General features: G+C 37.0%; 26 protein-coding genes. 23 read left to right on the top strand and 3 right to left on the bottom strand.

All coding sequences use genetic code 11. The features are described from left to right. Positions 1-116 precede the first annotated feature (116 nt). From PHY73_05810 to PHY73_05760, 11 genes are all read left to right on the top strand, one after another. Positions 117-10,181 (top strand): methyltransferase, encoded by a 10,065-nt coding sequence (locus PHY73_05810; protein MDD3375220.1) that lies wholly within the window; start codon positions 117-119, stop codon positions 10,179-10,181. 253 nt (positions 10,182-10,434) lie between these two features. Then, positions 10,435-12,063, top strand: coding sequence for a hypothetical protein (locus PHY73_05805; protein ID MDD3375219.1), 1,629 nt, complete (start codon positions 10,435-10,437; stop codon positions 12,061-12,063). A 66-nt stretch (positions 12,064-12,129) separates the two neighbouring features. Beyond that, positions 12,130-13,866 carry a hypothetical protein gene (locus PHY73_05800; GenBank protein ID MDD3375218.1) on the top strand — a complete coding sequence of 579 codons (1,737 nt, stop codon included), beginning with the start codon at positions 12,130-12,132 and terminating at the stop codon, positions 13,864-13,866. A gap of 3 nt (positions 13,867-13,869) precedes the next feature. Next, positions 13,870-15,111 (top strand): U32 family peptidase, encoded by a 1,242-nt coding sequence (locus PHY73_05795; GenBank protein ID MDD3375217.1) that lies wholly within the window; start codon positions 13,870-13,872, stop codon positions 15,109-15,111. A 335-nt stretch (positions 15,112-15,446) separates the two neighbouring features. Next, positions 15,447-21,317 carry a hypothetical protein gene (locus PHY73_05790; GenBank protein MDD3375216.1) on the top strand — a complete coding sequence of 1,957 codons (5,871 nt, stop codon included), beginning with the start codon at positions 15,447-15,449 and terminating at the stop codon, positions 21,315-21,317. Next, complete coding sequence (locus PHY73_05785; protein MDD3375215.1) at positions 21,314-21,859, top strand: hypothetical protein; 546 nt, start codon at positions 21,314-21,316, stop codon at positions 21,857-21,859. Before PHY73_05790 ends, PHY73_05785 begins: the two co-directional genes overlap by 4 nt. A 113-nt stretch (positions 21,860-21,972) precedes the next feature. Continuing rightward, entirely contained in the window at positions 21,973-27,252 is a 5,280-nt protein-coding gene (locus tag PHY73_05780; protein MDD3375214.1) for a hypothetical protein, read from the top strand. Between the two features lie 27 nt (positions 27,253-27,279). Further along, positions 27,280-27,564 (top strand): hypothetical protein, encoded by a 285-nt coding sequence (locus PHY73_05775; GenBank protein ID MDD3375213.1) that lies wholly within the window; start codon positions 27,280-27,282, stop codon positions 27,562-27,564. A 14-nt stretch (positions 27,565-27,578) separates the two neighbouring features. Then, entirely contained in the window at positions 27,579-27,899 is a 321-nt protein-coding gene (locus tag PHY73_05770) for a sigma-70 family RNA polymerase sigma factor (GenBank protein MDD3375212.1), read from the top strand. Positions 27,900-27,982: 83 nt separating this feature from the next. After that, the gene (locus PHY73_05765) at positions 27,983-28,552 is read left to right on the top strand and encodes a hypothetical protein (protein ID MDD3375211.1); all 570 of its coding nucleotides are present in this window, start codon (positions 27,983-27,985) and stop codon (positions 28,550-28,552) included. Next, positions 28,530-28,817 (top strand): EF-Tu/IF-2/RF-3 family GTPase, encoded by a 288-nt coding sequence (locus tag PHY73_05760; protein MDD3375210.1) that lies wholly within the window; start codon positions 28,530-28,532, stop codon positions 28,815-28,817. Before PHY73_05765 ends, PHY73_05760 begins: the two co-directional genes overlap by 23 nt. Positions 28,818-28,927: 110 nt before the next feature. Here the strand turns inward: PHY73_05760 and PHY73_05755 are convergent, their stop codons facing one another. Together PHY73_05755 and PHY73_05750 are read right to left on the bottom strand one after the other, a co-directional pair. Continuing rightward, a complete protein-coding gene (locus tag PHY73_05755) occupies positions 28,928-29,392 on the bottom strand; it encodes a hypothetical protein (GenBank protein ID MDD3375209.1) in 465 nt (154 codons plus the stop codon). 21 nt (positions 29,393-29,413) lie between these two features. Continuing rightward, on the bottom strand, positions 29,414-30,940 hold the full coding sequence (locus PHY73_05750; GenBank protein MDD3375208.1) for a YifB family Mg chelatase-like AAA ATPase: 1,527 nt from the start codon (positions 30,938-30,940) through the stop codon (positions 29,414-29,416). A gap of 466 nt (positions 30,941-31,406) precedes the next feature. Here PHY73_05750 and PHY73_05745 point away from each other — a divergent pair, with 466 nt between their 5' ends. The 5 genes from PHY73_05745 (at position 31,407) to rlmN (ending at position 39,407) form a co-directional block, all read left to right on the top strand. Continuing rightward, positions 31,407-35,816, top strand: a complete 4,410-nt coding sequence (locus PHY73_05745) for a VWA domain-containing protein (GenBank protein ID MDD3375207.1) — start codon at positions 31,407-31,409, stop codon at positions 35,814-35,816. A gap of 155 nt (positions 35,817-35,971) precedes the next feature. Then, positions 35,972-36,427 (top strand): divergent PAP2 family protein, encoded by a 456-nt coding sequence (locus tag PHY73_05740; protein ID MDD3375206.1) that lies wholly within the window; start codon positions 35,972-35,974, stop codon positions 36,425-36,427. An 80-nt stretch (positions 36,428-36,507) separates the two neighbouring features. Beyond that, positions 36,508-37,323 (top strand): L,D-transpeptidase family protein, encoded by an 816-nt coding sequence (locus tag PHY73_05735; GenBank protein MDD3375205.1) that lies wholly within the window; start codon positions 36,508-36,510, stop codon positions 37,321-37,323. Between the two features lie 30 nt (positions 37,324-37,353). Then, positions 37,354-38,310, top strand: a complete 957-nt coding sequence (locus tag PHY73_05730; protein MDD3375204.1) for an acetyl-CoA carboxylase carboxyltransferase subunit alpha — start codon at positions 37,354-37,356, stop codon at positions 38,308-38,310. A gap of 44 nt (positions 38,311-38,354) precedes the next feature. Next, positions 38,355-39,407: a 23S rRNA (adenine(2503)-C(2))-methyltransferase RlmN gene (rlmN, locus tag PHY73_05725; protein MDD3375203.1), complete on the top strand. Its 1,053-nt coding sequence runs from the start codon at positions 38,355-38,357 to the stop codon at positions 39,405-39,407. A gap of 10 nt (positions 39,408-39,417) precedes the next feature. On the opposite strand, the gene PHY73_05720 is transcribed toward rlmN, so the two are convergent. Further along, positions 39,418-39,897: a hypothetical protein gene (locus PHY73_05720; GenBank protein MDD3375202.1), complete on the bottom strand. Its 480-nt coding sequence runs from the start codon at positions 39,895-39,897 to the stop codon at positions 39,418-39,420. Positions 39,898-40,061: 164 nt separating this feature from the next. On the opposite strand from PHY73_05720, the gene PHY73_05715 reads away from it, so the two are divergent. The 7 genes from PHY73_05715 to PHY73_05685 all read left to right on the top strand — a co-directional run bounded on the left by PHY73_05715 (position 40,062) and on the right by PHY73_05685 (position 44,522). Next, on the top strand, positions 40,062-40,469 hold the full coding sequence (locus tag PHY73_05715) for a PilZ domain-containing protein (protein ID MDD3375201.1): 408 nt from the start codon (positions 40,062-40,064) through the stop codon (positions 40,467-40,469). Between the two features lie 11 nt (positions 40,470-40,480). Beyond that, positions 40,481-41,146, top strand: coding sequence for a glycosyltransferase (locus PHY73_05710; GenBank protein ID MDD3375200.1), 666 nt, complete (start codon positions 40,481-40,483; stop codon positions 41,144-41,146). 290 nt (positions 41,147-41,436) lie between these two features. Then, complete coding sequence (locus PHY73_05705) at positions 41,437-42,291, top strand: hypothetical protein (protein MDD3375199.1); 855 nt, start codon at positions 41,437-41,439, stop codon at positions 42,289-42,291. 29 nt (positions 42,292-42,320) lie between these two features. After that, a complete protein-coding gene (locus PHY73_05700; protein ID MDD3375198.1) occupies positions 42,321-42,578 on the top strand; it encodes a cold shock domain-containing protein in 258 nt (85 codons plus the stop codon). Beyond that, on the top strand, positions 42,575-43,243 hold the full coding sequence (locus PHY73_05695) for a hypothetical protein (GenBank protein MDD3375197.1): 669 nt from the start codon (positions 42,575-42,577) through the stop codon (positions 43,241-43,243). Before PHY73_05700 ends, PHY73_05695 begins: the two co-directional genes overlap by 4 nt. A gap of 165 nt (positions 43,244-43,408) precedes the next feature. Continuing rightward, positions 43,409-43,549 carry a hypothetical protein gene (locus PHY73_05690; protein ID MDD3375196.1) on the top strand — a complete coding sequence of 47 codons (141 nt, stop codon included), beginning with the start codon at positions 43,409-43,411 and terminating at the stop codon, positions 43,547-43,549. Between the two features lie 403 nt (positions 43,550-43,952). Beyond that, complete coding sequence (locus tag PHY73_05685) at positions 43,953-44,522, top strand: terminase small subunit (GenBank protein MDD3375195.1); 570 nt, start codon at positions 43,953-43,955, stop codon at positions 44,520-44,522. Positions 44,523-45,396: the final 874 nt, after the last annotated feature.

Here is a 45,396-nt window from a genome sequence, read left to right as displayed (position 1 = left end):
CTGTCTTAACAGGGAAGAAGCCTTTTATTTTACAAGGCGCAGGTGAGGCACTTTTATTTGGCGAAGAGGAAAAGATTTATACTTTTGAGCGTCGTGCTCAAAAAGAAGGACGCGGCGTGACAGTAGGACTGGAGATCGAGCTTAATTTACCTGAAAGTTTTTGCGACGATCCTTATATGCTGGGGAGGAAGATCGATCCTTTGGTTGTTGCAAAGCTTCCGTATGTTTCTTTTGCGCCAGATCAAGCTTATAAGCTTCCTGAGTTTAGTTTTGGCCCTTCATGGAGTGTTTCAACGCAGATCTATCTATGGCAGAAATTTCGAGATGGCTTGGGATTAATCGATGATGAGGTTCATTCCGTTCAGGTCAATTTGGGCATTCCTTCGACAAAATTTAGACAATGTGCCAAAGGAAATCTTTTAAAAGATATGCGATTGCTGATGCTGGCTGTTGTGTTGGCGTTTGTTAGCGATCAAAGAATCGTTAATAAAAAAACGGCTAAGGTTATTCAGCTGGATGACAAGATTAAGTTTGTTAATGGAAAGCGATATATTCGTATAGAATATGGATTTGCTGATATTGCTAATTTGTTTGAAATCAGTTATGTGTTACAGCGTCTTCACGCGGCGATCGTAGAATACCACAGCGTCTTTAGACCATTAAAATATGATGATTTGACTATTAATTCAAATTTTCCCCTAGCTGCGGTTTGGCAAGAAAACGGTATTTTAGAGCTTAAGCCGTTTTTATTAGAGTATTTATTAAGTAAAAAATTAGGTATTGATTTAAGAAGAGCAGATACGTTTTATAAGTTTATTTCCTGGAGGCAAATTTATTCTGATTATGTTGGGCAATTAAGGGATTTGCTTATTTCAACGGCAGAGGCATGCGATCAAGTGATCGGTAATAGCACAATAATTAAAACCTCCAGTCCTGTTAGCAAGATCGATCTAAAGCCTTCCATTGTTGTCCTAGATGTTCACGGGACGGTTTTTGAGCCGACATGGAAACTTGAGGTCGCGGATATTGCTCAGGGTTTAAGGCCGTGGTCTCGTCGCGTGGCTTTGGCATGGGTTGCGATCATTGCGCATTTATCAAGTCAAAAGATCAATGAGCAATTGTTTTTATTAGGCAAAGGTCAAAAGACACTAGCTGAGATTAATTCCTGGCGAAAGGAGCGAAGTCATTATTATCATTCGCAAGGGTATTCGCCAGGCTTAAAGACGTATGTGAGGGAATTTATTAAAGCGCTTTATGGTCGAGACATCCTCATTTTTATTCGTTCAGGCGCGCCTCAAGATCAGGTTCTTTGGCAGCTTGCACAAACAGGGCTCTTGGATGCTTACATTTCTCGAGATTATGTCTTAGCGGGGGAAAAGAAAAAAGGCATAACGCCGGCAGATACGTTGCGGGGCATTCATGTTCAATATCCTTTTTCTCGTATGATTTATTTTGATGACTGGATCGGTGGCGGAACATTTCTTAAGACGATCGACGCGCTTTATTTTGGGCTGCCACAAGGGCCGAGTCTTTATGGAAAAGAATTTCAGTTTAATAAAAGCATCCTTGTCAAAGACGGCGTGGATTATCTTTTGCACGGCTGGCGGGATTATCAGCGGATTTTAGAAATGATCTTGGCGTCTCACGCAGAGCAACACGAAGAGAAGCGGATCCCTATTGCGCAAGGCCCAGCGCAAGAAGTGCATGGCATTGTGCCTGCACAAAGGCCTAACAAGATTACATTGCATATTGATGTAGATAAGGATCTTAATGTTACCTATTCTAAGGTTGCGGATGATTCAAGAGTTTCTAGCCTTGATGGTAAGGCTAATTATGACAATTTGGTTCTTAAAAAGATCGTCACGATCAAAAATGTCCGCCTCATCACCCCGCAAAAATATATTGATCAATGTCTCCCTTCAAAACAACGTGATGCCTTAAATGTCTTATTAAGACAAAATCGCCGGTATACCCGCTACGGCGGCGTGACCGTGTCCTGGGACATGGACGTGGACAAGGATGTTTGGACAACAAATATCGATACGGTTTTTCTGATTTGCGCGGCGATCAAGCTTGGCATTTTCAAAAATAAAAATATTAAAAAATTTCTTGAAGTTGGCACTGGCGGAGGGCACATCGCTGCTTTTTCAGCTCGTGAGCTATTTGATATCTTTGAGAGTTTGACGGTCACGGATATTAGTATTTATGCGCTGCGTTGTGCCGCCAAAAATATCTTGGCCTATGCAAGCCCCAAGCTCAAGATCCATTTTTATTTGGGGCGCGGGATTAAGTCTATTGACGACTTCTTTGATGCGATCTTTATTAACCCGCCTTATCTTCCCGTTCCTGCCTGGCAGGGGAGGGATGCATGCGACGAAAACGATCCTTACCGCGGGCTTGACTTGGTCCGCGAGATCGTTTCCGACGGTGTTAAGAAACTCAATCCTGATAACCCTCAAGCGCTGCTTGTTATTAATATCTCTCATTTGGCAGAAAAAGCGCTTCGAGATTTTGTGGCTGAGCAAAAGGGAGCTTTTGTTTTAGAGGATCTCGGGTTTGACCGTAAGGTTCCTTTTAAATATGAGGGCGTTCCAACGGACTTGACGCAAGAGGAGATCGCCTTCTTGATCCAACAAGTTCCCGAAACGCTTCAAGTTCCTTTAAAGATTGTGGCGGTGGATGAGGCTTGGCGACAGTGGCTGGTTAAAGAGCACGGGTTGGAATATCGTCCTGATGCCGGGGCGGGCGAAGAGCCATATTGGCACACATTAAAAGTTTTTGTGATGCGTCGTGCATCCTCCTCATCCCTTCGCTACAGTTATAGCGATGCATTTATGAAAGCGTGGGATCTGCGTTCTGAGCGCGAGCGAAACGATGTATTTGTTGTCACAGAGATCTTTTATCCAGGATTTCAGAATTCGCTTTCAGGGCTTTTGTATTCTGCGGATGTTTATTCTACCGATTCAATCAAAAATCATCTTACCTATATGGGGATTGCTTTTGAGTGTGAGATACTCAGAAAACAGCAGCTTGCGATTGTAGATCTTGCGCGTGAGATTGCCCGAAAGACATGCCTACCGTACCAGCTTTATCAGCAAAAAAAAGATGAGAAAAAGATAAAAGAGAAAGCCAAAGCCATTATGGCGCTGAGGCAAGAACATTTATTTACTATTAAGGATTTTCAGAGAAAGATTTTTCTCGTTGCTCCAGACCATGTGTTTTTAAATGATTTCGCAAGGCTTATCTATGAACAAACCGAAGACTTTTTTGATAAGTTTGGGGTCTTGGCAAGGACTCAAGGCCTTGAAGGGTTTTGGTTTGATTTTAATGCTCGTTGGCAAAAGGGAGCCAAGCGTAGAACTGATATTAAATCATGGGTGGACACCAAGGTAGCGGGGGATAGCTCCCAGAAGACCCTTTCCTCGCCGGTGAATGCTTTACCTAAAACAAATGAAGAGGGCTTATACGAGGATCTATTATGTTGGCATGGTATTTCTGACGCATTGCCTGAGGACCCAAGAGCCATTAGGGCTGCGAAAAAAGATGCTGAAGAAGAATTCAACGGTGTTTCAGGTGAGGGCAAAACGTTATTTTCAAAGAAAGACTCTCAAAATATAGCAGAGAGTGTCTCTTTTAGAGAAGTGAAAGAAAGCATTAAAAAAAAGTTTCCAAAAAATCCTCTTGGGCGTCTTGCTCAACAGATTCACGGAAGGATGATCAACAAAGGGACTTCTAGGTTCGCAGGAAATGACTTTGATTGTTTTCCTCTCAAGCCCACTTTTATGTGCCGGTGCATTGTTGATGATGATTTTTTATCGGTTTTCTTTGTTGGACGCGCTAAAACATATCCTTTTTGTCTTGTGGAGTCCATTGACCCCATTTTTAAAATTCAATGGAAGGCTCAAGGAAATAAACCAGAAGTTGCGACTGATAAGCAGGAGAGCCTTGGGGATCTTCTTAGAGGGATTTCTTTTGTAGCGCTGAGGGCACAAGATCATTTTTACGCGCTTCAAGGTAGAGAGGGGCAGGAGTCAGAAGAAATTTTATATTATTTTGTTGACCTTAGATTTTATGATTTGCGTTGTTCAATAAACAGCATGCTTTCATTATCTGATGTGGATATGCCTGTTTCTTGGGTTTTTGAGTCCGCGCAAAGCTTTAAGGATGAGTTTATTTCTTGTGCTCAAAGAAAAATCCGGTCTTTCCGTCCTATTTTTGAACGAGAGCTTGAGCGTCTTTATAATTTAACAGGGGAAGAAATTATAGAAATTTCTAAGGAAGCCTTTAGTCTTTATGTAGGTCGGGAAGGGTGTTATCACGCTCAGCTTTTTAAAGGTTTTCTTTTTCCTAATGGGCAAAGGAGCCAACGTCAATATATAGGCTGTTTTCAAGCGGATCAGATGGGGCTGATCATTGATAAAGATAGGGTATCCTGGCAACCCACAAGGATCACCTTTGTTTTTTACAAGAAAGACGTGACGTTGGGCAATTTTGTCGAGATTGGCAGACAAAGCTTTGTTATGACGGACGGAATCTGGCAAAAAGAGATCAAAGAAAAGCGTCGTGTTAGACAAGAGATTAACAAGATAATTATTGAGGCTTATCAGAAAAGAAGTCGAACTAGGAATATTGAATCATTAACAGAGACCACTGTTGATCTAAGCTCTGGATATATGAGCCTCAATGATTTAAAGGAGGGATTTGCACCGAAAGGCCTTCCTTTTCCTGATGGAACAATCACGAGCCACAACTATCGTTTGGGCATTGGCGTCAATGTGCGAATATGTCAGCTAACAATCAAACCAACCGAACAAGGCATTGATTATGTGTTTGATGTAACTCGTACATGGGAAGCGGGAATAACGAGAGAAGTGAGAGAATCTTTTAGATTAAGTTATCAACTGAAGGCTTATCAAAAATATATTTTTAAAAGTAAAGAAAAGCACTCCTTTCGTTATTCATTGGAAGAAGCGAAGAAAGATTTGCCTGGTGTTTTACGCGATGTGCGAAATCGCCCTATTCATGAAGAATGTTGTTTGCAATTTTTTATCAAGCATCTTCTGGAGAGATGGGGGTGGAATTTCAAAGATTTGGCAACGGCCCTTGATGTTAGTTTTTATAGCGTACGTAAATGGGCGCATGCTGAGGTATTGATCTTAGATCCCAACATGGTTCAGATCTGGAAAAAAGTCTTTGATCTTAATCCTCTTTCTTTGGATGATTTGAATTCTATTAATAATAATATTTGGATGCCTCCAAATCCAATGACCCTTAGGGCATTGTTTCGTCGAATGTCGTTAACAGTCGTGAATCGACAGCATCTTAAGAGGGATGTTAATCGAGCTCGTCAGCTCTTGCCACGAGAAGACCTCAGTGCTCCTGATGTGAGTGTTTGCATTATGGCTTTATGGTTGCATGATGTAACAAAAGATCTGCCATGGACGCGATATATCCCAGAAAATCAGGTGATGTCAAAAGTGTTGAGGCTTCTTGTCCATCCTCAGGAGTCAGCAGATGTGGCTAAAGATTTCTTACGCGATCAGGGTTATCCAGATTGGTTTAACAAGAAAGTCTGTGACGCGATTATCAAGCATATGGGCCCCATCGCTGGAGGGCATGGTAATTTAGGTTTTATGGAAAATTTCCGTCAAACCAATTGGCAGAAAGTTTTTGATGCGCTTAAAGATTCTAGCGTAGATTTTCAACGCAAAAAACAATTATTAACCTATCTGCAAGCGATTAAAGAGAAACATCTTCAGCCGGACGATAAAAGCCCGGAAGATATGTTAGCGCGATTGACGCGCGATATGGATCTTTTAGATTTAGCGTCGATAGAGGGTGTTTTAAAGATCATTCATGATCGCCAAAACTCTAGTGCATTTTTTATCGACGGTATGCCAGAATCGATTGATCAGTCGTTTGAGTCAGCCTTGCAAAGCGCCCGAGAAGTTTTTCTGGATCTTTATACTGAAACAGCAAAAAAAGAACACCATCGGCTGAAGGATGTTTTATTAAATAAAAAAGAAGCTATTGTGAGCCAGGCTGTGAGCCAGGCACAAGAAGTTGACACGGATCGTGTGGTGAAGGGAGATAAAACAACGGCTTCTTCTAGCGTGAACACTGAGCGTAGAGGATCAGGTTCTGTTTTTTCGTCAGCCATTCTTCCAGCGATGCTGGTCTTAAGTTTGATTAGTTTGTCCGCGGCTGCTTGGCTGGGGATATCGGAGGTCAGCACCATAGACCACGCTGGATTTTTTGATCCGGTCACGTTGCAATGGTTGGCGGGCTTCTGGTCGGATCATGTGCTGACGTTGCTGTCAGGGGTATTTCCTAACGGGCCGGGGGAAATCTTTTGTTTTGTTCGTCAATTTTTTGATTCCGCCGAATCCCCTTCTCTTGTTTCTTTTTTAAGTTATTGTTCGGTGATTGCCGTAAGCATTCTTTCTGGCTTGTTTTATATATTTCGTCAACAGCGTTTCGCTACCTTTCAAGATAAATCAAGTTATCAAACGCAGGATCAGTTAGATTTGTCCGAGGGCAGGGAAGGCCCTTATATTTTTTTCTCTTTGATTCAGCCCTCCACGAAATTTATTAAGCATGATCACTTTGTTTATAGAACGTTTGATCGAGATTTTTTGTTCACCATTAGAGTTTTTAACCGAGTGACAGCGTTTTTAAGGCACACACAAAAGATTTTTCTTATTGATGTGGTGGATTTAAAACGTCAAAAGCACGTAGGTTATCTTGATGCGGTCTTTGATTTAACTACAGGGGTTGTTACCATTGATAAGGCTTACTCCGATTATCGGTTTTTAAAAAATTATGAGAATTCTTTGCGATCTATCCAGGAAGCTGGTTATCCTATTGATTTAGAAAAGAGTGATGTTAAAAAAAGAAAATCTTTTTTTAGCCCACGTGGTGAACTTTCTTATCCTCCGGGTATTCGCCTTAGTAAGCATTATCGTAATTCTAAAACAGACCAGCGTTATCAGCTGGCTAACAAGTTGTATGATTTAATATGCCAGATCGCTAAAGAAAACAAAATGTCTTTTTTGGAGATTATCCCTCTTCCTGAATTAGTTCAGAGTAGATATTATCAGACGAGGATCCCTCTGCCTAATACGACTCGAAGGACCCGGGATTTTCGAAAACGCATTATTTTTGATTTAACAAATTGCCCGGCGCCCCTTTTTTCTGACTTGGATAGCAAAGGTCATGAAGAAATAAATATTTCTGCAAAAGAAGACGATTCGTTGCCCCGCTTTAATTGTGTTACGCCTGATGGTCGGCGATTCAATAGTAAATTATTAAGAAATTTATTTATTATTTTTTCTTTAGCTAGTTTTTTCGTGTTCAGGGTATCTGCGCTATGGGTTTTGCAGAATGGATTTAATGAAGTAGTGGCATTCGCTACGCTTCCCTTTTTATTTGTAAGCCCTACAGATTTCTTTGCCATTGAGCTTAAAGATTATGACGGGTCGCCACCACAGGTCCAGACAATCGCTACCAAGCTACGGAACGCCCTTCTTCAGACTGGGAGACCTTTTGTCCAAAAAAAAGAAGTTGAAGCCCTCCCTTGGGATGAAATCGCCAATCGCATTCGAGAGCATGAGGGCCCTGTTATGACATGGCTTATTTTTGGTGGATTATTTAGAGCATGCATTAAAGACACGATCAAAGAGATCATTGATCTTTCCGTGGGATTAACAGGTCAGAAGACTACACGGATTATCCTGCCCCTTTTTGCTATGAATCATAGTTATCGATTTACATTTACGTCCGATTTAAGCGAATTTCGTGACTATCAGAGAGTTGATCAAATTCCAGGCCTTATTGCCGAGCATTCTAAAGATGGCTTGATCACAACAGGAGAGGAGCCCTCTCTTAATGCGGATGGGTATTATTTTTCGATTCGGGATGGCGCAGGACAGTGTCAAGTTGTGATTCGTCAAGATGGGAAGACTTTTCCCGTCGTGCTGAGCGAAGCGCCTTTGGCAAAACATCCTGAGGTTGTGTTAGATTTTGTCATGAGTCCTGAGTTCCTTGAGCCAGTTCTCAGGCAAGGTCACTTTCGCGCTTCTTCTGCGTTTCAAGTCAAGGAGATTACGAATAGCTTTAATCGATTAACTCTAAATCAAGAGGATCGTTTATGTATTTCTTCTTCTTTAAAAACGGAGTTGTCTGAGGAGTTGCCCCTTGCCGTTGTTTGGCGCGATGGCAATTTCTGTCTTGATCCTTATTCTGAGCAGAAAGCTCGAGAGCAATTGATGACGATGGCTGCTAATAAGTTGATGGAAGCTCTCCAGTCCTGGAGTAGAGAAGAAATATCTAATTTTTTGAGAGACCTTTTGATTGCCTATGTTCGAGACGTTGATGTGGTAAGTTTTTTTAGGTTGGTGAGGGATGATAAAGTGCTTTCCAACAGCATGGCCTTTGTTATTGAGCGGCATGAATTTAATCGGGCACCTTATTGCCGTGGAAGCCTGTGCGTGTCGGTTGCTGCCTTAAAACGATTAAGCGAACAGGACTTGGCGCGTCTTATTGGTCAGAATGCTTTAAGTCTTTTTTTATTTATTTTAAGGGGAAAAAAAGAGCCGAGTGAGGATGAGATTAAAGAAGAAGAGTATTTAAAAAAAGTTTATAGGGACTCTTTGAAGCAGTTTGGTTTTGGAAAAAAAGAAAAATCAGGAGGGATCCAGCCAAAAACTGACAAGGGTGTTCGTCGTTTATTTAACGAGAAAGATATTTTGAAGTATTTGAGCCATATTTATGAATCTTGGACCGATCCTAAGGCTGATCGCCGTGTTAATAGCGTGATTAATCGTCTTTTGCATCGTGTTGATTATTATATAGATTATGACATGTATGTTGAAGCTGTGTCTCTTTGGAGGCAGGGGATTCAGATTGGGATGAGACTTAAAGATAACGTTCCTTTCCAGAACGGCGAAATGACATGGATGTTGCGTAAAGGTTGCGAGCTGGCCTATCTTTTTCGTAATTTTCTGCAAAACCATACTGTTCTCCAGGACGAAACGAATTGCTGGAAATTTTATCTTGAGATGTCTTTGGGTCTTTTGAAAACATTTTGGGATTTTGTTGATATTATTCCAAGCCTTAAGGTAAACGGAGAATCGCAAGAAGACGTTGATGGCGAGGTTGATGTCTTGTGTATTGAAAAAAGAAATGAATTGTTTGTAGAGCATTTCAAAAGGGCGTTAACGCTTGTAAACAATTTGATGTATTCTTTTGCGACTTGGGTCGTTAACAGAAAGTGTGTGGATGAGGATTTTGAACTTTGGAATATGGAAAAGATGCAAGAACTTTCTTTGTATACTGCTGAAAAGCTTTGTCGGCATCAAGGAGCTTTGCCAGAAGAAGTGATGGTCTTGATCGCGCCGATCATGAATAGACAGAAAGTATTTCTTGAGAGGACGCTTGAAAAGTTGGCACAGATGGATTCCTTTTCTTCGCAAAAAGGCCTTTATTTGGAGAGGATGCAGCCCTTTATTGCGATCTCGTTTGAGATGTTGAATTCTTTTGACGTTAAGGAGAAAGAAAAATTATACCAAAATCTTTTTTATAACCTTAATAATTTTTTCCGAGAGCTACGTGAGTTTTATGAGAATTTGCAAGAGGGGGAAGAAAAACAGCGCTATCGTCAGCATTTAGAAAGCGTGGCTCAAAAGATTTTTGCTATGATGTCCCGGCCTGTCTTTATAAAACAAAATCCTACGACAAAAGTAAAGCTTGCTCTGACGGTCAATGTGATTTTTAATATATTAACAAAGGCTTATTTAGAACTTTCTAAGAATGCCAAAGTCTTAGAGCTTTGTAAGTTTGCTTTTTTGGGACTTAAGGAATACCGTGCACAGAAATATCCCCGCTCTTTCTCTGAGCAGGCAAGCATTACTTTCCAGCAGGCGGCTCATGTTTGGAGCAGGACTGGTGATTATCAGGAAGATGGTCTCGGGAGCGCTCAGGACTATCTTCGGGAAGTTATTTTTTTTGTTTTGGAAGACGAAAGTCAGAATAAAGTTTGTTTTAGTCAAGAACAACTTCAATTTCTTGAGGGGCTTAAAAATGAAATAGAATTTCAAGACCCTAGCCTTAAAGAATACCCGTATAGGATGGAGATTCTTAAAAAGGTTCGGGAGTTGTTTGGGTATGCCGTGGGTCCGTAATTAGGAGTGTTTTTGCTGGGAGAAGCTCTGTATTTTTTTTGTTTATTTTAGTTTTCCGTTATATTTCTTTTATGGTAAAAACAAGGATATCTTTGTTTCTGAGCTTATTTGCTTTGCTAGGGATGGGCCTAACACGCGTGACGGTTGACGATTTTTTGGTTTTTTAACCAGAGCAAGACGTTCATTATCTTTAAACTTTGCTGTTTCTTTTCTGAAATATTCCGATAGAATAATATTATCAATATTACTACTTATGAAAAATAAAATAAAAATTATCCTTCCTTATTTAGGTATTTTTGCACTTCTAGCACTTTGCTACAACACTGTTTTTCGTTATGATTATGCTCATCATGACGAATTAAACTTTTTTCTTTATGGAAAGAAGTTTATTATCCATTCGGTTAAAGATTTTGTGTTAGCCATGGGCCGTTTTATTGGGGCTTATATCGCGACATCGCTTAATTATCTTGTCAATTCCTTAGATGGGCTAAAGGTTGCTCGCTTTTTTATGGTTGTTCAGCTTTTTGTGGCGGCAAGCATTTTGATGTGTTGGTTTAAAAATAATTTTTTATCAAAGCGAGATGCGTTTATTTTAAGTGTTTTGATCTTCACGTTACCTTCTTTTGAGATTATGGCTTCTTTTGCAGCGGGATTTAACAACTCAACAGCTCTTTGGGTTGGGCTTTTATCAGGTATATGGGCACATAAAATTCCCATTGCTGGAAACTTCTTGAGTCGGTTAAGGACAAGAGAGTTTGTTGTTTCTGTTGTTTTGTTTATTGCTGCATTAATGGTGTATCAGCCTTCGGCTGTTATTTTTTGGGTGATTCCTGCTTTTCTTATTCTTTTTTCCTCTTTAAGTGATTTTGAGAATACAAAACAACGTTTGATTAATTTCTTTGTGGCAGGATTTGGTTCTCTTGGGTTTTATTTTGTTATTTTGCAGAGTGTTAAAGGCAATCTTATGCAGCTTGAAGGCGCTTATAATCCGTATCATGTGACGACCGATTATTTTGGAAAAATACAGTGGTTTTTTTCTGAAGTTTTTGTTGTTTGTTTAAATTTTTGGAATGTTTTTCCAAAGAAAGATTATGCTCTTTTTTGGGGTGGGTTTATTTTTACATTAGCTTTGGGTGTTTTTTTATGGCGCATACAGAAAGCTCGCAAAGATAAGAATTTAAAAGAAGTTGGAGCTAAAATAGCATTATTGACTTGCATATTCTTTGTTTTGTTGTTGCTTAGTTTTTTGCCAAATCTTTTGTCGTCAGGAAATTCTTCCTTTTATCGTTGTTTGTCTGGACCAACGACAATTGTCTTAGGTGTAATGATATGGCTTATTTGGTGCTGGACGAAAATCATAAAGAAACATCAAAAGAATGTTTTTACATTTATTTTAATGGGGTTAATGATTTTCGGACTCTTAAAGGCTTGTAAAAATGTTTTTCGATATATTGTTTATCCGGGATTTATTCAGGTGGATGTGATGAAGAGTGTTTTGCGAAATAATTTCTATGAGTATGACAGAGTGCATATCATTCATTCAGAAAAAGATAAGTTACAAGCATATCAGGATGAGTTTGGATTTTTATCGGCAAACTTGATTCAGAACCGATTAGGGTTGGTATTTTGTGGTTATATTGAAACTTTAAAGGAGGACTTAAATGTCCTTGGGATTTTCTTTGATTATGAAAAGCAGGAGGCGGAGTACCTTTTTACCTATAAGAATGATTCAAAGAGGGGATTCGCGTTTAAGAAAGTTATTTCGAGCTCGCTAGCCGGAGAGCCTCTTTTGTTTGATCAGCCGACTATTGTAGTTGATATGACGAGGCTGTATAATCCAGGTGGCCCGCTAGAATATTTAAAATTACCTACGAAAAATTAAAAGGTTTGTGTCAAAACGGCAGTTAATGATTTTGCAATCATGGCTATTATAAAAAAAGAGAGAAGTATGAAAAAGATTTCAGCTTCTTTAGAGAAGTATTTTAACAGGACGATTGCCTTTTTTGTTAATAGGCATCCTTTGGTGCAGGGTGTTTTTACTTTGGGCTTGATTGTGAGTTGTTTGTATTTTGCTTATTCTCCGGCGTTACGACTTGGATACATTCATCATGATGACATATTGTTTTTTCTTAATCATTGGACATACAAAGCTTATGGATGTTTTTCTTTTAATTTTTCTTCTGGTCGTTTTGTTGGAGCTTTTATTCTTGAGTATGCGACTTTGATTGTTAACACTGTTGCGCAGCTAACATTGCTTCGTTATTTTACTTTTTTTATTCTAAGTATGTGTGCTTTGTTCCTAGTTCGCTGGTATCATCGTCGATTGTTAAGTTTTCAGGAATCTTTATTCTTTGTTTTGATTGTGTTTACGTTGCCGTATTTTGAGATTGTTGTTTCTTATGCTGGTATTTTCTTTCATGCCATTGCGTTGTTTATTTCTATTGGATCCGGATTTCTTGCCTATCAGTCTGCACAAAAAGTTTTTTCTTCAAAAATTCTAAAATATGCCTGGATATTCTTTTCTGTTTTTCTCTTTGTTTTAGCGTTATCGATTTATCAATCGGTTGCTGTTTTTTATTGGGCTCTTTTGGGGCCAGTGATCCTTTTTTCTAAAAAAGAGAATTTTGCGCGAGTTAAGAGGCAGATCATTTTTTATTATGGGATCGGGATGACATCGATGGTATTTTATGCAGGACTTCTCCAAATTGCCAAACAGTTTTTGTTGGCTTCTGCACAAAAAGGATATAATCCTTACGACATGTCTTTTTCGCTTTGGCAAAAATTGATTTGGTTTGCTCAAGAGCCGTTGGTCAATAGTTTAAATTTATGGAATGTTTATCCTAGCGTAGCGATTGCCATAGGTGTTTTAATTATTATTGTGGGCAGCCTGAGCTATTTTGGATTTGTTTTTTTTAGAGATTTAAAAGAAGAAGGATTTTTCGGCAAAGAGATATTTGTTCATTTTGCGTGGAGGGTAGGTGCGTTTGTTCCGCTTTTTTTTCTTTCTTTTTTGCCGAATTTACTTTGGCCTGGAAAGGCTCCTTTTTATCGTTGTTGCCTTGGGCCTGTTTTTTTGATTATGTGCCTTTTGTTTTGGAGTTTCAAGCAATGGATGGGTGTGTTTTCTTTGCCAAGAAAGAAAGTGCTTGCTGGGAGTATTTTACTTCTTATTGTTTTGATGGGAACATTTCTTTCGCAGAGAAATATTTATCAATTTATTGCTTATCCTAATCATGTTGAGTTTGAGTTTTTTAAAAAGCAATTGGCCAGCAAGAATCTTGATCGAGATCAGCAGATTTATTTAGTTCATCCTGGTTCTGGAGTTTTAAAAGAGCGTTATGATGAATTTGGTTTTCAGACAAGCAATGCTCCACAAGATCGATTTGGTTTTTTTGTTGGAGCCCTTCGCGATGTTTTAAGAAAAGAGTATTTTTTTATTGGAATAAAGTTTGATTTTGAAAAAGATCGATTTTTGTGTGCGATTGGCGATGAACAGAAAAGAAATCCTTTTGTGCTAAGTTTAGACATTCAATCAAGAACTCTAAAAGATATGGAAAAATTTCCAGAGAATTCCTTGGTCGTTGATACGACAACATTATATGGGCCAGGTGGCCCTTTAGAATATTTAAAAGCCAGTCCTGAGACCTCCGGCCTTCAGGATGATCTCTCGAGAAAGGAGCCTTAAAAAATGCCTCGAGAGATCAAAAACAATCTTAAAAAACCTGAATTGATTGCTCCGGCCGGAAATTGGCCGAGCTTAATCGCGGCCGTTCAAAATGGAGCTGACGGTGTATTTTTTGGCGTTAAGGGTTTAAACATGCGCAATCTTGCGAGTAATTTCGATCTTTTGGAAATTAAAAAGGTTATGGCGTTTTTGCGTGAATATAAAAAAAAGGGATATTTGACTCTTAATGTTGTTATTAAGAATGATGATATTTTAAAGGTTAAAAAAATTCTTGCTGAGGCAAAAAAAGCAAAGGTTGATGCGGTCATTTTATGGGACATGGCTGTTTTGTCTTTGGCTAAGCAGATGGGCTTAAAGGTTCATCTTTCGACACAGGCGAGCGTTTCCAACATAGAAGCAATAAAATTTTATACTCAACTTGGCGTTAAGCGCGTTGTTTTGGCAAGAGAATGCACCTTAGACGATATTAAGAAAATTACGTCACAGATTAAAAAGGAAAAAATTGATTGTGAGATTGAAACTTTTATTCATGGGGCAATGTGCGTTAGCATTTCTGGTCGATGTTTTATGTCCGAGCTTACTTTTGATAAGTCAGCAAATCGAGGAGAGTGCCTTCAGCCTTGCCGAAGAGAGTTTGTGATTAAAGATGTTGATAATGAGTCAGAGTATATTTTGGGTAAAGATTATGTGTTAAGCCCAAAAGATTTGTGCACGATTGATTTTATTGATGACTTGATTAAATCAGGAATCCATAGCCTTAAGATTGAAGGGCGTATGCGCTCGCCGGAATATATTGCAGTAACGTCAAATGTTTATCGTCGGGCGATTGATGCATATTTTAACAAGAAGCTAAATGCGTCGCTTAAAAAAGATCTAAGAAAAGAGCTCGCAGAAGTTTATAATCGAGGTTTTTCATCTGGATTTTATTTTGGCACACCGCAAGCGAAAGATATGAGCAAAGGTCTTGGGCACACATTTGAAAAAGTTTATGTTGGAGAAGTTAAGAAATTTTATAAGAATTTGAGTGTTGCTGATATTCGTGTTCGCACAGGAAGCATAAAAGAAGGCGATACCATCCTTTTTTTAGGAGAAAAAACACCTGCTTATCGTTGCAAAGTTTCTGAAATGCAAACTGATCATGAATCCATTCAAGAGGTCAAAAAAGGAGAGGCTGCTGGAATTAAGCTGCCCTTTATCGTCCGCCCAAAAGATAAAGTGTTTCTTTGGAAAAAGAAACAATTCTAATTAATTATCATCTTTTTGGGAAAAATTAAAGACCTGCCCTATAGGCGAAGATTTCTTTTAGATTTCGAGCTTTCTTTAATCGCACTTTAAACTTTATAAATTCTTAAAGAACAATTAAGATCAATGGTTGCAAAGGCGCGAATAGTTACCTTTCTGACATTACAGGGTTTTTATCTTGTTTAAAGTTAATCTAAAGTTTGCTTTAGAATGTAAGTTCTTTATTTCTATATATTTATAGATAATTAAAATTTCCTTATTTGTCACATGAGATTAATGAATATTTCACTTTCCTGATGTAATCTTTAGTTAAAGAAAAATGAGAAAGAGGGAAGTGTATGATATTCTTTAAAAAGAAATTTAAAAATGTTTTAGGTGAGATAATTTTGGCAATCTTTTTTTGTCTTCAAGTTTGCCCGAGTCCTGCGTACGCACAGGCAATTTTTAATTTACCCCAACCGGGAGCTATGGTTTTCTTAACACCTGAGTTTACGCCGATTATTTTTCAGGGCTTGCGCGTTTATCCAGAAAACCCACTTGAAATTGATTTTATTATTGATTCAGGAGATGAACGGCTTGATCGTCAAGGTCTCGAGGTTGAAACGCAAAAGCTTGTCCAATATTTTCTTGCGTCGATGACGATTCCCGAAAAAGATATCTGGGTTAATCTTTCGCCGTACGAAGAAGACCGCATTGTTGAAGATAGTCTACGTCAAACAATTATCGGTCGAGATCTTTTGGCTCAAGATTATTTGCTCAAACAAATTACTGCATCTTTGATTTATCCAGAAGATGAGCTAGGAAGAAAATTTTGGGATAAAGTTTACAAAGAAGCTTATAAGCAATATCAAACTACAGAGATTCCTGTTAACACGTTTAATAAAGTTTGGATTGTCCCTGAAAAAGCTGTTGTTTATGAAACAGAAAATGGTGTTGTGATTGGAGAAAGTCATCTTAAGGTTATGCTTGAGCAAGATTATTTAGCCTTGCATAATAATTTAAATAATAATGATATTGGCATTGCTTCGCGATCACAAGCAGAGACGCGAACGACAAATCAAGTGGCTTCTCAAATTGTTAAAGAAATTGTTTTACCTGCGATTGAAAAAGAGGTTAACGAAGGCAAGAACTTCAAACAGCTTCGTCAGATTTTTCATTCTTTAATTTTGGCTACATGGTTTAAGAAGGCCTTAAAGAATTCTATTTTGGCAAACGTTTATGCTGATCAAAGCAAAACCAAAGGTATTGATCTTGAAGATAAAAGCACAGTGGATAAAATTTATGATCTTTATCTTGAGGCATTTAAAAAAGGTGTTTATGATTTTGTTAAAGTTGAGCAGGATCCGCTAACAAAAAGAAATATTGCGCGCAAATATTTTTCAGGTGGATTTTTAAGTTCAGAATCCGATCAATGGATGGAGCGAAGAGATGCGAGTTACGCCTCATCGAACATGATTCAATCAAATTTTCAGAAACCTTTAATTGGAAAGATTCATCTTGCCCCTCAAATGGCGAGTTCTTCGTCTTTTTCTAAAAAGCCTACCAAGGGTCTTAGAAAATATTTAACGGCTGCAGCATTTGCAGTTTTTTTAAGTGTTTTTATGCCGTTTTCAAATGTGTTTGCCGGAAACCCAAATGTCATCCAGGGGGAGAAACACGGCCATAAAATTGAGATGGCTGAAGATGGAATGAACTATATTGTTGTTGATGGGAAATGGCAGGAGAATTCTGATCCGGCAAAATATACTTACTCTGGAATGGCTCAAGATGTTTTGGTTCATGCTGAAGATCTTGGTCTTGATGTTAAGGTCGGAACAAAAATCTATTATGATTTTATTGAGCGTATGGCCGAAATCAATGGAGCTAATAGCCCAGATTATACAGTATATCCTGGTGATACGATTTATATTCCAAGAGAGATTAATCAAATCTCGCCACAAAAAGCGCAATCTATTGCTCAAGAAGTTAGTGCAAAATACGGAAAATCAAATGAGGTTTCTTATGATCATTCTCAATCGCAATATGCGCAAGGTAATTTTCAAGATGGTGGTAATCAGACTAGCTATGAAAGCCAAGGTGGTGGGTATGGGCCAGAAGGTAATGGCAGTCTGCAAGGCAATCTTGATAGAAAGCCTATATATGGTGGAGATCCAGGAGACGATGATGATTTTGAGCCTGATCCTGATGATGATCAAGAGAGTTTTGAAAATTCAGAAGTTTATCAAAAATTCTTAGTGCAGAATCAAGATTTGATAAAAAGGATCGACAGTCTTCAAGCACATATTGATGATTTGGAAAAAACAATTGTTGAGATTGAAAACTTAAATTCAACAGAAGACGATCAACTCATCGCAGAGCTTCAAAGTCAGCTTAATGAGCTAAAAAAAGAAGAACGAAAAATTAGTTTTTCGTTTGAGAGAAAATGGGAAACAGAATTCAAGGTTAAAGATGACGAGAGTTACTGGGTGGGTAAGGGCGGTGATATTAAACTTAAGGCTTATATCGCGAATACCGGGCTTGGAGATATTACATTGACAGGAAAGCTTAAGCAAAATGGTAGTCTTCGCTATGGTTTATCTGATCAAAAGATGGATCTTCAAAGGCAGCTAACGATTCATGTGGATAACGTCTTTGGGCAACCTTATTGGATTGCAGGGCAATTAAATTGGGATAACAAAATGAATCCTTATGGTCTGGGCGTTGGCGTTCAATCTTTTAAATTTGGTGGCAACAAACAATTTTCTCTTACGCCTAGCCTTTGGTATTACTCAGCGGATGTTGTTAAGGAAATTCAAGGAGAGGGCGTTAGAGTGACAGCTCGGGCTCAGCAGCCTTCATATCTGCCAACTGGAGTCTTAGATTGGAAGTTTAGCAATGGCGCAAGCCTTTCTTGGATGAGCGAAGGATATTTTACAAGCGGCATGTACACCGATGGTGAACTAAGCGATATTCAACATACTTTGAAATATAAAAATAAAGGATGGGATCTTCGTTTGATTCGGGGACACCAAAACCCTTCGATAATAAAAGATTTAACACGTCTTTCTCAAGAGCCTGGGCCATATCGTGCGTATGTTGGCAAGACTTGGAAAGTCAATGGACAAAAAATTGGCGTTAGTGGATATTGGGCCTTTGATGATCATTTTAAGACTCAGGGTGGAAAAATTTATGTAAATCTTTCAGGGCCTTTGAACTATGACAGCTGGAAAGCAGGTCAGTCTAATAGCGATAAATATTCAGGGATTGCTTTTTCTTCTACTGTTGATATTGTTCAAACAGGCAATACATTTTTTGAAACAGGATCTCCAACAGGTGCTGTTGGCGATGTGGCGGTAGGTGGGAACATAGGCAATCTTTATGTTGGATTTACTGGTGATTATGCAGCCTCTGGTGGTGATTTAGGGTCAATGAAAGGATATTTTACAAATCCTGCTTTAGAGCTAGAATATACGCTTCCTTTAGATGGTGCAGTTGACAATATTCATGCAGGCGTTCGAAATGGTCAGCTAAGAGCCGGAGTAACATTTTTAGATCTTGATATTTCAAGCGACGGACGTTTTAATATTGAACAACTTAACGTTAATGCCTGGAGCTTGTCTGATAGTGACAGCTCATCCACTAAGAGACTTATCCCAGAATTTAATGCCGTTGCAACATATGCTTTATCGGACAAGGTTTTTTTACAGGCTGAACCAACGGCTATCTATAGCCAAGATAAACTTCATTTAGCTGGTGCCTTGAGTTTGATGTATAAAAATTATGGTATCGAAGGCGCTAAAACTTTTGGCCCAGATAATTATTCTGCGTATTCTATGGGATACTTACCTTATCCGTATGATTTTCGCATCGGTCCAGTTATTAATTTTCATAATACTTCATTTGGGGCTTACTACAGTAAAGATCATTCTGGTCAGGATTTCTTTGGTGCCCGTGTCAAGGTTAATATTAATACACGTGATGGTAGGTCAAAAAAAGGGGAAAAAAGATACAAGCCAGGTAATGGAGAGCCAATCGATGCGTTTAAAAAACAAAAAAAAGATAACAGAAGAGACAAGATTGAATCTGCGTCATCATCTCTTTTAAGCCGAGAAAATTTATTTGGAGAAAGTCAATTGTCGTTGTGGAAAGAATTTAAATCTAAAATTAATGAGCCGTATCTTTTTTATATTAGTGCTGCAGGATCCAAGAATGCTGTTTTTCAAGAAGTTAAAGATCGGATTAGCGATTTAGTAAAAGATCATAAGAATCAAGCAGTGTATATTTGTTTAAAGGTCGAAGTGTCAGGAGGGGTTCGCCATGTTGCGACTGTTGATTATCTTTCTGTTTTCGAAAAAAATAATTATGAGAATTTGAAAGATCTTTTAAGCGGTGCGGAAACGATGCAGAATAAGCACATGTTTTTTGTTGAACTAACTCATGCAAATACGATAAACAATAGTTCCATTATTCTTGGTAATTTTTATTTAAGTTCTCAAGAGGAGAATAAATTACAAAAAAACGGTTTTGGCACGCAAGTTTTTAATAATTTTGCTGGCATCATCAAGAAAGAAATCCCCAATTGTGTAATCCAAACATTTGATACAAGCGAGAATTTATGGACAACACGGCGATTTGAAGAAAATTTTGATCGTGTATTTCTTAGCGATAGTTATCTCTTGGCAGGTATTACACGAAATCCTCAAATCAATGCTCGGGATATTAAGATAGAATCAATAGAAAATTTAGCGATTGAATCATTTAAAAAATCTCGTGTAAGTTCTGTTCTTGACGAAAAGTACAAAGAATTTCCGATGCATACGCTTAAAAAGCAAAAATTTAACGAGGAACCGGACGTAATGAATAAGTCTGATGTAGACGATATTATTAAGCAATATATGATTGAAATTCGAAAACCAGAGAATTTCAAGGATTTAGCTTTTCTTTTTGAAGATTGGCTTCCTGAAGAAGATTTTCTTAAAAAACATTCTTTTTTATATAATTTTGTTCCTTGGCGAAATCGCTTAGGAATTACGAAATGGAGCGAGCAAATCGCAGATGTTATTTATCAAAGATTTCTTGAAGCTTTTAATCGCGAGCAAGATGAGTTGAGCGTAATCTATGATGGAAAGAATGGAAACCGTGTAAAACGCCAAGAGCTTCGAAAAAAGAATGCAGATCAAGTAGCTCTTGCTCATAATATTGAGGTTGAAGTTGAGGTTGCCGGTGCACCAGAAAGTAAAATACAAGGAAACATGCCGAAGAAAGATTTAGGTGAAATTTCTAAGTCTAGAGTTAATGAAATTGTATCAGATGATAATTTGCAAACATATGGTCTTTCATTTGTTTCAGAAAATCAGTCAGGCAAAAATAAAACGGAAAAGCGTATTGATCATAAAGGTAGAGAGTATTTTGTTCAAACTTTAATTAGGCTTGCTGATATTGAGAAATATCTAGAAAAAGGAACTCAAGGCGGCATGCAATATTTAACGCCTGGTCCATGGTTTAAAATCTTAAATTCTTCAACGATGAAAACAGCGTCTGGATTTTTAATTGGGATTGAAACTCAGCGTGAAGAAGGAGACAAAAAGCTTCAAGGTTTTGCCTATGTTAAGAGAATTGCTCTTGGCGTTAAAGACGGTAAGGTTAATTTTTCCTCTTCTAGCAAAAAAAAGGTTTATATCTTAGAATTATTAGGCGACAGAGAACTTTTAGATCAATCTGAGACCTGGAGTGAAACTGTTTTAGCTGAACTTATAAGAATAAACTCTGAAGACAAAGATATACAAAAGGACGCCAAAGGTATTATTTTTATCTATACGGGCAGTCTTTCTGATAAATCTACAAAAATAGACATGTTGCAAACGTTTTTAAAATCTCAAGGTTTTATTGATTTAGATTTAACAGGATTACCTTCTGATTTTGCTTCTCGGGTAAGACCTAGAAGTCCTTTTCAATTGTCTAAGGATGCGGCTGAGAGATTTTATCGAGGACACAAACCAAGAGTTAGCTCGAGCGCGATCAAAGGTGGAATTGATCTAAGAAACGCAAATTATTTGAGCACTCAAAGTACATCAACTCCTATTTTACGTGTCCCTCAAAATGAACAGTTTATTAATTTATACAATGCCCAAGGCTTTGTCCCAATTATTATCAATATTGCTCCTTTGATAAATTTTAATTTATATTCTTTCTTGAATTTTAGCAGCATAATTCAATTAGCGACTCGATGAAATTTGCACAAAAAATATTTTTTTTACTTATTTTCCTCTTTTGTTTTACTTTGATAAGTTTTGCAGCTGAGGATGTTTCGCCTAGTCACGATTCCGATCTGGAAATGTGTTATGACGAAGTTTTAGATTTGCGTTTTTCTTGCGAATCGGATTGGATATATCAGGCACAAGGAGAAACTATTTTTCTTGTTATCTCTGAAGACCCCGCTGTTACTTTAACGCTGACACGTAGTGAGTCTTGGATTAAATTTTTAAATCAGTTAGATCGAAAGGTTTTACAAGAAATTGGCCATTATTCTGATGGTTTTGCAACAGAAGAGTGCATGGTTGCTTCCCAAAAAGCAGTTAAAGTTAAAGCCTTTTCACAAGAGTATGAAGATATTCGTCTTTTAGATTACTATTTTATGAATGATGGATATCTTTATAGTGTTTTGTTTTCTGTTGATCCCAAAGAGCGCTGGGATGATTATAAATTTCTCATTCAAGACGTTGTTAATAGTTTTGAGCCATTTTCCTCTAGTAGAGATAAATTTTCTATCTGAATTCACAAAAAGTTTTCATTTCTTCCATGTTTCCTGCACATCAATTTTGTATAATTTATTTAAAAGCAAAGCTTTAGAATATATTAATCCCTGTTATGAATGAGATATTATAAATGAATTTTAATGCCGAAGGACAAAAAAAGATCTTCGGAGCGCCAAGAGGATTATGTTTTGATCAAGGAATTTTGAATCATCTTTTTAATGATTCATCTCGCCGAACAAAAAGTTTTTTTTCTCGCCAGTCAGCTAGACCATGGTTTAAAATTGTATGTGTTTTAGTTCTATTTTTCTTTTTTGATAGTTGTCTTTTACCAGACATTGTGCGTGTTTCTAAGGCTTACGCCAATCCGCAGGTATCGGTGCCTGCATCGAATCTACTTATGCCGTCATTTCCGTTTTCTCGTCCTTCTCTCCGGGCAATCCAAATTAATCCAGAAAATCCTTTTGAAATTGATTTTCTTATTGACACAGAAGACAAAAGAGCTGTGCGTGAAAGGGAAGCTAAGAGTCTTGTTGAGTATTTTCTCGCTGTTTTAACGATTCCCGAGAAAGATCTCTGGGTAAACCTTTCACCTTATGAAGAAGATCGCATCATTCCGGAACCTTTAAGTCAAACAAGGGTTGGAAATGATCTTTTAGCGCAAGATCAGCTTTTAAAGCAGCTAACAGCTTCTTTGACATATCCTGAAAAAGATTTAGGAAAGGTTTTTTGGGAGCGTTTATATTCAAAAGTGTACGAAAAATACCAAACAACCGACATCCCGGTAAATACATTTAACAAAGTATGGATTGTTCCCGATCGTGCTGTTGTTTATGAGTTTAACAATACAGCATTTATTGCTGATAGTCATCTAAAGGTGATGCTTGAGCAAGATTATTTGTCCTTAAATAAAAATAGAGAAATTGAGGTTCATAATATTGGTAATGAAAAGTATGAAGAGATTAGCTCTATTTCTTCGCAGATTGCCAAAGAAGTGATTCTTCCGGAAATTGAAAAGGAAATCAACGAGGGGAGGCATTTTGCGCCTTTACGACAGATTTATCATTCTCTTATTTTGGCCATTTGGTTTAAGCAAAAACTTCGAAAGAGTCTCCTTAATCAAATCTATGCTGATCAAAGCAAAATTAAGGGAATTGACTCTATTGGAAAAGAGGCCCATAAGGAAATTTATAATCAGTATTTAGAATTCTTTAAACAAGGTGCTTATAATTATATTCGAATTGAAAAAGATAAGAATCTTGGACGATATATTCCGCGACAGTATTTTTCAGGCGGTTTTGATATCGGGCAAACACGAAGATGGCTTAAAACAATTTCAATTACAGCACCAAGCATTGTTTCTCTTATTGAAAAGCTTAACGGTGTTTTAACTTATCTTAAAGTTAAACTTAACCCTTTGATGCCATCTTTTAAGAATGCAGCAGAACATCATTCTTTAGACGCAAAACCTATTATTGAGATTGAAAACTCTGTACCTGTTTCAGTCAAGGCAGCTTCACCTGTTGCTGTCACACAAAAAATATTTCCTAGTTCTTTTAGTCAGGTTTGGAAAAGAGGCACTTTCTTTTTAATGATAATGTTCTTGCCGTTCTTTAGCGCTCCACTGGGTTTAGTGACAGATCAAAATGAAAAAGCCAAGATCGAAGTTGTTGATGAGACAAAAACATTAAAGCTTGGGGATAAGCTTTCTGTTGAAGATCAGCAGATAATCAAGGCCATCAAGGAAACTATTACACTTGAGGATATTGAGTCTTTAGATGGAAAGACCAACCCTCAAACAGGCCAGAAATATAAAATCGATAAAGAATATTTTCGTCGTAATTTTAATAAAAATCTTAAAGTAAACACATATGCTTGGGATTCACAAACGATGGTTATTGCTTATCAGTTAAAACATGGCCTTTTTCAGGATGGCGTAATTGGGCCAGAAGTAAAGAAATCTATTTTTTCTAAAAACATTATTAGCTCTGATGGCCCAGACCCAGAAGATGAAATTCAAGGGAGTTCTGTTTCTAACGGTGCAAGCTCTGGTCATCACCTTGCCTCAGAGCCTGTTAGCCAGAATACAATAGAGAGCATTGATTTAAAACAAGATATAGCTGTAAGCGTGCAAGATACAGCTCGAACAGAAGAACCTTCTTCTGGCTCATCACAACAAGCGAAAGAAAAATCTAGTTGGCGAGATCAACTAAGCAATTTTATTAACTGGTTTATCATTATTTTTTCAGCCGGTCTTCACAGCACTGTTGTTTTTGGGCGTAAAGAGCTAAAAGTTAAGCATAGTTTCTTAAAGTTTTTCAATCAATACCTTAAAGGTGGAGACAGACATCCATTTAAATCAGTAAACCGAACATCTGTTATTCCTTTTTTGAGTCGATGCTTAGACATCCTTGCTCGCCAAGTCTATGATGAAATTGATGTCACGATTAAAATGAGTGATCGTGTTAGTAAAAAGTATAATAAAAATGATCTTTTGGCCAAGGCCATTCTAGATTTGATTAAAAATAATGATTTAGTTGTTTTTTCAAATTCAGAAAGACCGATTCAGCTTGAGTATAAGTCCTCAGAGATCGAAGGACGCAATATTCATCTTCATTTTCAAATTCCTAAAGAAGCTCCAAATTGTGTGCGTAAAGGTGATATTGTTAATTTGAAATATCGTAATCGATCTGGCAAGATTTCAACAGTTTCTATCCCCCTTGTTCACAGCGCCACCGATGAGCTTTCGATTTATTGGGGCAATCTTCTTGATAAAAAAACAGAACTATCAAAAAGTCAGATTGAGACCTTGATAAAGAAAGTTCATCGTTTTGAGAAAACATCGGAGGCAGATTTAAGCCATTTTAATCGAGATATGATCGCAGCTTATAATGATATCCGAGATTTATCTATTCGCACAGCACAAGTTTTAAAACAACAGGATAACGCTCAAAATGAGCTTGAGTATTTTATTAGTCTCGCAAGACGCAGCAATCGATTCAGATTTTTAATGGGTCTAAGTTCTATTATGTATCGTTTACGTATCTGGTTTTTGCCAAGGGAAGACAGCTTAAATCGACGTTTAGGACACTTTAGGATTGATAAGCTTGCTCGCATTGGTTCGGGAACAGAGTACTGCTTGAATCGTATGCGCAATTTGGCTATGCCAATGATTTCAGAATTTAGTTTTTTTAAGAAGCAAACACAAGATTTTGTTGATCAAAATATTGTAGAGAAAAAAATCGAGCAACAAGAGTCTTTGGTCGCTGAAAATACGCGAAACTGGCTGTCTCATATCTTTTCTAGAGAGAATCCAAAAAACCATAGTATTGTTGGACGAGATCTTGTTAGACGACATCAAAAAATTGTTGAGTTTCTATTAGTTTTAGTGGCTGGTTTCTCACTCTTGACAGGTTTAGGTACAATCAAATGGGGGCTGGCATTTTGGGCTTTTTTACGTTTTGTTGTTTTTTATGCCTGGCTTCCTTGGCATATTGAAAAGAAAGTTAAGAAAGAATTTAATTTTTATGAAAATCAAATTAACCAGATTGATGAAGATTTTCAAAGGGATGATTTTCTTAATAGTTCTCAATACATTTCTTTTCTTGAAACGGATGAAAAACAAAAATCTCAAAAACAAAAATTTTTAGATTTTTTAGGCAGTCATATTTTAAATAACATCAAACCTTCTCGTTTTATTTTGCGCGCTAAAAAGTTTTTTGATGTCACGGCCGTTGCCCGACCCAAAGAAGTCGAATTAAGCTTAAAGCTCGAAACACATTTAAATCGAAAAAGTAAAGTTTCCAAAGAAGCACGACAGGCTCTTGAAAAATCTATTAAACAAGGAGCGATACGTTTTAGTTTTAGCGATGGGTCAATGATTCTTCCTGAGAACATCAACGTTTCTGTCATATCATCAAGGTTTTTTGTTAAAATCAAAAGACCTTTTAATGGATCTCAAACGGAAAAACTTGAGATTTATTTCTCGGGTGAAGAAAAGCCTGCTGTTATTGATATTGAAAAAGATATTGCCCGCAACTTTATTAATATTTGGCAAAAGTATTTAGATTCAGAAGATTTTAAGAATTTTGAAGTACTAAATTCTATTATATCTTTTTCTCGGGCTTTTAGGCGCGATGGTGAGTTTGAGTTTGAGAAATTTCGTGAAAATGCAAAACTTTCAAGAAAAATTAGCCGCCTTGCACTTGAAACCTGGGAAAAGATTAAAGATATTGAAGGCATGCCTTCCAAATATGTAGAATATTTTTGGCTTCTAAAATTTTACGAAAATGACGTAAGAAATAGCATGGGTGAGTTTTCAACGGCAGATACCTATAAAGGATTTTTTTATGAAGATAGCCATGCCTATGGGCATCGTTATCGATTTTCTCCTGCAACAGCATTGCGCAATGTTTTTGCTTTTTGGTTTTATTATACGTGGGCAAGATACAACCTTTTAAAATCAATCAAGAAGCATGAGAATGCCACCAAAGACCTTGGCCAAATTGAGGAGGAGATCTTAAATCTTCCGAAATTAAAACAAGCTTCAAAAAAGAAAAGAATGTTTAATAATGTTCAACGTATTTTCTTTTCATATCAATTCCCTAAAGAAAATAGTATTATCGCAGGTGAGCTTTACGGTCGCATGGAGCGGATGTGGCAGATGATGGCAAACATTGCTTTGATGACGATTGCTTTTTTTGTTCCCTATTTTGAATTTATTACGCAGACAATTCCAATTGATCGAATCTTCGTTGTTTTGGTTGCTATTGTTTATTGGGTTATGCCTCTTCAGGCTCATAATCAGCTTCGACGGGATTATTTAAATTTTATTAAGGAAGCATCGCTTAAAGCGCGCACAAAAGCAAAACATTCTGCGGCTAATATTTGGCACAACATTCGGACAATTTTTTGGAGAATGAACAATGTTTATTTTTATATGTTCTATTTCTTAGGCCTTATTTATGATGCTCGCATTATTTTTGGTCTATTTATTTATCTGCAGATAGAATCTTTGCTAACGCGTCCAAAGAATGGATTTAATGGCAATGGATATAGTAACGTCTTAGATGCATCACAAGCTTTAGATAAAACAACGTTTGATTTCTCACAAAAAGAAAATGTCGTGGATTTAAAACCACAAGGACAGCCTTCAAAATCCTCATCAAATATTCAGAGCAAGCCTTTAAGCCAAAAAGGGGGGATTGATTTGAATAAGGCATCTTTTCAAGTCGAGATTATTGAAGGCCCAGACTATTTGAGACCAGCTGTACCGATGATCAACTTTCCATTAAATAATTTTCAAGGTTTTGATTTCAAAATTTTACAGTTTATGCCTATTGTTAATCCCGCAGCGTATTTGCAGAATATGTTTTGCACATCAGAAAAGTTGAGCTATCAGACCTCCAATTAAAATTTCTTTATTAAGGATTTTTACGAAATGAAAATTACAAAAATATCTATCTTATCACTAGCAAAGATATCAGCTTTTGTTCATGGAATTATTGGCATTGTTGTGTCTTTTTTCTTTAGTGTGATATTCTTAGGTGAACAACTTTTTACAGAAGGAGCCTCTTTTCTAGAGGCTGCGGTTGTGTCATTAAGTTTTATCGTATTTCTTCCTATTTTATATTTTATTGCAGGGTTTATTGTTGGGTGTGTGGTGGCTTTTTCGTTTAATAAGGCTGTAAGTTTTTTTGGTGGTTTAGAAATTGAAACAAATTAAAGAAAGGATATTATATGAAAAAAGTGAAATGCATGTTAAACTTTCCCCAAGAAGATCGACCTGCTCTTAGCATCAGATCGTCAGGACATGATCTGTTTCGAGATAAACTGATTCGATCGAATTTAAATCTTGTTATTGATATCGCAAGAAGTTTTTCTGATTATGAAATCCTGGCATCTGAACTTATCGAGGAAGGGATTAATAGGCTTTCTGAAAGCGCGGATCGTTTTAATCCGCAAAATGGATATCGATTTTCTACATATGCGGCTTGGTGGATTAAGCATGGTTTGTCAGAACTCGTTGCTTCAAAGAAAAAGAATTTAAATGCAGCGTGATTATTTGCAGTTTTAGATAATGTTTGATTTTTATTTTAGAACATGTTAGCGTTTATGTAGTTACAATAAGGAGTTAAATAATTATGTTTAAAAAAATCATTTTCTTTATAATCATTTTTTCTACTTCGCTTCCTTGTTTTGCTGAGATTCTACAGGAGGGCTTAGCAGAAAATATTGAGAAAATAACGTTTAAATCTGTTGAAAAAGAAGATCTTAGCTTTGAAAAAGATTCTGATCTTCAAATTTGTTCAGATCAAAAACTTGGCGTGAAGTTTTTGTGTAATTCCAATTGGGAAGTGCAGACTGACGAAAATGCTGTTATGCTTTTTGTTAGCAGGGATCCGGAGATAACGCTAACAATTGCTAAATCCGAAGATCCTGTTAATTCTATTGATCAGCTAACAAAAGAAAATCTCAAAGTCATTGGTGGGTATAAAGATGGATTTAAGATTGAAGAGACTATGGTTGCAGGAAAATTAGCCCTTAAAGTGGAGGGGTATTCTGAAAGCATTCCAGAGATGAAATTGGCCGATTATTATTTTGTCAACAATAATCAACTTTATAGTTTCTTATTTGCTGTTAATCCGTTTGAAGAATATCCTTATTGTGAGAAGTTTTTGTCAAGAATTGTTGCGAGCATCGACCTATTTTAACACCAGGTTTTATGGTTACAAAAAATCTTCTAAGAATTTAAGCGTTGTTGATATTCGGGTGCGTACAGGAAGCATAAAAGAAGGCGACACAATTCTTTTTTTAGGAGAAAAAACACCTGCCTATCGTTGCAAAGTTTCTGAGATGCAAACCGATCACAAATCCATCCAAGAGGCCAAAAAAGGAGAAGCGGCTGGCATTAAGCTGCCGTTTGTCGTCCGCCCAAAAGACAAAGTGTTTTTATGGAAAAAGAAAATAGTTACTTAATTTGGCACGTATCTTTAGAATTCGAAACCGTTCACACTCCGGGAGTGTGAACGGTTATGTTAAAGCCTTTTTAAATATCCTAACTTAAATCTATAAAAGCTGTTGTCTTTTTATTTTATAGCGCTAATAAGATGAATGCCCATGGTGATACTAAAAAAACAAATAATGGCATATGGTGTACAGAATAGATAAGCTGCTAAAATTAATATAGGCGTCTTTTTGCCTAATTTTAGAAGATTGGCAATGATGACAGGTAAAAATAAATGCCACAGCGTTCCAAAGATAGCAAAGAAAAAGAAAAATCCCAAGTAGTTGCTTATATCGCTCATTGGGTATGGGAAGGAAGTTGTGATTGAGCTAAAAAGAGAAATAAGTGAACATATGGCGGGCATGAGAAAATAGCCAATAAGCGAAAAAGGTAGGTCGACAAGGAAAGGAAGTAGCCAATACATTGCCCAATCTGGCTCGCTTCCAACTAATATGCTATAAGCAATATAAAAAATAAAAGAGAAATGAATAGTGGCAAATGTTAGTCCTAGTTTTTCACTTAGCTTTTTTGCTTTGAAGTATTCCACAATATTTCCTTTTTAAAGATTTTACCATATCCGATCTAGAGAACGATATTGAATCGCTTCCGAGATGTGTTCTGGTAAAATTTGATTTTGCTGATCAAGATCAGCGATAGTTCGTGCGACTTTGAGAATTTTGTCATGAGCGCGTGCGGATAAGCCCAGCTCATCGATCGCAACTTTTAAAAGATCTTGAGATTCTTCTGAGACTGAGCAATATTCTTTGATTTGACGATGTTGCATTTGCGCGTTAGAAAATATTTTTGTTCCACTAAAACGTTTGTGTTGAATTCTTCGAGCCTTGACCGCTCTTTTTTTGATATCCGCTGACGTCTCTTTTGTCCTTTGAGAAAAAAGATCTTGTGATTTTAAAGAAGGGACTTCTAGATGAATATCAATGCGGTCCAAAAGAGGGCCAGAGACTTTGGAAAGATATTTTTGTATTTTTTGAGGAGTGCAATGACATTCCTTTTTTGGGTCTGTGTACCAGCCGCACGGGCACGGGTTCATGGCACAAACAAGCATAAATTTTGAAGGAAATTTTACTGATTTGTGAGCACGAGATATGTGTACGCAATGATCTTCGAGTGGTTGACGCAAAGCTTCTAAGACGTTTCGATTAAATTCAGGCAACTCGTCTAAAAATAAAATGCCGTTGTGCGCAAGACTAACTTCGCCAGGTTTTGGAATGGTTCCTCCTCCGACAAGGGCGGCATCGCTTGCTGTGTGATGAGGACAGCGAAAAGGACGCGTTCCAATATTCTTTAAGTTTTCTTCCATTAGTCCTGATACCGAATGAATTTGCGCTGTTTCCAAAGCTTCCTCTAAACTTAGGTCTGGCAGAATAGTGGCGAGTCTTTTTGAGAGCATTGTTTTGCCACTTCCAGGCGGGCCGATCAAAAGGACGTTGTGTCCACCGGCCGCTGCGACTTCGAGGCCTCGCTTAACGTGCGACTGGCCCCTAACTTCGCTAAAATCAATATCATATTGGTTGGATTGTTTGAATGTTTTTTGGATATCAATTTTAAAAGGTTTGATGGAATCAGGGTCTTGTAAAAATTGTATTGTTTGAGCAAGAGTTTTGACTGGAAAAACATCTAAGTTGTTTGCAAGAGCTGCTTCGTGAGCGTTTTTTTCTGGAACGATAATGCCGCCAAATTTCTTTTTAGATGCGCGCATCGCGATTGAAAAAGAGCCTTTGATAGCCTCAACTTCTCCACCTAGCGAAAGTTCTCCTAAAATAACATATTTTTTAATTGAAGAGGAATTGATTGTTTCTGTGGCGCTTAAAATCCCTAAAGCCATAGCAAGATCAAAACAAGGACCTTCTTTTTTGATGTCACCCGGAGAAAGATTAATCGTAATGCGCTGAGCTGGAAATTTGTATCCGCTATTTTTGATTGCAGAGCGAACGCGTTCTTTGCTTTCTTTGACGGCATTGTCTGGAAGACCAACAACAACGATAGAGGGAAGGCCTCGGGAGATATCGATTTCAACTGTAATGGGGATGGCTTCTAGGCCTGAAAGGGCAAAACTAAAGATTTTTGAGAGCATCAGAGTTTGCGTTCGTTAGATGTGTTTGTTTGTCTTTATTTTAATTTAAATTAGCATAAAAAATAGCTTTTCGTCAAGATTAAAACTTGGGGTGTTTAAGGTGGGGGAGTTTTGGAGAGAAGGATTCCCGATACGTTTCGCGTAAAAGGAGCTCCGATGCACTTTGTGCACGGAGTAAATTCTGATAGATACCCCGATATGCTCCATGGAGGAAAGAACTCCGACGCACTTTATGCGCGGAGTAAATTCGCAGACGGCCTTTGGCCTATATTTTATGTCATGCTATGACATAAAATATCTGCTCATTTAAAGGAACCGCTTTCTCGAAACACCCCAAACCCCCTTTAATCTAAGTATATATAGGCTATACTTTATATATAAATATACACTAGTTGTGTATAGTAATTCTAAATTAGTATGTTGAGAAAATAATTTTTCTTTGCCATGGGAGAAAGAATTGAATATTTTGAAGAAAATTATAGCTATTTTTATAACGGTTTGTTTTCTTTCTACAGTCGTTATTCCGCGTGAAGCCTTGGCCCAAGGAGTATTTGGGCTTCCAGCTCCAGGGGCGATGGTTTCTGTGAGCCCTAATTTTGTTCCTACCTTACTTCGTGGTATTAAAATCTATCCTGACAATCCTTTAAAATTTGATTTTATGGTTGATAGCGGAAATACTGGATTGAGTGGGGCTGAGCTCCAGAAAGAAACGGAAAAAAATATTCGATATTTCTTAACTTCTTTGACCATGCCGGAAAAAGACATGTGGGTTAATTTATCTCCACATGAAGAGGATCGTATTATTCCTGACTCATTAGCTCAAACAGAGCTTGGCAGAGATATGTTGGCCCAGGATTATTTTTTAAAGCAAATTACAGCGTCTTTGATTTATCCAGAAGATGATTTGGGAAAGAAGTTTTGGAGCAAAGTGTACAAAAAAGCTTATGAACAATACGGAACAACAAATATTCCTGTTAATACGTTTAACAAAGTTTGGATTGTTCCTGACAAGGCGCTTGTTTTTCAAGATGGAGATACGGCGTATTTGACGGATGTTCATCTTCAGGTTATGCTTGAGCAAGATTATCTGGCCATGACAAAAAGTTCGAATTATAAGCCAGAAGATACGAATTCTAAAAGCTTGATTGCTTCTGAAATCATGCGCGAAATTGTTATTCCTGAGATCGAAAAAGAAATTAATGAAGGAAAGAATTTTGCCCCTTTAAGACAGCTGACTTATGCATGGGCTTTGGCGACATGGTTTAAGAATAATTTAAAGCAGTCTTTTTTGAATCGTGTGTATGTTGATCAGAAAAAAATATTAGGCGTAAACATTGAAGACAAAAAAATAAAAGAAAAAATTTATGATCAATATCTTAAAGCATTTCAAAAAGGCGTGTGTGATTATGTAAAGATTGAATATGATCAATATACGAACAAGAATATTCCTCGTAAATATTTTTCTGGTGGTTTGACATATCGAGGTTCGTCGGTTATTGTTTCAGATTTAAAGAAAATAAGAAAACAGCTTGATGATTTTTCTGTTCGCCAGATACAACGCTTTGATCAGTTTTCTGAGAAGGCCAGCCGCTGGGCAAGAGATTCTCGGATTTCTATTGCTAGCATGAAGATGGAAATTGCGGATAATTTTTCTGCGATGTTTTCAAATCGTCAATCAATAATGAAGACTGCTTTGACAGGAATATTGTCAGCTTTAAGTTTAGTTCCTTCTATGGGGTCGAATCAACAAGGCAGCATTGTTCTTGTTAACGGGGCATATCGCTATTTAGAGCCTGGTGAGAGTATAGAGGAAATTTCTGGAGTGAAGACAGCTGTCTTTGGCGAATCGAATCTCGGAGCTAAGGATTCCGATGAAAACGATCCGTATGAAGACTTTTCTAAAGAGCAGCAAAAAACTATTTCTAAATCAATGGCATATATAAATTTTATAAATGATTTATTGGTGAAGCACGGTCTTAAGATATATTTAGAGAAAAAGACGTTGAGATCGAAGCCGGAAGCTATCAGATTTACGATTAGAGAAGAAGGAGAAGGCAGGGAATCTAAGGCTTTAGCCGCGCTTGATGTTCAGGTTGAAGACGATCCATTTGAGGGCAAGGAAAGATTATTTTTAAGACTTCGTAATTTAGGTTGGGGCGTATTTGGTGTTAGATGGAGTTCGTCAGGAAGGATTTTTTCTGAGTGGACTAGCTATGAGAGGAATTCGCGAGAGGATAGTCAAGGGTTCTTTGTTGACAAATCTGGAAAAGGTTCAGATAAGCTCGATAAGGGAGGGCAAGAAATCTTTGATCAATATATTGCCCCAGGACTTTTTCTTAATCCTTTGTCAAGTAATCCAGACTTTGAGAAATTCTTTCGTGCTTGTTTATTTGGAAAGCTTAGAGAATTTGGTTTTTCTGGAACCTCCGATAACAATGATGTAGATTCTGCTGCTTTTGTCAAGGTTCAAGGAGATAATCTTGTTTTTCCATCCGATAAGAATGTATTTTTTGACACGATTCAATTTGCACCAGAAAATATTTCTGTAGATTTTAAGGCCGATGAGGTTCAAGTAGCTATTGGCGTGGACTGGACAGGGTCTATTACAAAAGAAATGGCGGAGGCTCAAAGGCAGAGTCTTATTGATTTAGCAAATCAGCTTAAAGAAAAAGAGATTAATAATATAAGAATTTCAGTTGCGGTTGTTGGAAAGAAAAGCATAGAAATTCCTGAGAGTATGAGTCCTCAGGAACTCTTAGATTTCTTAGAGAAATCAGATTTCTTAAGAAAAGCAGGTTATGGGAATACGCCTTTTATTGAAAAGCTTGATAGCTTAAGCATGAGTCAGCCTGAAGGTGCTCTTATTTATTTTCCAACAGATGCCTGGCAAGATTATGCAACAGATGGAAATTTTCCTTTATCTGCAGATGAGATTCTTGCCCTTAGAGTAGGCGGAAAAGACATTTTCCAGATTATTGATCAGGCTGGAGAAAAGGGACAAGAAATTTATATTTTGAATGTAGGAGACAAAGGGAAAACGCCGCCTTTGATTAAGATATTGCGAGAATATAATGCTCCACATGTTCATATTCAAGAGTCTGATTATAAAGGGTTTGGGGATCAGGTTTTTAAGACTGCACAACCTATTTTTTCTATAAGTTTTCCGGAGAATGTAGCGCCTAAAGATCTCACGGTTAGTCTTTTAGGAGAAAAAAGATCTTTTTCTTTTCGAGCGGATGGAACTCAATTAGGTCAAGAAGAAGGATCTGAGTTCGATCGTTTGTTGGAAACAGCAAGAGCAGAAGGAGAAATAAAACAAGGAGGAGCTTTAAATATTGATTCTGAAACAGGAGAAATTCTTGTTCCTTCTTCTATTTTGGGTAAAAAAGAAGGAACGCTTCACGTTGTTGCAGAAAAATCAGAAGTGCCTATTGTTAGGAATAAAGAAAAGAAGACTCTTGTTTTAGTCATTGATGCAAGCGGTTCTTATGAGAGTAAGTTTAAAAGAGATCTCGGAAAATTAAAGGAACGCTTAACTGCTCTTCATGAGACGTGTATTATTCCAGGATTAGTCGTGATTGCAGATGGCAAAGTGAAAAGCATTAATACGTATAATCTTAAGGAGCAGATTAAGGCTCTTGATAATGAGATCACGCCAGGAAGCAACACGCCAAATTTTCAGGCAATAGACCAAGCAGTGGATATGCTTGTTAATTCCATGGATCAGCATACACAAGCGACTCCAGTGCTGGGGGTTTTAGGTGATTTGATGACGACAGATTTGTCTGGAGGGGATGATTTTAAAACAACGTTAAGGAAAATAAAAGAAAAAGGAATTCATTTAAAATTGATGGGATCGTTTGGTCAAGATATTTCAAAGATGTATGAAATGACTAATGAAGAAATTAAAGATAAGATATTAGATTTTGATATTGAGAAATTTCGCTTATTTTCGATGAACCATTATGGGAGAGCTCTTTCCCTTCTTGCTCAGCTGTCTATGAGCAGCGCAGGAGATATTTCAAAAATGGTTTATTTGAGTAAAAAAAGTGATTATTTTGAGGCTCTTGATCCGCTGCTCGATGATTTAATTAAAGAAGATCAGATTGTTCCCATTAAAGATGGTTTTGTTCCTGAAAAAGTTTATTTTGTTGATCCTTCCGGAAGAATTATAGAATTTGACGTAGAAGTTGTTCCAGGCGCTACAGGAAGTGTGAAGCAAGAAGATGGTGGATCGATTCAATCTGAAACAAAAAATAATTTTCTTAAAGAAGTTATTGTCATTGATCAGAAAGCAGGAACAACAAAACGTTTTTATGATATGGATGGAGAGCTAGTTGATCCAGATTATAAAGAAAAAATTGATGAAATTAATGAAGTGATAAAAGAAAATTATCCCGAATATCGAGATGGTTATCCTCCTCAGTATAGTTTGATTTCTGCTTTCGAAGCAGGCAATGTTTATTATGAGGTTAACGGCGAGAATTATAAAGATATACTATCTGAACTTAAACAAGCTCTTTCTGGCGGGGGAGATGTGCGAATTTTTGGAGCCTATACAGAAGAGTATGAGGATCAAATCGGGCAAAATTCTGGCGGTGGTGATGCATCTTTGCAAAAAGGATCCTCGATTATTGACATAATGCCAAAAAATACTTTCACGCCAAGAGATTCTGAAGTTGGCGGTATTCGTTTGGATGCACAAGGTCTTGATATTCAGACTCAAGGTGATATGTTGGATTTTTCTTCTCCAGAAGGGTTAGATCAGATTTCTCCTGATCAGATTCCAGGTTTTATCCCTACTATTATCAGCATTATCCCTGTTATAAATCTTTCAAGTGCAGAAGATTTATTCGATCAAATTCCTAAATCTTAACTTTTTAAGAAAATCTGCATTTAATACTATTATTAATAGAAATAGTTTATAATGATATATAAAGGCGAGAAAAGACCTTGCTTTTTAAAGGGCTAAAATCTATAATGATAAATTAATATCAATGGTTTTTAGAGAATTTTAAAAAAGGGGAAATTTTGAACAGCGTTATTCAGGAAGTTATTTCCAATAAAGTTTTTGTGGTTACGCTTCTTGTTTGGATTCTTGCGCAGACAATCAAGGTTATTTTAGGCGTTATTAATCAAAAAAAGTTTGATTTTAAGTGGTTTATTGGAACAGGCGGAATGCCATCGAGTCATGCGGCTGGTGTTACTGCGCTAGCTACGACTTGTGGAATTCATTTAGGCTTTGATTCTGTAACATTTGCTTTGTCGGCTGTTTTTGCAATGGTGACGATGTTTGATGCACAAGGTGTTCGTTGGGCAACAGGCCAGCAGGCACAAATTCTTAATAAAATATTGGATGATATTTATTGGCGCGGTAAGGTTGAACCTCAATATTTTAAAGAACTTATCGGCCACACACCTATTCAGGTATTCGCTGGATCAGTTTTAGGGCTTGTTGTTTCTATTTTTCTTTATTATAAGTTGTAGTTTTAATTGTGTTTTGAAATCTAAATCGTAGATACCGTAATTCTTAATAAAAAATATGGGTTTAATTTAGAGAGGTGATTGTGAAAAAGAAATTATTGATTGTTGCAGGTGTCATTGTTTTTCTTTTAATTTTAAAGCTTGTTTCGACTCCTCGTTCATCGACTACTGTTGTTAAAAAAAATCGATCTTCTTCAAGTGAAGCACTTGCTCTTTACGAAAAAGGAGTAGAGCTACAAAAGAATAATGATTGGCTTGAGGCTAAGACGATTTATGATCAAATGATGAGCGAGCATTTTGATTTTGATCAGATTGAAGATGTTCAAAAAAGATTAGAAGACGTGAACATGAAAATTATTCTTTCCAACGTTCAAACTCCGCAGACAGTTATTCACATCGTCGAAAAAGGTGATTCGCTTGGGAAGATTGGCCAGAAATATAATTGTACAATCGCGTTGATCAAGAAAAGCAATAATCTTAAAGATGACACAATTCGCCTTAATCAAAGGTTGCGTATTTGGACTAGCGAGTTTAGTGTCCTTGTCGATAAATCACAGAATACGTTAATATTAAAAGCGGGTGATGATATTGTTAAGACATATACAGTATCAACGGGAGAAAATAATTCAACTCCTGTGGGGACGTTTGTTATCGAAACAAAATTGATAGATCCTGTGTGGTTTAAAAGTGGCGCAATCATTCCTCCAGACAGTCCAAAAAACGTTCTAGGAACCCGTTGGATGGGATTTGATATTCCTGGGTATGGTATTCATGGAACAACAGAGCCAGAAGCGTTGGGCCAGCAAGTAACGGCAGGTTGTGTTCGTATGCGTAATGATGAGGTCGAAGAGCTCTATGATCTTTTGCCTTTTGGAACCAAGGTAACTATTGTTGATTAAAAAGAATATTTTATTTTTATAAGGGGACGTATGAGTCGATTAGATTTTGAAAAACCTATTTGTGAGCTGGAAGATAAAATTAATGAATTAAGAAGTTTTAATTCCGATAAAAAAGCTAATTTATTACCAGAAATCAAGAAACTTGAAGATAAGCTTTCCAAGATGAGAGTGGATGTGTATCAAAAACTTTCCCCTTGGCAGCGCATCCAGATTGCTCGCCATCCAGATAGACCGTACACACTTGATTATATACGATTAATTGCAGAAGATTTTGTAGAGCTTCATGGCGATCGATTGTTTGCTGATGATTATGCGATGATTGCTGGTTTTGCGACCATTGATAAGCAAAAATTTCTTGTGATCGGTCATCAAAAAGGGCGTGATATTAAAGAAAATGTTTTGCGTAATTTTGGTTGTGCTCATCCTGAAGGGTATCGAAAGGCAATGCGTTTGATGCAGATAGCTGAAAAGTTTAATTTGCCTGTTCTCATTTTTATTGATACGCCAGGAGCTTATCCTGGAGTTGGTGCTGAAGAGCGAGGGCAAGCGCAGGCTATTGCAAAAAATTTAATGGATATGGCAAGGATTTCAGTTCCGATTGTCGCTTTTGTGATTGGCGAAGGTGGAAGCGGAGGTGCTTTAGGTATTGGTGTAGCGGACAGAGTCCTTATTTTACAACATGCTTATTATTCTGTTATTTCGCCTGAAGGCTGTGCCTCTATTCTTTGGCGCAATAGCGTTCGGGCGCCGGATGCTGCTTTAGCACTTAAAATTATGGGCGAAAATTTGCTTGAGTTTGGAATGGTTGAAGAGATCATTGAAGAACCCTTAGGCGGAGCTCACCGCGATCCAGAGGCTGTGGCTGCAGGCATCAAGAAGGCTGCTATTGTTCATGTTAAAGAATTGATGAAGTTATCCAAAAAAGAACTCTTAGATGCTCGTTATGAGCGTTTTCGCAGGATCGGAAAGTTTATCGAAGAGGAATAATTTTTCTAAAAGATCGTTAATTAAAATTTAGTTATCGGTAATTCATGCGTTGTTGTTCAACAACAAAAAAAGATATTAAAGATCTAACCTTAGATGAATTTTCTACTTACCTTAAAAGTGTAGGTGAGAAATCGTTTCGTGCACAACAAATTTTCAAATGGATTTATGATAAAAAAGTAGATAGTTTCGATGCGATGCGCAATGTATCGTCTGATTTGAAAGAAAAGCTTAGTCAAGATTTTACATTCTCTATTTTTTCTCCTTACAAAAAACAAATATCCAAGGACCAAACAGCTAAGTTTTTGTTTGAAGTTGGCGCAAATCAATATGTTGAGAGTGTTTTGATTCCAGCCAAAGGAAGGCTAACGCTATGTATCTCGACACAGGTCGGATGTAAGTTTGGTTGTCTTTTTTGCGCAAGCGGGAAAAATGGTTGGTTGCGAAATTTAAGCTGTAGTGAAATTCTTAATCAAATTTTATCTGCACAGAAACACGATTTATCAAAAAAAATTACGCATATTGTTTTTATGGGGATTGGTGAGCCGTTTGATAATTATGACAATGTGTTAAAGGCGATAAGGATTATTAATGACCCCAAAGGATTTGGTATTGCTGCTCGGCGAATCACGGTCTCTACGTGTGGGTTAATTCCAGAGATTAAAAAATTCTCGCAAGAAGGTCTACAGATTGAGTTGGCAATATCTTTGCATGCATCGGATAACAAGATTCGAAATAGGCTCATGCCTGTAAACAAGAAATACCCTTTAGAAAAACTTTTAAAGACATGTCAAGAATATGTTCAAAAGACAAAGCGGCAAATTACCTTTGAATATGTTTTGATCAAAGAATTAAATGCAAGTCATCGGGATGCTGAAAATCTAGCCAGCCTTTTAAAGGGGATGCTTTGCAAGGTTAATTTGATTGCGTATAATCAAATTGATATTCCTGGCTGTTCTGCGATGGGTCGTGATGATATTTTTCGTTTTAAGAAGATTTTAGAGGATAGAAAGATTCTTGTAACGACACGTTTGGCTAGAGGGCAGGACATCAGTGCTGCATGTGGCCAGCTTCGTTACGTGAACACCGAAAAGAATTAAAAGGGCGTGATTATTTTATAATTTGACTAGCCGAGCCAATAAGTTCTTGCATTTTAGGATTTGCTAAGAGTTTTTGAAATTTTGGATTATTTTGAATTTTTTGTAAATCTTTAGCCATGACTGCTTGAGCAAATGCAGGATCTGAAAGTGTTGCTTGGATCTCGGGATCTTGAATGATTGTTTGAATCTCGGACAAGACTTGAGGGTTGCCAAGAATTTGTTGTTCGTATTGAGCCATTTGATCATCTGAAGCGAGAAGGGTATTAGCAGGCTCTTCTGCTTTAGTTGATATGCTTGCGATATTGGTATCTTCTACTTGTATTGTGCCAAAGGATGTTTGAACGGAATATTCTCCATTGCTAAGACCGACGACGGTACCTTTAATTATAGATCCATCCTTGAGCGTGATTATTTTTAAGTTTTGGGCATAAGACTGTTGGCAGGTAAATACCGTTGAGATAAGTAAGAAAGTAAGAAATATTTTTTTCATGTTTCCTCCTGTTGTTATATTAAATAGTATAGCTTAATTAGAGGAAAAAAACAATTTTGTTAAGTGTGCGAAGATGCTTGTTTTTTGTTTGGTTCGTTTTAGTTTTAAGGTATAATACATTTTGGTTAAGAAAATTTAAGCTTTAGTAACGGAGACCAAGGAAAATGGGAACAATTGAGCATCGAAAACTTTTTCGCGTTCAGACATCAATTAAAATTTCTTATGAATCTGTAAGAAATCCAGAAATCAAAGGGGAAGCGTACACTGCAGATATTAGCTCTATCGGTGCGCAAATTATTGGTAAAGATCTTCTTGAAGTTGGAACAGAATTGAGCGTTAAGTTTGGTATTTCAGAAGAAAAGAATCCTATTTTTGCTTTGGCAAAGGTTGTTTGGCAGAAAAAGTGTGAGTATTCTCCGGAGAATCAAAAAACGTATTATTCTACAGGATTGATGCTTTTAGATATGTCTCCTGACGATGCTATTTTGACGTCAGATTATATTTTTGATGTTGCTAAACAGCAACAACTAAAGTGTGAAAAACAAATTATCGATCAACTTGAGTTAGGCTGATCTAGGAATTTATGGACATTTCTTTTATTATTCCTATTTATAATCAAGAAAAAGAGATTAGATATCTTTGCGATGCTCTTGAGCATATTGCTAAGAACATGAGTTTGAAATGCGAGATTTTGCTTTGCGATGATGCGAGTAGAGATGGAAGTACAGAGTTGATAAAAGAAATTTCTTTTCGTTATGGCATGGTTAAAGGTATTTTTCATAGAAAGCATGAAGGTTTTGGAAGGACCTTTCGAGATCTTATTTCTGAATCTTGTGGAACGATTGTTGTTTATTTAGACGCAGGCTTGCCTTTCGATCTTGATAGCTTTTCTTCTATTTTAGATAAAATTAGAGATTTCGATATTTTGGTTGCTTCTCGCTTTATTGATCCCAACACGTCAAAGAATATAAAATTGCGTCCTATTTTTTCAATATATCGATTCTTATGTTCTGTTTTTCTAAATAATAATGTAAAAGATCTTGAATCTGCAATGGTATTCTTGCGCAGAGAGAAGATTTTAGATCTTAATTTAAAAGCAAAGGAAAAAGCTATTTTTCCTGAATTATACGCAGTTGCTCTTAAAAAAAATCTTTTTATTAAAGAAATCCCAGTTAGTCTGAGAATTAAAAGACAGTCTCCCCATCCAAGAATTATGTTTAAAGACATTCTTGATATTTTACAAATTTAGAATTTAAAAGATATTTTTTACGTTGACGAACAAAGCTTTGTTTTGTGAGGTTTTGCGTCGGTTTTTATTTAGAAGTAATGTTAGATGGTGCTGGAGGAGGGAGTATACATCCACCTTTTAGTATTTATTCGTAATTTCCGCTTATTCGTAGTTTCTCGTCCACAAAGTAATACAATTCAATCCAATTCAGTTAATTTCAAATAATAGAAACATGGTTTTTGAACATGGTTTTGGTGACCATTTGGTGACTAATTCTGTGAGGGCATAACTTTGTAAGAGAGAGGTATGTAATGAGTGAACGAATGTGTTCAATGTGTTCTTATCAAGGAAACATCGATAAAGAATGTTTCAAGTTTGTGCATGAAGATGACAGAGGAAAGTATAAGCGTTCAGAATTTTATTGGATAAAGAAAAATATTGCAGGTGTTAAAGGTGGTTCATATATTCTTTGCAAGAAACTCAAAGAAGCATTAAAAGACAAGATTGAACGACAATGGCGTGTCTCTGACTTTGAAGGCGGCTACAAAGAAGGCAATAAAGTATATTGCTTTAATCACGAAGATGAAGACTTGTCAGAAATAAAAGCAGCACAGAAAGAACTAGCAGAAAAAGATTATAAGAAATCAAGCACACCAGAGTTACCCCCAGACCCTAGAGACGCATCCTACCTTGAATATCTTCTTAACTACGAAGCAAAGAAAAGATTTGGATTAACATCTTTACAGGAAGCTCTTTTGTCAGATGTCATGGACAGTCTAGCGTACCAAAGAAACGGAAAGTTAGTTCGAAAGAATAAAAGAAGATTCTTTTTGGATGATTACGGTGAATTAACGTCAAAGGCTATTGACTATCTTTTAAGCGACCAAAGTCGATATTCTTATTTATATGACGCAGAACAAGAAATGGAGTTTTCGATTGGAAACTCAAAGATTTGTCTAGTTAAGATTAAGCCGTTGAAATATGGACGTTCTGAGGCAAATGAAGAATCTCGAAGAAGAGCAGTTTATGAGACATGGAGACATGTAAAGCTAAAGCTCAAAGAAAGAATAGATTTCAAGGGTCGAGGTCTTAGAAATTTAAAGGATGCTCTTGAAAATGATATAAAGTCAAAAATGAGCCATAAAACTACAACCGAATGTATATAAGTAGAGAGATAATTTACAAGGAGCGAATGATGGCAGAGCGAAAAAGAAACAAGGTTAGTTGGTATTCAAAGGCTAGAGGCTATGGCTTCTGTTTTGAGAAAGATAACTCAAGTGTATTCATACATTTCTCAGACCTAGAGGACACATTTAAGTGTCTTGAGGCTGGAGATTTGATTGAGTATGAAAGGGTACAAGAAGCCAAAGGATTAAGAGCTAGGAATGTCAAACGAATAACAAGTCAGCGTAAGAGCGAACGAGAAAGCAACAGATTAGGAGATGCAACATGAAAAGACGATTTACTGATACCGACAAGTGGGAATCGGGATGGTTTGCAGACCTTCCAGCACCAACAAAGCTCGTTTATTTATATCTAATAGAAAGAGCAGACCTTGGTGGATTTATTGAGCTTAGGGAAAAGCATATTTCTTATATGACAGGTCTTTCATTAGAAGAGATAAAGCAGGCTCTAAAAGATTTAAAGGTGCATTATATCTGTTCAAATGACAATTCAGGCTTGGTGTGGATTAAAGACTATCTTTTTATTCAAAGCAATATTCCTTTGCAGTTAAGCAACCCTGCACATAAAGGAGCAATGAAATATATTGAGCAACACATCAACAAGTTTAATGTTCCAGAAATAGAGCAGTTGATTGGATTAGAAGTAAGCACCTTCAAAGGAGCTTCGAAGCACCTTCAAAGGGTCATAGGTAATAGTAATAGTAATATAGCAAGTAATGGTAATAGAGAATGTAATTTAGTAGGTAATGGAAAAGTATTAGGTAAAGGAGTAAAAGAAGACAGTAAGCATAAAGATAACTCTATAAGAAGTTCACTCTTAGAATCAGAAAAGAGATTGCTTAAACAATTTAAAGAAGAACCTGAAGATGAAGAAGAAAGAGATAGGCAAGAAGCTCTTAGGAATACTGAAAAAGTTTTTGGAGCTAAGTGGTAAATTTGCTAATAGCGATTAAGGAGAATATGAATAGAATAAATAAATTCCAAGAACCAGACGCAATGCAATTTTGGTATTCCGAATATTTACTACAGAGCCATCTGTTGAAGATATTCTTTGAAAAGGAGTTTGAGTCGATTATTAAACAATACGAAAAGGAGACAGATGAAAAAACAAATCAAGACCAATAAACAAGATGTTTGGCAAGTTAGAATTCCAGAACCGACCGATGTATCTAAAGGCAGAAAAGTTAATCCATGGATGATTAACCCATCAACAAACAGAGAGGAAAAAACTAATGGCTAAAATATTTCAAACAAAAGTAACAAAACCTTCGGTTGCACGTGTAAGAAAAGAAACCAAAAAAGAAATTGTAAAAAGTAAGGGAAACAAGAAAGTAGTTTATTCCAAGTAGGCATAATAGCCTAACCCTCCTAGGCTAGGGGTTGGTTTCATGCTGACCCCATATGCCAAAATCGCCAATTAGAAAGAAAAAATAATTATAAAACCTAAATATTTAACACTCATAGATGGAACAAGAATCCCCTTAACCTCAACAGGCGTAGTCAATCCTATTCATATGAACAAGTATCTTACTGCACAAAGGGCACTGATGTCTCAAAAAGCAAAGAGCAAGTTCAAAATAAAACGCACCATTGTATAAATAAACCGCCAAATGAAATAAATCGCCAAAGGTAAAAAAAGAACAATGCCTAAATTAACATATAAGCAAAGACTATTCGTTTCAGAATTTCTCTCTAACGGAATGAATGGTAGTGAAGCAGTACGTAAATCTTATCCCAACATAAAGACAAAAGGAGCAATAAGACAGATGGCACATAAACTGGTAACGCATGGTAACGTCAAAGCAGAGATTGAAAAGGTCACAGAGTCTTTGCTTGATGATAAGTTACTTTTAGCAGAAGAAGCAATCCGAAATACAAAAGAGTCTCTCGAATACATTCAAAATAAGAAAACATGGACGAATAACGACATTGCGACTAAGCATAAGCTAGAAAGAACAATCTTAGAGCTAGCAGGGCAGCTTGGCTCTAGGAATAATACTCTCGTAGCCATAAATAATAATCAATCTGAAGGCGTAGATGTAAAAACTATGTCTACGATAGAGCTATGTATGCTTAAAAAGCGTGTTGATGCAGAAGTAGACACAAGAAAAGAATCAGGCGACCATGTCGTAGAAATTGCGTTTTTTAGAGACAGCGAGCCTACTATTTCAGATGAAGAAACAAAAAGAATGTTCCCGCAGTTATATACCTAGAATAAATAAAGGGTATCTGTTTTAATAGCATAATACACATAGAAGAATAAACACATGTTAAATCGGTCGTTTATTTATTATTCAATCAGCGTCTAGGAAGCGATTTAAAGCCCTTATTATTTAAGCCATAAGAATGTATTGCTAGAGTAACAGCGTCTATCTAGGCTTAACCTAGAGCGACTGAGGGGCATTGTAGTATGTGTTTCTCGAGGAGAACAAGGTATCAAGTAGGCACCATGGGAAACCATTAATATTAATTCCTAAAGAAGCCATAGGCACCCCAAGGGCACCTTAGTATATGTATAAACCTTCAGACTAAATTATAATAATTTTTGGAATATTGGGGTTAGTGAAACAGAAGTGTAAGGCAAAGTGCGAAAAGAATCAAGAACAGTTTTATTACCCAAGCGCCTATAAGCAGAGGTATTGTAATTCTCCATAATAATATTGCTGGTACGAAGAAACCGAGTCCATACATAAAGCCACTGTTGTTGGTGTTAAAGACCCAAAAACTATCAGGAAGAAAAACGCTCAAGGGTAACGTGATGCAAGACCTTATTCCATCCCAGATGCCACAGCGGAATCCTACTTTCTCATATCCGTAGGTGCTCAGGTTTGCGTAGCAGTAATTAAAGGAGCAGAATAAGAAGAGTATCGCCATCACGATGGATATTAAGTATTTTTTCTTTTTCATAAATCTTCCAGAAGTTAATTAGGTCTTTCTTCAGTAAAAAGAATTAAATAATTGTTATTATTTTTGTATCTTGCTTGAATGATGTGAGGAAGTTGCTTAGAGGTGTAGTTTTTCTTTTCTCGAGTATTTCTTATAGATGGATTTACTGTTTCTTTAATAAATTTTAAAAGGTCTTTCAAT

It is taken from the genome of Candidatus Omnitrophota bacterium (assembly GCA_028693815.1).
Taxonomy (GTDB): domain Bacteria; phylum Omnitrophota; class Gorgyraeia; order Zapsychrales; family Aceulaceae; genus Aceula.
This window is presented reverse-complemented; position numbering and strand designations above follow the sequence as displayed.

Excerpts from the sequence above, each read along its gene's own strand:
- PHY73_05730 (MDD3375204.1), top strand. The coding sequence starts at position 37,354 with ATGAGTCGATTAGATTTTGAAAAACCTATTTGTGAGCTGGAAGATAAA.
- PHY73_05710 (MDD3375200.1), top strand. The coding sequence starts at position 40,481 with ATGGACATTTCTTTTATTATTCCTATTTATAATCAAGAAAAAGAGATT.
- PHY73_05780 (MDD3375214.1), top strand. The coding sequence starts at position 21,973 with ATGAATTTTAATGCCGAAGGACAAAAAAAGATCTTCGGAGCGCCAAGA.
- PHY73_05720 (MDD3375202.1), bottom strand. The coding sequence starts at position 39,897 with ATGAAAAAAATATTTCTTACTTTCTTACTTATCTCAACGGTATTTACC.
- PHY73_05800 (MDD3375218.1), top strand. The coding sequence starts at position 12,130 with ATGAAAAAGATTTCAGCTTCTTTAGAGAAGTATTTTAACAGGACGATT.
- PHY73_05690 (MDD3375196.1), top strand. The coding sequence starts at position 43,409 with ATGAAAAAACAAATCAAGACCAATAAACAAGATGTTTGGCAAGTTAGA.
- PHY73_05695 (MDD3375197.1), top strand. The coding sequence starts at position 42,575 with ATGAAAAGACGATTTACTGATACCGACAAGTGGGAATCGGGATGGTTT.
- rlmN (MDD3375203.1), top strand. The coding sequence starts at position 38,355 with ATGCGTTGTTGTTCAACAACAAAAAAAGATATTAAAGATCTAACCTTA.
- PHY73_05715 (MDD3375201.1), top strand. The coding sequence starts at position 40,062 with ATGGGAACAATTGAGCATCGAAAACTTTTTCGCGTTCAGACATCAATT.
- PHY73_05700 (MDD3375198.1), top strand. The coding sequence starts at position 42,321 with ATGGCAGAGCGAAAAAGAAACAAGGTTAGTTGGTATTCAAAGGCTAGA.
- PHY73_05765 (MDD3375211.1), top strand. The coding sequence starts at position 27,983 with ATGTTTAAAAAAATCATTTTCTTTATAATCATTTTTTCTACTTCGCTT.
- PHY73_05770 (MDD3375212.1), top strand. The coding sequence starts at position 27,579 with ATGAAAAAAGTGAAATGCATGTTAAACTTTCCCCAAGAAGATCGACCT.
- PHY73_05785 (MDD3375215.1), top strand. The coding sequence starts at position 21,314 with ATGAAATTTGCACAAAAAATATTTTTTTTACTTATTTTCCTCTTTTGT.
- PHY73_05705 (MDD3375199.1), top strand. The coding sequence starts at position 41,437 with ATGAGTGAACGAATGTGTTCAATGTGTTCTTATCAAGGAAACATCGAT.
- PHY73_05805 (MDD3375219.1), top strand. The coding sequence starts at position 10,435 with ATGAAAAATAAAATAAAAATTATCCTTCCTTATTTAGGTATTTTTGCA.
- PHY73_05775 (MDD3375213.1), top strand. The coding sequence starts at position 27,280 with ATGAAAATTACAAAAATATCTATCTTATCACTAGCAAAGATATCAGCT.
- PHY73_05790 (MDD3375216.1), top strand. The coding sequence starts at position 15,447 with ATGATATTCTTTAAAAAGAAATTTAAAAATGTTTTAGGTGAGATAATT.
- PHY73_05750 (MDD3375208.1), bottom strand. The coding sequence starts at position 30,940 with ATGCTCTCAAAAATCTTTAGTTTTGCCCTTTCAGGCCTAGAAGCCATC.
- PHY73_05685 (MDD3375195.1), top strand. The coding sequence starts at position 43,953 with ATGCCTAAATTAACATATAAGCAAAGACTATTCGTTTCAGAATTTCTC.
- PHY73_05795 (MDD3375217.1), top strand. The coding sequence starts at position 13,870 with ATGCCTCGAGAGATCAAAAACAATCTTAAAAAACCTGAATTGATTGCT.